This window comes from Pseudoalteromonas fuliginea, assembly GCF_000690055.1.
In the GTDB taxonomy this organism is placed as follows: domain Bacteria; phylum Pseudomonadota; class Gammaproteobacteria; order Enterobacterales; family Alteromonadaceae; genus Pseudoalteromonas; species Pseudoalteromonas fuliginea.
This window is the reverse complement of sequence record NZ_JJNZ01000045.1, coordinates 1-40692: the sequence shown is the minus strand read 5'-3', so window position 1 is coordinate 40692 and position 40692 is coordinate 1. Positions and strand designations below refer to the sequence as shown.

Annotated in this window: 33 protein-coding genes and 1 pseudogene; 20 read left to right on the top strand and 14 right to left on the bottom strand. The window is 39.7% G+C overall.

Annotated features, from left to right (window positions below):
• The 5 genes and pseudogenes from DC53_RS22415 to DC53_RS07370 form a co-directional block, all read right to left on the bottom strand.
• Positions 1-204: pseudogene (locus DC53_RS22415) on the bottom strand (hypothetical protein); the annotation flags it as partial.
• 130 nt (positions 205-334) lie between these two features.
• Positions 335-769 (bottom strand): hypothetical protein, encoded by a 435-nt coding sequence (locus DC53_RS07355; protein WP_033030568.1) that lies wholly within the window; start codon positions 767-769, stop codon positions 335-337.
• Between the two features lie 293 nt (positions 770-1062).
• Complete coding sequence (locus tag DC53_RS07360) at positions 1063-1776, bottom strand: hypothetical protein (protein WP_033030566.1); 714 nt, start codon at positions 1774-1776, stop codon at positions 1063-1065.
• 139 nt (positions 1777-1915) lie between these two features.
• Positions 1916-3706 carry an alkaline phosphatase gene (locus tag DC53_RS07365; protein WP_033030563.1) on the bottom strand — a complete coding sequence of 597 codons (1791 nt, stop codon included), beginning with the start codon at positions 3704-3706 and terminating at the stop codon, positions 1916-1918.
• A gap of 11 nt (positions 3707-3717) precedes the next feature.
• Complete coding sequence (locus DC53_RS07370; RefSeq protein WP_033030560.1) at positions 3718-5307, bottom strand: alkaline phosphatase; 1590 nt, start codon at positions 5305-5307, stop codon at positions 3718-3720.
• Between the two features lie 851 nt (positions 5308-6158).
• On the opposite strand from DC53_RS07370, the gene DC53_RS07375 reads away from it, so the two are divergent.
• The 3 genes from DC53_RS07375 (at position 6159) to DC53_RS07385 (ending at position 7244) form a co-directional block, all read left to right on the top strand.
• Positions 6159-6368 carry a cold-shock protein gene (locus tag DC53_RS07375; RefSeq protein ID WP_006792548.1) on the top strand — a complete coding sequence of 70 codons (210 nt, stop codon included), beginning with the start codon at positions 6159-6161 and terminating at the stop codon, positions 6366-6368.
• Between the two features lie 185 nt (positions 6369-6553).
• A complete protein-coding gene (locus DC53_RS07380) occupies positions 6554-6763 on the top strand; it encodes a cold-shock protein (RefSeq protein ID WP_007377377.1) in 210 nt (69 codons plus the stop codon).
• A gap of 232 nt (positions 6764-6995) precedes the next feature.
• Positions 6996-7244 (top strand): DUF3297 family protein, encoded by a 249-nt coding sequence (locus DC53_RS07385; protein ID WP_007377376.1) that lies wholly within the window; start codon positions 6996-6998, stop codon positions 7242-7244.
• Between the two features lie 390 nt (positions 7245-7634).
• On the opposite strand, the gene DC53_RS07390 is transcribed toward DC53_RS07385, so the two are convergent.
• Positions 7635-8033 carry a MerC domain-containing protein gene (locus DC53_RS07390; protein WP_033030558.1) on the bottom strand — a complete coding sequence of 133 codons (399 nt, stop codon included), beginning with the start codon at positions 8031-8033 and terminating at the stop codon, positions 7635-7637.
• A 140-nt stretch (positions 8034-8173) separates the two neighbouring features.
• Between DC53_RS07390 and DC53_RS07395 the strand changes: the two genes are divergently transcribed.
• The 4 genes from DC53_RS07395 to DC53_RS21705 all read left to right on the top strand — a co-directional run bounded on the left by DC53_RS07395 (position 8174) and on the right by DC53_RS21705 (position 15585).
• Positions 8174-10573, top strand: a complete 2400-nt coding sequence (locus DC53_RS07395; RefSeq protein WP_033030555.1) for a TonB-dependent receptor — start codon at positions 8174-8176, stop codon at positions 10571-10573.
• Positions 10574-10601: 28 nt separating this feature from the next.
• Positions 10602-11990 (top strand): hypothetical protein, encoded by a 1389-nt coding sequence (locus DC53_RS07400; protein ID WP_033030553.1) that lies wholly within the window; start codon positions 10602-10604, stop codon positions 11988-11990.
• Positions 11991-12209: 219 nt separating this feature from the next.
• Complete coding sequence (locus DC53_RS07405) at positions 12210-13370, top strand: ATP-binding protein (RefSeq protein WP_033030552.1); 1161 nt, start codon at positions 12210-12212, stop codon at positions 13368-13370.
• Positions 13357-15585, top strand: a complete 2229-nt coding sequence (locus DC53_RS21705; protein WP_033030549.1) for a tetratricopeptide repeat protein — start codon at positions 13357-13359, stop codon at positions 15583-15585. The genes DC53_RS07405 and DC53_RS21705 overlap by 14 nt, the downstream gene beginning before the upstream one ends.
• An 80-nt stretch (positions 15586-15665) precedes the next feature.
• Here the strand turns inward: DC53_RS21705 and DC53_RS07415 are convergent, their stop codons facing one another.
• Complete coding sequence (locus DC53_RS07415) at positions 15666-16964, bottom strand: DEAD/DEAH box helicase (protein ID WP_033030547.1); 1299 nt, start codon at positions 16962-16964, stop codon at positions 15666-15668.
• Positions 16965-17227: 263 nt separating this feature from the next.
• Between DC53_RS07415 and DC53_RS22180 the strand changes: the two genes are divergently transcribed.
• Together DC53_RS22180 and DC53_RS07420 are read left to right on the top strand one after the other, a co-directional pair.
• Positions 17228-17374: a hypothetical protein gene (locus tag DC53_RS22180; protein ID WP_157847575.1), complete on the top strand. Its 147-nt coding sequence runs from the start codon at positions 17228-17230 to the stop codon at positions 17372-17374.
• Positions 17375-17448: 74 nt separating this feature from the next.
• Positions 17449-17874 (top strand): hypothetical protein, encoded by a 426-nt coding sequence (locus DC53_RS07420; RefSeq protein WP_131649255.1) that lies wholly within the window; start codon positions 17449-17451, stop codon positions 17872-17874.
• A gap of 176 nt (positions 17875-18050) precedes the next feature.
• Here the strand turns inward: DC53_RS07420 and DC53_RS22685 are convergent, their stop codons facing one another.
• Entirely contained in the window at positions 18051-18179 is a 129-nt protein-coding gene (locus DC53_RS22685) for a hypothetical protein (protein ID WP_275041486.1), read from the bottom strand.
• On the opposite strand from DC53_RS22685, the gene DC53_RS22175 reads away from it, so the two are divergent.
• Positions 18178-18315, top strand: coding sequence for a hypothetical protein (locus tag DC53_RS22175; RefSeq protein ID WP_157847574.1), 138 nt, complete (start codon positions 18178-18180; stop codon positions 18313-18315). The two genes, DC53_RS22685 and DC53_RS22175, sit on opposite strands and share 2 nt — an antisense overlap.
• A 12-nt stretch (positions 18316-18327) precedes the next feature.
• Positions 18328-18681 carry a hypothetical protein gene (locus DC53_RS07425; RefSeq protein ID WP_131649253.1) on the top strand — a complete coding sequence of 118 codons (354 nt, stop codon included), beginning with the start codon at positions 18328-18330 and terminating at the stop codon, positions 18679-18681.
• 55 nt (positions 18682-18736) lie between these two features.
• On the opposite strand, the gene glmS is transcribed toward DC53_RS07425, so the two are convergent.
• Both glmS and DC53_RS07435 read right to left on the bottom strand, forming a co-directional pair.
• Positions 18737-20557, bottom strand: coding sequence for a glutamine--fructose-6-phosphate transaminase (isomerizing) (glmS, locus tag DC53_RS07430; protein WP_033030540.1), 1821 nt, complete (start codon positions 20555-20557; stop codon positions 18737-18739).
• 40 nt (positions 20558-20597) lie between these two features.
• Positions 20598-21362, bottom strand: coding sequence for a DeoR/GlpR family DNA-binding transcription regulator (locus DC53_RS07435; protein ID WP_033030535.1), 765 nt, complete (start codon positions 21360-21362; stop codon positions 20598-20600).
• Positions 21363-21500: 138 nt separating this feature from the next.
• Here DC53_RS07435 and DC53_RS07440 point away from each other — a divergent pair, with 138 nt between their 5' ends.
• Both DC53_RS07440 and DC53_RS07445 read left to right on the top strand, forming a co-directional pair.
• Positions 21501-22028, top strand: a complete 528-nt coding sequence (locus DC53_RS07440) for a sugar O-acetyltransferase (protein ID WP_033030529.1) — start codon at positions 21501-21503, stop codon at positions 22026-22028.
• Between the two features lie 77 nt (positions 22029-22105).
• Positions 22106-23731, top strand: a complete 1626-nt coding sequence (locus tag DC53_RS07445; protein ID WP_033030527.1) for a tetratricopeptide repeat protein — start codon at positions 22106-22108, stop codon at positions 23729-23731.
• Between the two features lie 254 nt (positions 23732-23985).
• Here DC53_RS07445 and DC53_RS07450 read toward each other — a convergent pair whose 3' ends face one another.
• Positions 23986-24450: a hypothetical protein gene (locus DC53_RS07450; protein WP_033030526.1), complete on the bottom strand. Its 465-nt coding sequence runs from the start codon at positions 24448-24450 to the stop codon at positions 23986-23988.
• Positions 24451-24802: 352 nt separating this feature from the next.
• Between DC53_RS07450 and DC53_RS07455 the strand changes: the two genes are divergently transcribed.
• The gene (locus DC53_RS07455) at positions 24803-26443 is read left to right on the top strand and encodes a hypothetical protein (protein ID WP_033030524.1); all 1641 of its coding nucleotides are present in this window, start codon (positions 24803-24805) and stop codon (positions 26441-26443) included.
• Positions 26444-26515: 72 nt separating this feature from the next.
• Entirely contained in the window at positions 26516-28501 is a 1986-nt protein-coding gene (locus DC53_RS07460; protein ID WP_033030522.1) for a hypothetical protein, read from the top strand.
• Positions 28502-28564: 63 nt separating this feature from the next.
• Here DC53_RS07460 and DC53_RS07465 read toward each other — a convergent pair whose 3' ends face one another.
• Genes DC53_RS07465 through DC53_RS07475 form a run of 3 tightly spaced genes read right to left on the bottom strand, consistent with a single transcriptional unit; the run spans position 28565 to position 32929 of the window.
• Complete coding sequence (locus DC53_RS07465) at positions 28565-30961, bottom strand: ABC transporter permease (RefSeq protein WP_033030516.1); 2397 nt, start codon at positions 30959-30961, stop codon at positions 28565-28567.
• A gap of 1 nt (position 30962) precedes the next feature.
• Complete coding sequence (locus tag DC53_RS07470; RefSeq protein WP_007377361.1) at positions 30963-31664, bottom strand: ABC transporter ATP-binding protein; 702 nt, start codon at positions 31662-31664, stop codon at positions 30963-30965.
• Between the two features lie 11 nt (positions 31665-31675).
• The gene (locus tag DC53_RS07475; RefSeq protein WP_033030515.1) at positions 31676-32929 is read right to left on the bottom strand and encodes an efflux RND transporter periplasmic adaptor subunit; all 1254 of its coding nucleotides are present in this window, start codon (positions 32927-32929) and stop codon (positions 31676-31678) included.
• Positions 32930-33154: 225 nt separating this feature from the next.
• Here DC53_RS07475 and DC53_RS07480 point away from each other — a divergent pair, with 225 nt between their 5' ends.
• The 5 genes from DC53_RS07480 to DC53_RS07500 all read left to right on the top strand — a co-directional run bounded on the left by DC53_RS07480 (position 33155) and on the right by DC53_RS07500 (position 40410).
• Complete coding sequence (locus DC53_RS07480) at positions 33155-34564, top strand: sigma-54-dependent transcriptional regulator (RefSeq protein WP_033030512.1); 1410 nt, start codon at positions 33155-33157, stop codon at positions 34562-34564.
• A 2-nt stretch (positions 34565-34566) separates the two neighbouring features.
• On the top strand, positions 34567-35886 hold the full coding sequence (locus DC53_RS07485; RefSeq protein WP_033030510.1) for a sensor histidine kinase: 1320 nt from the start codon (positions 34567-34569) through the stop codon (positions 35884-35886).
• 97 nt (positions 35887-35983) lie between these two features.
• Positions 35984-37282, top strand: coding sequence for an NTPase (locus DC53_RS07490; protein ID WP_033030507.1), 1299 nt, complete (start codon positions 35984-35986; stop codon positions 37280-37282).
• Complete coding sequence (locus DC53_RS07495; protein WP_050484146.1) at positions 37269-39005, top strand: tetratricopeptide repeat protein; 1737 nt, start codon at positions 37269-37271, stop codon at positions 39003-39005. The genes DC53_RS07490 and DC53_RS07495 overlap by 14 nt, the downstream gene beginning before the upstream one ends.
• A 139-nt stretch (positions 39006-39144) precedes the next feature.
• Positions 39145-40410 carry a LysM peptidoglycan-binding domain-containing protein gene (locus DC53_RS07500; protein ID WP_033030505.1) on the top strand — a complete coding sequence of 422 codons (1266 nt, stop codon included), beginning with the start codon at positions 39145-39147 and terminating at the stop codon, positions 40408-40410.
• Positions 40411-40692: the final 282 nt, after the last annotated feature.

The following is a 40692-nucleotide window of genomic DNA, read 5'->3' as shown; positions in this document are numbered from 1 at the left end:
TAAAGTTCGTGATCTTGCCCTGTCAGAAAGGCGAATAGACTCAACCTGAAAAAAAGTCATAAGAACAACGGCTAGCACAAACCATACAATCATGTTTTTTATAAACCCTAAACCTTTATTATCTTTAGGCGCACACAACTTTTTTATTATAAAATCAGCATAGTCGGTATAATTCTTTTTAGTAACAGTAATAGATTTGATCATAAAAAATGAATCCTAACTTTGTTTATACATAGCGAACTACTTAAGCTATATAAATATAAGACCAAACAAAACCCGAACAAACTATTTCAAGCGCTTTGATCGACGTTTAAAAATAATTTAATAATTCGATCTATTTTAGTGGTGGTGGGGGCGCGATGATCATTTCTGGTTGATTTGCTCTGAGTAACTCTTTTAAATTTAGCTGTATTCTTTCACCACACATTACAATTCCTTTTTTGTCTTTTGTTGTTGAATAACCAAGTACTATATTTAATGAATCTAATCTCTCAGGATTAACTTGAAAAAATACCTTGTAATAACCTTCATAACTATTAGCTTCAGTAAAATTAAAGTCTGCTAATAAAGTATCTTTTATCACTACTGTAAATGACGTTAAATAATAGTCTTTAAATATCTCAGGTACGTAGACATCATAGCCAACAAAGTTACCTACGCTATAGTCTTCATTTATTTTTGCAAAAGAGGCTGATTGGCCTAGTTCATCATTGCCGCAGGCAAATAATAAGCTAGTCCATAAAAAACATATAACTAAAAGTACTCGCATTTAAGTTCCAATATAACAGCTTTGCTAATAAGTACTTTTTCAAGCGTCCCTATTGCGTGGTCTTCTATTAGTATCAAATAGCGTAAGTTATTGCGAACTATAAATAATTAGCAGCAGGCGGTGCTTATTTATAAGATGAGGCGATTATTCGAAGTATTATTTAGGCGGAAGTATTTTAAATTCACTTTATTTTAGAGGGCGGTTGGTAGCTCACCACAGCTTGCTGACTGAAGTATAAATTTACCCCCAACACAGCAAGCTCGTCCTACGCCACATTAAAACTCAATTAAAACCTAGTGGTGGTGCCCGCCTTGAATAGCCTCGCCCTGCTGGTTATAAAAGCCAGTTGCACTGTGCTCTATAAAACCAAGGTTTATCATTTTAGCTAAAAATGGGTCGCCTTCGTTATCGCCAATATCGGCGTAATCGGTGGTTTGAAAGCGATCCCATTGTGCAAATTGAGCGGTAATTAATGGCTCATCAGTGCTTACATTATTAAGGCTAAGCAAGGTAGTTGTTTGGCTTTTTTTATTACTAATACTAAATGTTTTAACTAATTTTGAATGCGTAAAAAAGGCGAGGTTAAAGTCGTTGCCATTTTCGCTCAATGTATAGTTTTTTACTTCATCGCAGCCTTTGCCTTGTGTGCTTACTAAGGTCATTTTTTTTATTAGGTGGTTATCCACCAGCTGACTTTTAGCACTCCAATTTTGCACGCCGCGTACTTCAGATGGTTGGTATTCAATGCCGCGTTGCTGGGCATTAAAGTAACGTATTGGTCGTATTTGATTATTGGCTAAGTGCTGCCAAAGCTCGGTTATTACTTCACTTTGATGCGCTACTTGCTGGTTGTTTCGCCAAAGGGTAAGTGACTCGCTACTTTGCTGCGCTTTATGGCTGTTGGTAATTTTATAATCGGCTTTTAAATGCTTAGCATCAATATCACATTGCGAGGCAAAGCTACTTGTACTTACAAGCGTGACAATTATTAATAACGCTTTTTTCATTTAGCTATCTCTTATTTATATTTCAAGTTTATGGCAATAACATAACGATTATAAATGTCAGTTTAATGACAAAAACCCCGCACAGTATGCGGGGTTTTTTATTTAGATATATTTAACTAAATTTATAACTAGCCGGTATTTATTGCGCTAGTTTTTCGTCTGCGGTTTTTACAAAGTCAGCGGCAAAGTCCATTACATGGAATAAAAAGCTTTGCTCGTTTGTGCCTGTTACCAAGTGTGCACCAGGTCCCATTGCATAAACGCCTACGTCTTCACCGGCATGTGTTTCTGAGCCCATTGGTACCAGTGCTTCTTGATGAAAACCAGGTGTTGTTGTATCAACATCTGTTAAATCAACACGCCCTGTAACCGGTGCAAAGGCGTAACCTGCATCGGCATCAGTCTCGCTACCTAGATTTCTAAAGCCACCACCATTGGTGTAACCCACCGTTGTATAAGGCATATCGTCGGCAGCTAAGCTTGGCTCAGTTGCACCTACTGCAACCACTTTACCTAAAATTGGGTTACCGCGTTTAGGGTAACCGGCAATGGTAAATACATGGCTGTGATCGGCAGTTACAACTATTAATGTTTCTTCTGGGTTGGTGTTTTCCATCGCCACTTTAACGGCTTTGGCAAGCTCAATAGTGTCGTTTAACGCGTTATAAGCGTTACCCGCATGATGCGCGTGGTCAATTCGACCCGACTCAACCGTTAAGAAAAAACCTTGCTCGTTGTTATCAAGTACGTTTATTGCTTTTTCGGTCATTTGTGAAAGCGAAGGTTCGCCTGCGACATCGTTTGCGCGGTCAGCTTCGTACTGCATGTGGGACTCATTAAATAAGCCAAACACTTTAGTGGCGTCGTCACTTATTGCATCAAAACCGGTTTGATCCATTACGTACGTGCCATTTGGATATTGCGTTTTCCACTCTGCGGTTAAGTCGCGGTTATCTGTACGATCCCCTTCAACTGCACTTACTGCATCGGTTGAATTAAACGCGGCATCTTTTGGTAAAAAGTGACGACGACCGCCGCCCATTACTACGTCAATACCGTCTACATCAACACCACTAAAGCGTGCTTCTAGGTTGGCTTCAAAATTAACCAGTTGCGATGCAATGTCTTCACATGTTGCAGCACTTTCTGGCATATCGGAGATATCTTCCCAGTTACGCTCTGCCGATTTAGCATACGTTGCAGCTGGTGTTGCGTGAGTAATACGCGCTGTAGAAATAATCCCTGTTGCTTTGCCTGCAATTTCAGCAAGCTCTAACGAGGTAACAAGTTCGTGCCCTTTGCCTGATGCACAATTACCACGTTCAACCGCTTCATCTATACCAATAACGCCTGCGTCGGTTTTAACGCCCGATGCCATTGCGGTCATAGTGCCTGCCGAATCTGGCGTTTGCGCATCTACGTTGTATGTTTTTACAAAGCCTGAAAAAGGCATAGTTTCAAAGCTTAACTGGTGATCTTCACCCATTTCGCCCTCTAACTGACCCGCTAAAATACGTGCTGCGGTTATGGTAGAAATACCCATACCATCGCCAACAAATAAAATAACGTTTTTAGCTTTGCCTGATTCAGTAACAATGTTGCTACTGGCTGTTTGTGCAGCACCTAATTTTGTTTGTGCTTCACTAAACCAAGTATTACTAGTGAGCGAGGCTAACTGCTCGCTTGTTAGCGACCTTGCGGGTGCATTACACACTAAATTAGTTGAGTTAACTTCATCGCTGTCTAGCACGTCGTTATTATTGGTATCTGCGCCTACTTGCGTCTCTACGCCGCCATTAATGCACTGCTCAGAGCCCACTGCAATAGTATTATCTACTGCGATAATATTATTTTCATTTTTGTTATCGTCACTCGAGCAACCTGCAAGCGCGACCATTACTGCCAAAGAAAGTACCGTTAATTTGTTCATGTTAGCCGCCATTATTGCTGAGTTAATTCAAGAGCTTGATTAATTAGATGAAATACAACGTTTTGTTCAATTACACCTTGGGCTAGCTGAGCACCAGGACCTTTAGCATGTAAAGATATGTCTTCACCTGCGTGTGTTTCTGAGCCCATTGGTACGGTTGCTTCTTGGTGAAAACCTGGGGTTGTTGTATCAACGCCATTTAGCTCAACACGCCCTGCAACAGCAGCACTTGTGTAACTTGCATCAGCATTTGTCTCGTCGCCTAAATTTCTAAAACCTAAGCCATTTGCGTAACCGACTGTGGTGTACGGCATATCGTCGGCGGCTAGGCTTGGTGTTGTTGCACCTACTGCAACTACTTGACCTAAAATTGGATTACCACGCTTAGGGTAGCCTGCAATAGTAAATACATGGCTGTGATCGGCGGTTACTAAAATAAGGGTTTCTTCTGGGTTGGTGTTATCTACCGCAGCCTGCACGGCTTTAGCAAACTCAATGGTGTCGTTAAGCGCGTTGTACGCATTACCCGCGTGGTGCGCATGGTCAATTCGACCCGACTCAACCGTTAAGAAAAATCCATTATCGTTTTTACCAAGCACTTCAATTGCTTTAGTGGTCATATCGGTAAGTGAAGGCTCGCCCGCTACATCGTTTGCGCGGTCAGCTTCGTATTGCATGTGGGATTCGTTAAATAAACCAAATACTTTAGTGGCGTCATCCGCTATTGCATCAAAGCCTGTTTGATCCATCACGTACGTAGCATCTGGGTATTGTGTTTGCCACTCAGTCACTAGGTTGCGCTCGTCAGTACGGTCGCCTTCTATAGCACTTACTGCATCTGTTGAGTTAGCTGTTTCGTCTTTTGGTAAAAAGTGACGACGACCGCCACCCATTACAAAATCAAGGCCGTCTACGTCGGTCCCTACAAATCGTGCTTCTAGGTTTTTTTCGAAGTTAACCAGTTGCGATGCAATGTCTTCACAGCCACCCGTTACGGCATCTTCTGGCATATCGGATACGTCTTCCCAGTTACGGTCAGCCGATTTAGCATACGTTGCAGCAGGGGTTGCATGAGTAATACGTGCTGTAGAAATAACGCCTGTTGCAAGGCCTTTAATTTCAGCAAGCTCTGTAGCTGTAAGTAATTCATTACCTGCCACTGTTGAACACACGCCGCGTTCAATATCTTCATCTACACCAATTACGCCAACATCGGTTTTAACACCCGAAATCATTGCCGTCATCGTGCCTGCTGAGTCGGGAGTTTGGGCATCTACGTTATACGTTTTAACTTGTGCAGAGTATGGGAACTCTTCAAAGCTTAAATAACCTTCTTCGCCAGATTGGTTATTACGCTGCCCTTGCAAAATGCGCGCTGCGGTAAGAGTAGAAATACCCATGCCATCGCCCACAAATAAAATGACATTTTTAGCTTTAGTGGCTTGTGTAGCCTGCGCTTGTGCTGTTTTTGTTGTTAGTTTAGTTTGCGCAGCGCTATACCAGCTGCTGTCTTTTTGGCTTTGCGGTAGTACATCTGCATGGCTCACTGCGCTAAACGCAAACGTTAGAGCGATTGCCGCAGCGACTTTTTTAATTTTCATTCATAATTCCCATTGTTTAGTGGTTATTTTTTGCTTGAAGTTAAAAATCTCAAATGAGTAACCGCTGCACTATAGAAAAAAGATATGACTAAAAAAGGTAATTTTGGTGAATAAAAAGTGACTAATATTTTACAAAAAAAAGACATGAAAAAGCGCAGCATGTTAAATGCTATAACTCTGGCTTAAAGCGACTGAGTTACACTCGCCTATGTTGATAGAACTGAGTATCGCCCGTATAACAAGTAGTTACTTTTCACCTTTTATATAGTGATTAAAAACGCCAATAACCTTTTGTTATTTTTTAATTACGCTTGCCTCCATAAATATAAAAAGAGGTAAAACTCATCAAAGTGGACATAAAATCGATTATTAAAATAATTACTGAAACACTTTGGATTACATTATTAGCACCTAAATTTGCAATTTAGAGCCAGTCAATTAAATAATCTAAGATCCATATAAAAATTAAACAGATAAGTGATAGACGTTTTAAGCACTTGAGGTTTCTATTTAATTCACTTCAAAGAACACCACATATAACATAACAAACTGATTTAAAAAGCTTTAATTTAATTTTAAAAAACAAATCTGCATAGGCGTTAGTAAACTGGCTAATAATTAACAGATAAAAAAGTAGTACTTCTAAAATAAAATCACAATAAAGCTTGGTATACGGCTTAACTTACTGTTATCCTGCTTCGCATCGGGTTGATAGAAAACCCTATTTATTTGTAAGTACCACGTTGATATTAGTAATAATCCTTCGCGTTATCCTCAGTTAAATGTATGTTTTCTTCCTGTTAAATTGCCTTAATTTAAGGCGCACTTTTATTAATTCTTAGGATACTATTATGTCTAATACTACAACTGGTACAGTTAAATTTTTCAATGAAGCAAAAGGTTTTGGTTTCATCGAGCAAGAATCTGGTCCTGACGTTTTCGCTCATTTCAGCGCAATCTCTGGTGACGGTTTCAAAACTTTAGCTGAAGGCCAACGTGTACAGTTTACTGTGACTCAAGGTCAAAAAGGCCCACAAGCTGAAAACATCGTTAGCATCTAATTGCTTTCGTTAAATGGGTTAGCAATAACCCATTTTGAATACTAGTTTGAAAGAAGTTCTGTTTTATTTGTTAGTACCGAGTTGTTTTAGTAATAATCCTACACGATATCCTCAAGTTAACTATTTTTTCCGGCTCAATTGCCTCTTTTCAGGCACACTTATATTAATTTTTTAGGATACATATTATGTCTAATACAACTACTGGTTCAGTAAAATGGTTTAACGAAGCAAAAGGTTTTGGTTTTATCGAGCAAGAATCTGGCGCAGACGTTTTTGCACATTTTAGCGCAATCTCTGGCGACGGTTTTAAAACTTTAGCTGAAGGCCAACGTGTACAGTTTACTGTTACACAAGGTCAAAAAGGCCCACAAGCCGAAAACATTGTTTGCATCTAATTGCTAAACAATTTAGTGGGTTAGAGATAACCCATTAATATTTTTACCTTTATCATTTTTTAGTCAAATATCTTCAAAATCCTCCTCTGTAAATATTTTCCAAGCTCAATCTCATTTGTATACACAACTCATTAATTAGTACATTTTTAAACACATTTACGACTATCTCTCTTGAGCGAAAGCTTTGTATTGCCTACAATAGCGCATACTTCATTCAATATAGAATATGACCATGAACGACACTACCGCAAAACCTGCTTTACCAGATCGCCTTTCTATTAATCCACGCAGCCCACATCATGTGGAAGACGTTTTTGAACACGATATTGGTATCACGTTCAACGGCAAAGAGCGTTTTGATGTTGAAGAATACTGCATCAGCGAAGGTTGGATAAAATTTGCATCTCCAAAAGGGCTTGATCGTCGCGGGCAACCACTTTTACTTACAAGAAAAGGCACTGTTGAAGCCTTTTACAAGTAAGCTAATAATGCTTACTAAAAAAGCGACACCTTATTGGGTAGTCGCTTTTTTTGTGTGTTTTTATAGTGTTTTTAAATTTAATACCAATCTGCTTAATTAAGTGAGCTATTTTTAGTTAAGAAAATCGTGTCGATTACAAAGCAAAAATTTCGTTATTTAGTTGTTATCACTAATTGCTCCTGCATTGCTCTATCTCCTGCATCCATGCAGTCGTATATCAGAAACTTTTAACACAGTTAGCATCAGGTTTAAGCCCTCAAATTAATCAAGTATTATTGCTGATTGGTATAAAACTCGCCTTTTAAAGCTGAGTCTTTAATATAAATCAATATTCATTTAGTCAATGAGAGCTATACCACCATAATATAGGCATTAAACTATTTGATAAGATTAATTACCTGAGCACGGACAATCCTCATCTTCTTTTTTAAGACACTGACGATAGTTAAACCAATGTGCTACAGCTATAAAAGCTGAGCCAGTTAAAGTTAGCGCCTTTTCTGCACCTTCATGCCCTATAAAAATAGCAAGTAACATTAAGCACAACCCCACAATCCCAAAAGCCATATAACTAAACTGTTTATGTTTTTTACAGCCTAAGCTTAACGCAAGTAAACTTGTGGGTAGCACAGCCATTAATATCCATATATGAAACTGTTCGTTATCTAGTTGTAGTGCTGCCAAACTAGGTAGAAGTACTAAAATAATTGGCGTTGCAAAACAATGCACTGTACACATTAACGAAAGCCCTATTGCTAGACGATCCATTACACTTTGACTCGATTTCATTTTTTCCTCTACTAATCAATGTCTACAAATAAATATTTACTTTTGCATGAGCATTTAAATAACAATCGTTAATTACACTTGCTACATTATAACATCTGAAGCACAATTGATACAATATAACATACCAAGAGTAAGGTAGAATGAAAAAAAAATCACAGTTAGCTCTTTTAATAGCCGCTTTATTTCCAGCGAGTGTGCTTGCAAAAACCATTCAAGGCACAGTGGTAAATACACAAGGCAGCGCTATAAGAAATGCTGTAATAGAACTTGAAGGCTCAGACATAAAAGTCACCACCGATAAAAACGGTCACTTTGTAATAGCCAAACTAAACAATGGACTCAAAGAGCTTCACATCGTTGCGCCAGGTTATGCGCATTTACATCGTGATATTACTATAGACACAGATGAAACACGCTCTGTATCGTTTACGCTTCAGCGCTCACCTATTGAAGTAATAGACATTGAGGCAACACCAATTCATATGTCGGCTATGGAGTCAGCCTCACCAGTCAGCGTTTTATCAGGCGAACAATTAAGGCGCGATCAAGCCGCTACACTAGGTGACACCCTTGAAAAACTCCCCGGTGTAAATACCAATTTTCATGGCAAGGTGGCCAGCACACCAATTATTCGTGGTTTAAGTGGCCCTCGTGTACTCATAACTCAAAATGGTCTTGATGTAAGTGATGTTTCGCGCGTTGGTCCCGATCACTCGGTAGCATCGGAGGCTTCTACCGCACAACAAATTGAAGTATTACGGGGCCCTGCAACTCTATTTTATGGCAGCGGCGCTATTGGCGGCGTTGTAAATATAGTTGATAATCGCGTACCAACCGACAGCACAACACGCGGCGAATGGAACGTAGAGCACAACTCAGTAGATAACCAAAAAGTAGCCTCGTTTAATGCCACTACAGGTACAGACTCTTTTGCTTTTTATGCCGATGCATTTTGGCGTGAGGCCAACGACTACGAGGTGCCTGTAGCTGCCGATATAGATAGCGATGGTGAAAGCCATAGTGGCGATTACACTGTTGAAAACAGTAATGAAGAGTCTGACGGTTTTACTGTTGGCGCTAGCTATTTAATGGATAACGGATTTATTGGCTTAGCAGTAGAGCAATTTAATCGCCAATACGGTATTCCTGGTCATTCTCATGGTGATGAAAGTGAGCATAGTGACGAGGAAAGCGTATTTGCCGATTTAGAGCAAACCAAAGTGCAATTACTAGGTGAATACAATTTAAATAATAAGTGGCTAAACAAAGTAAATCTGCGCGCTGGCCATACCGACTACGAACACGCTGAAATTGAGGGTGGCGCTGTTGGCACCACCTTTAAAAACGAAACAAACGAATTACGCATAGACCTACTACATAACCAATTTAGCGAGTGGAATGGCGGCTTTAGTTTTCACTATAAAAATAGTGATGTAGAGGCGCAAGGTGAAGAAGCTTTTACACCGCCATCAGAGACCGAAAGCTTTGCTGTAGCGTTAATAGAAGAAAGGCACTTTGGCGACTTTTTAGTACAATTAGGTGGCCGAATAGAGCGCGTAGAACTTAACGCAAGCAATGTATTACTGCCAAGTATTGATGCTCATGCACATAATGAAATTGATATACATGACGATCATAATCACGAAGAAGAAACCAATTTTACTCGCGTATTTGATGCAGAGCATGAATTTACGCCAGTCAGTTTATCGGCCGGTGTAGTATGGGACTTTACACCTAACTATAACTTAGGGCTTTCGGTATCGCGCTCAGAGCGCGCACCTTCTGCGTCTGAATTATTGTCGTTTGGGCCACATATTGGCACCGCAACTTATGAAGTTGGCGCCTTATTTGATTTAGATGAAGATGGCCATTTAGGTTTGTCTGAGCAAACAATAGACCTAGAAACTGCCAATAATATTGATTTAACCTTTCGTAAAACCCAAGGTGATATTGGCTTTATATTTAACGCTTTTTATAACCAAGTAGACAACTATTACTACCAAATAAATACCGGCTTATACGCCGAAAGTGGCCACAACCATGATGAAGATGAGCACAATCATGACGACGAGGACGAGCACTCAGAAGAGCTTCCTGTTTATTTATTTAAAACAGATGATGTAATTTTACACGGGTTTGAAGCGCAAATTGCGTGGCAATTAACAGATGAGTTCAAGTTAGATTTATTCTCAGATTATGTACGTGCACGCCTTAAAGACGGCGGCGACCTGCCGCGTACACCTCCACTGCGTTTCGGTACTGAATTTAGCTACCAAACCGAAAAATTCAGTGCGCATATTCATGTAACTCGCTACCAAGATCAAGATCGCACGGCTCCTGAAGAAACCGCGACAGACGGTTACACCCTAATTGACGCCAGTGTGAGTTACGACCTATCGATACTTAATCAAGACCTATCTCTGTATTTAAAAGGTACAAACCTAACAGATACAGAAGCACGCGTGCATAGCTCATTTTTAAAAGAGATAGCGCCACGCCCAGGACGAAGTTTCGCACTTGGTATTCGCGGTTACTTCTAAAAAGAATTTTAAATAAAGGGAAACTAATATGACCAAATTATTCAAACTAAAATTGATAGCACTTGCAGTAAGCAGCACATTAATTACCGCCTGTGGCGATGCAGAAACCAACATTGTAGAAAAAGATCCTATTGCTGTGGTAGATGACGAGCATGAAAGTGATGACGAGCATGACGACGGCTATACCATAAGCTCATTTGGCAGGCTTGCTGTTCTGGCAGGTGACAGCAACGAAGCGAGCTTTTTTGATTTAGACGATAACGCACTACTTGATACGTTTGTATTAAACGATGACTCAAACACGTTATCTGCATCACCTGACTTTCGTTATGCTGTTATTGCTAATCGTACTCAAGATTACTTAGGATTTATAGACGGCGGTATGTGGCGCGAAGATCACGGCGCTCATTTACATGATTACGAGCAAAGCCCGGTGTTTAGTAGTTACGAGCTTACAAGCGGCAGCCGCCCTACACACTTAATAACTCACGACGGACAATTAGCAATATTTTACGATGGCGATGCAGATTCAGGCGCTTCTGCTTCGGTTGAAGTATTAACCGATAACGATATTACCAATGCAACAGCCACACTTACTGGCATTAACTACGATATTAACATGCATGGTGTAGCTGAGCCTCGCGGTGAACATTTACTCTCAACCATTCGTCGAGACGATGCAAGTAGCACATCTAATGCCAAAGTACTCCCCGATCAAGTGGGTGTATATCATCTTCACGATGGTAATTACGAACTAGAGCAAACGTTAGAAGTAACCTGCCCCGATTTACACGGCGCAGCACAAAATCACGATTATGTTGTATTTGGTTGTGGCGATGGTGTATTGATTGCTCACCAGCAAGGTGATGTATACAACGCTAAAAAAGTTGTAAATATAAACGCCGTAGGCGCTCAACGTATTGGTACTTTGTACGGCCACAAAAACAACGACACAATTTTTGGCATAGCCGCAGGACACGATGGCAGTGATTCAGTATTACTTAGCATTCATCCTGAAAATGCCGAAATGGAAGAAGTAGAATGGCAACTTGCTGATGGCGCAAGTGCTGTATCTTATTCTTTTTCAGCCAGTGGTGAACACTTTTTAGTACTCGACAGTCTTGGCTTTTTAAATGTACTTACAGGACACGACCATGACGGCGAAATGCACTGGGAACTCGCAGGCCAAGTAGATATTACTCAAGCAGACGTAACCACAATGCCCGAAGGAATGAGCTTTAGTATGACAGTGGCGCAAAATGGTCAGTTTGCTTATATTGCCGACCCAATTGCTCAACACATACTGCAAGTACACCTAGAAGATCTAGAAGTTGAAGGTGAGCTAGAGTTAACTTTTCCACCTGCTGCTATCACTTGGTTAGGTATAGCACAAGAAGAGCATGCTCACGAACACTAAGTTTATAGTGTATTGACCAGTTAAAGTTTTGGGCTAAAGCCACAAAATGACAAAACCCGTAATTAGATTTCTAATCACGGGTTTTTTATATCTACTCAAATATACGTTTAAAAACGATTCCTCTAATTTAAAAAATAACAAATTATAATTTGCCATAACATTTGACAAAAAATAATTTGCCAACTAATCTAACAAAATATAATTTGTCAGGAGGTGCATATGAAAAACATTGTTGGTCAGGCTGCGAGAAGTGCGAACTTTTGGGATAGACCCTATGAACTAGAGGACATATGGGAAGCAATAGACAACGGTAGCCATATTCTCCTTTGCGCCCCTCGCCGTGTAGGTAAAACATCAATAATGTATAAAATAGTTGATGAACCTAAAGCAAATTATATCCCCATTTATATTGATACAGAGTCTGCTGATTCCGAGGCAGAATTTTGGTCAAAAGTTTTTAATGCACTAATGGAAGAAGACTTCATTGCCAGCCTGAAAACAAAAACTAAAAACTTCTGGGATAAAATTAAAAGCATAAAAATAGCTTCAATAACGATGGACGGCGTTGAGTTTGGTGATGGCAAAATGCTAGATCACAAACAAGCTTTTCACAGGTTGATTAAAGATTTAGATCATGATCAAAAGCTCATTATTATGATTGATGAGTTTGCTCAAACCATTGAAAACATAATAAAGTACGAAGAACCTAAGAACGCTATTAGCCTACTAAAAGCCCATAGAGAATTACGACAAGATCAAAAGTTTTCACAAAAAGTGACTTTTATCTACGCAGGCTCAATAGGTTTAGAAAGCGTAGTATCCAAAATTGATGCAATTAAACACATTAACGATTTAAACAATATAAAAGTCCCACCTTTAACGACTCCCGAAGCAGAGAAGTTTACTACCGAACTATTTAAAAGTGCGGAGATTAAGCTCAATCAAGCAGATATTGACTATTTACTTAATACCATACATTGGCTGATCCCATTTTATATCCAACTCATTACGCAAGAAATTAAAAAAATATATCGAAGAGAGCAAAAACTTGACCAAACTGTTATTGATCAAGCAATTCATAATGCACTAGATAATCGCAATCACTTTGAGAGCTGGCAAAGTAAGCTTAAAACCGCATTGGGTAAAAATGAGTATTTATTTAGTAAAGAAGTACTGAACGCTATTTCGAACCAAAAAGAGACTAACTTTCTCGATATCATGAATATTGCCAGTAAACATAACTTAGACGGCAATGAAGCAAAAGATTGCCTGCACTCATTAATATACGATGGCTATATTAATAACAACGACAACAATAAAACCTATCAATTTAACTCTCCGATCTTAAGAATGTGGTGGAACAAAAATGTCGCAAACTAATTACTCACGCTATAAATACACGCCTGATGAAATTGATGAAACAGAATTTTTAGCTAAGTTTGTTGTACGTAATCATGACTTTGACGACATTTTTGATGACATTAAAAACAGTGATTACAAAGTTCCTAGCCAACACTTTATAATTGTCGGTCAGCGAGGTCAGGGCAAAACAACTCTTTTAAGAAAAATAAAACTCGCTGTACAAGCAGAGTCAACGCTAACTGACTTTTTAATCCCGATAAAATTCTCAGAAGAACAATATCAAATTCGTTCACTTAGCCGCCTATGGGAAGAAATTGCTGATTACTTACAATGCACAGCGGAAGATGCCTTTGCAACCATACATGATGATATGGAAAGCCATTTTGACGATGCCGATTACGAACTAAAAAGCTTTTCATACTTAGAAAAATCAGTAAAAGCGAAAAATAAAAAACTATTACTGTTGATAGACAACATTGACGAGCTACTAGGCAAATTAAAAGACAAAGAGCAACGCAGGCTCAGAGAAATACTCCTCACATCGCCAACTCTCAAAATCATTGGTGGTTCAACTAAAATGCTCGAGCAGCATTTTGACTACGGAAAACCGTTTTACGAATTTTTCAAAATTATTAAACTTATAGGCTTAAATAAACAAGAGTGTTTTGATTTTCTTGCCAGTATGGGCGATGAACAACAAAAGAAAAAAATAGCTCTCATCATTAAAAACACCCCCGAGCGCATAGAAACTTTACGCCGTTTAACCGGTGGAGTACCAAGAACAATAGTGATGCTATTTGATATTTTTATAGATGATGGCGGCAATGCTTTTGATGATTTATTAAAAATACTCGATGATGCTACCCCACTATATAAGCACCGCATGGACGACCTACCTGATACTTTACAAGATATAACACACACTATAGCGATGAACTGGGACGGCATTAGCACTAAAGAAATTGCTAAAAAAACTCGCTTACAAAGTAAAACTGTATCGGCTCAGCTTAAGCAACTCGAAACTAAATATGGCATCGTAGAGTCTATTTCCATCGGTAAAAATAAAATTTATAAAATTGAAGAACGGTTTTTTAATATTTGGTATTTAATGCGTTTTGGTCGAAAAAAGGATCGTCAAAAAGTCGAGTGGTTAGTTAACTTTTTAACGTCGTGGTGCAACCCAGCAGATCTTGAGCGTAGAGCCAAAGGCTTTATAAGTGCTATTCGCGGCGGTAAAATTCATGAGTCTTACGTTTATCACATGTGTGAAGCGCTCAGCTATGCTGGTTTAGATATAAACACTGAGCATGAAATGAAAGAAAGCACTAAAGCCTACTTAACTGTAAAAAATTCTAGCTTCGTTAATGACCTTTCAACCTCAGATAAAGAAATCATAAAAGAGGCATGGCAGCTAACGGATGAAAATAAGATCGATGAGGCGATTAAGCTACTTATAAAATCGCAAAAAAATAGCGCAAACGTTTTAGGAACTATTGGTCATCTATATTACGAAAAGAAATTGTATCCCGAAGCAAAAAAGTATTACTTACAGGCAATAGAAAAGGGCAACTCTTATGCACTGGTTAACCTAGGCTTTTTATATCAGAAACAACAGCAATTTGATAAAGCGGAAGAGTATTACCTACAAGCATTTGAAATAAATGAAAAAAGTGCTCTTTTACACTTGGGCTTTTTATATCAAGAACAACAACAATTTGATAAAGCAAAAAATCACTTTACACAAGCTATTGATGCCGGTGTGGAAGATTCCTTGATTCCATTAGCCTTGCTTTATTTTCAGCTAGGTAATGAGCAAAAAAAAGCACTTGAGCTGGCTAAAGCAGCTTATAAAGATCAGCCAAGTTCATATATAACATGTATTTATTCAGTGGTTTTATTATGGGCTGAAAAACTACCACAAAGTTATAACTTATTTATACAACACCTCAACAGCAATGATAAAACCGATGATATAAAATTTTACGATAACGCGATGGCTATCTACCTCACCTTGCTTATGGCCAAAAAGCAGTTTTATAAAACAAAAGAGCTATTAGAACTGCCTGAACACGCCTTAAAAGACAAGTTTAAACCAATTTGGTATGCCTTAATGACATTGATGCAAGATGACTTCCCCCATGAGCTGACTAAAATGGGTGGTGAGTTACAAGAAAGTGTTGATGAGGCTTTACAGCAAGTGGCTGAATTTGAGAAAAAATACGCTATTAGTTGAGCATTACTCTAATTATACAAGCTCAATAAAAAAGACGCAGTTGCGTCTTTTTTCGTTTTATATCGCTATTAAAAGTAGCTTTACTTACGGCGCCAGCCGCTCCATACATCATCTTCTTGGTTGGCTTTTTTCTTCTTTTTCTTACCTGTGCCTTCTGGCTTGGCCATTGGCTTATCGTTTTTAAGTGCTTGTGCTGCATCGAGGTTTGCCTGATTTACAGCAAAACCTGCTACCTCTTCGCGCTCTAAGCGAAGTTTGTTTTTCTTTTCGATAATTCTAAAGTGATGAAAGTCTTCATAATCAATCAGTGATAGCGCTAAACCTACTTCACCGGCACGGCCGCTTCGGCCAATACGGTGCATGTAGTCAGCAGGGCTGCGCGGTAAGTTAAAGTTAATTACTACTGGTAGCTTTTCAATATCTAAACCACGAGCGGCAATGTCGGTGGCAATAAGCACTTCAATCTCACCCGCTTTAAATTTTTCAATTACGCGAGTACGCTCGCTTTGGCCTTTATCACCATGGAACACTTGCGCATTCACGCCACGCTTTTCAAGTTTGCCCGCTAAATGCTCACAGTCTTTTTTAGCGTTGACAAAAATCAGCGCTTGGCGCCATTTATGCTGCTTAATTAAATGCGCCAAAACCGTGGTTTTCTCGCCTTTATTAACCGTAAATACGCGCTGAACTAAAGTGCTTTCGTCTTTGCTTTGTACTTGTATTTCAACAGGGTTGGTTAACAGCTCTTGCGTTAATTGTGTGACTTGCTCTGGGAAAGTCGCTGAAAACAACATGGTTTGTTTTTTAGCAGGCATAAGCGCTAATAGCTCAGCAAGCTCTTCAGTAAAGCCAAGGCTTAACATGCGGTCAGCTTCATCAAGTACTAAGGTTGTTACTTTATCGAGCTTAATCGCATTGCTTGAGATTAAGTCGAGTAAACGCCCTGGCGTTGCAACAATGATATCAGCACCGCCGCGAAGTGCTTGCATCTGGGTATTAACCGACACACCACCAAATACCGCCACCGTTTTAATGGCGCCATTAAAATTAGCAGAATACGATTTAACACTATCGGCTACCTGCACTGCCAGCTCGCGAGTAGGTACCAAAATAAGCCCTGTTACAAAGTTGCCTTTGCTCGCTGCTTTTTTAGCACCTTGCGCTAAAAATAGCGTTTGTAGCATAGGCAAAGCAAAGGTTGCTGTTTTACCTGAGCCGGTATTTGCCCCCGCAATTAAGTCATTGCCCGCAAGCACACTAGGTATAGCCTTAGCTTGAATAGATGTAGGCTGGGTATATTCCAAATCGGTTAATCGAGCTAATAGCTCTGGAATAAGGCCAAGTTCGGAAAAAGTGCTAGGGCTTGTGGCTGAGGTCATATTTATTACGGGCTCATTGCTAAAAAATTAGCCTGCAATTTTAGCGTATTTAGCGCTTATTAAGTAGAGATTAGTGGTTTTAATAAAATGAACCTTGTTTTATTCAACGATTATCCCCTGGATATTGCTTTGTATTAATACTATTTTTCAAATAGATCAATCATTACGAAAATAACTTAAACACGCTGTACTCTTGATTTCAACATTTCAGGTGTGTTATTTTTTGTAATCTGATGGATAAATTTTAGATACAAGGAAATATCATGTCTCAATTTGATTTATGCTTTAATACAAAAAGCAGAGCAAGTCTACCATTTAACACCAGTGATTTAGAGCAACTAAAGCGATTTAGAGAAGATAACCCTCATATTATAGGTAATTTTATACCTCAAGGAACCCCTTTATTTTAAGATCCCCACAGTCTGGGGATATGAGCGACTTTAGGCGTTCTCGTCCTGACATAGCTTGCGCACTTGACAGTACTGTGTCTTGGCCTCAGCATACAAAAAGAAATGTCAGCACTATAGTAAACAGCTTCGGTGATGAAGATGCCTTGGCTATTGCCGCACTATATGACGCAGAAATCTCCCCATACGTGGACAAAGTAAGAAAACTGACAGAACTAAAATTTTCAGGTAGAAATTTTGACGCTATTGCCGCTACTGGTGCGGCATTTACTTCCCTAGAGTCAAGCCAAGTAAGATTGAGCTCATTTGGAAAAGCAATTCTAAAATACCAAACTAGCTTAATTGAAATAAGAAAAGCATCGCAAAACAAACAACCTAAGTTAGAACTAATCAAGCTAGGTAACAGAGCTAAGCAAGCTCACCTAGAGCTTAATACTGTATTTAAGAGGGAAATGGTCAAATTCAAAGGCCAGGTGAAAGCATCTGCGAAAGGTAATATATGATCTAGTGCACAGCGAGGCATTGATACAGCAAGAAGCGCAAGAACTTCTACTCCCCTCAAATTAACTTCTTTAGCTAACATACAGCACTTACGTAGACTAGAACAAAATTCTAATTTTGCAGGAAAGTTTATCATTGCTGTTGATGCTGGTCTTCGAGCTGATAGCGTTTATAAAGATTACAAAGCAGGTAAAGATTGGCAGCGACGTGCCATTGTTGAAACAACAGGGCTTGGTTTAGGGACAGCCGCAGGCATTGGCGCCGGAAGTGCAACAGTTACAGCTGGTGTAGGTATAGCAATTGCCATGGGGCCAGTTGGTTGGGTTATCTTAATTGGAGCCGGCCTCGGGGCTGGATTCATGGTCGGTAAAGCGGGTGATGAAGTTGGTAAGTTTATTTCTGGCGAATTATATGATTTAAGCTCAAGCATTGACTGGTTTTAAATTATGTATGTAATGCCTGAAAAAATATTTTTATTTATCTCTTTACCAATAATAATGAGCTATCTTATTTCAACCTTATGCTTCACTCGCATTACAATGAAACACATTGAGAGAAAATTGCGCGAAGAAGGGGTACATGAGCCGCTTTGGGACAAAGGAATAGGCATAAGAGTAAGCATGTATGGCAAAGTTATTAGACGGCAAAAGTCAGTAAAAGCTACGATAGTTAATGATGAAGCGATTTTGCGACACGCGCGGCCTATAGACTTAATTTTAGCTCGTATAATGCACATATCATTTTTAGGTTTGATGTTAGTAATTGCCTATGGCTACTTTGCTTATGACTTAAGTGAGCGCACATATTAAAAAGGCGCATTAAGCGCCTTTTTATCTTTAGCAGGTAATTACCAACCTATTGATTTTACTCAACCGTAACCGATTTAGCTAAGTTACGTGGTTGGTCAACGTCAGTGCCTTTAATTACCGCTACGTAGTATGACAGTAGCTGCAATGGCAGTGTGTAAACAATTGGCGCAATAATGTCGTCAGTGTGGTTTACGTTGATTACACGCATTGTGTCGTCTGACTCAAAGTGTGAATCTTTATCTGCGAATACGTAAATAATGCCGCCACGTGCGCGTACTTCTTCTACATTTGATTTAAGCTTTTCTAGCAATTCGTTATTAGGTGCAACAACAATAATTGGCATGTCGGCATCAATAAGCGCGAGTGGCCCATGTTTAAGCTCGCCCGCTGCGTAGGCTTCTGCGTGAATGTACGAAATCTCTTTAAGCTTAAGCGCACCTTCCATTGCAATTGGGTATTGCGAGCCACGACCTAAAAATAATGAATGGTGCTTGTCGGCAAACTCTTCTGCAAGGTCTGCAATACCATCAGCGAGTAGTAATGTTTCTTCTAACTTAGCTGGAAGTACTTTAATTGCATTTACAATCGCGCTTTGATCAAGGCCTTTTTCTTGCGCGATAGACGCAGTAAGCATTAACAAACCAACTAATTGCGTAGTAAACGCTTTAGTCGATGCAACGCCAATTTCAGCGCCCGCTTTGGTCATAAAGGCAAGGTCTGATTCGCGTACAAGCGATGAGCCCGGTACGTTACAAATGGTCATTGAGGCCATGTAACCTTGCTCTTTAGCTAAGCGTAATGCGGCTAGCGTGTCGGCTGTTTCACCCGATTGAGAAATAGTAACTAGTAGGCTGTTTTCGTGTACAAACGACTGACGGTATCTAAATTCAGAAGCTATTTCTACATTACAGCTAACACCCGCAAACTGCTCAAGCCAGTAACGTGCAACCATACCTGAATGGTAAGACGTACCACAGGCAATAATTTGTACGTGTTTCACATCTTTAAATATTTGCTGAGCGCTTTCGCCAAAGGCATCAATTGCTACGCGGTCGTCGTTTAAACGTCCTTCAAGGGTATTACGTACAGCAAGTGGCTGCTCGTAAATTTCTTTTAGCATGTAATGGCGGTAGTCGCCTTTGCCTGATGCATCTTGCGTAATGTTTGATTCAATCACTTCTCGCTCTACAGCGTCGCCATTTTCATCAAAAATTTCTACTGTGTCACGTGTAATACGCGCTACGTCGCCTTCTTCTAAAAAGATGAAGCTGCGAGTAACTGGTAATAATGCAAGTTGGTCAGAGGCAATAAAGTTTTCACCAAGGCCTAAACCAATAACAAGTGGGCTGCCTGAGCGCGCTACAATAATTTCGTTGTCGTTGTCTTTATCAAATACAACGGTACCAAAAGCGCCTTCAAACTGTTTAACAGCAGCTTGAACAGAGGCTAACAATGTAGTGTGTTGTTGGCGTAATTGATGAATTAAATGCACCATAACTTCGGTATCGGTGTCTGATAAAAATTCATAGCCGTCACCTTTAAGCGCAGCACGTAAGCTTGCATGGTTTTCAATAATACCATTGTGGACAAGTGCAAGCTGGCTATTTGAAACATGTGGATGTGCATTGGCTTCTGTTACGCTACCGTGTGTTGCCCAGCGAGTGTGTGCAATACCTGTATGACCGCTAACGCCTGCTTTTTCTAGCGCTGCTTCTACGTTAACTACTTTACCTACTGCTTTAACAGTATTAAGTGTGTTGCCATCAAGCAATGCTACGCCTGCTGAGTCATAACCACGGTATTCAAGACGCTTAAGGCCTTCAACTAAAATTTTGTTTACTGGACGTTCTGCAACTGCCCCGACTATTCCACACATAGTGTCTCCATTAATTTTTTAAATACTTGCTACTAAGTAGCTATTGTATAATCTCTGCGCAAATTAGTTTTACACCACACGCCTCAATTGCCTTGCGTTTATCGTCAGCTAAGCCATTGTCGGTTATTAATGTGGTTACTATTTTCCACGGTAATTCTAAATTTGGTATTTTTCGGCCAATCTTGTCGGATTCAACCATTACGATTACTTCACGTGCCGCTTTTGCCATAACTTGGCTCAAACCCACCAGCTCATTAAAAGTGGTTGTGCCACGTTTTACATCTATGCCATCAGCACCAATAAAGAGCTGATCGAAGTCGTAAGAGCATAATACATTTTCGGCAACTTGCCCCTGAAACGACTCAGAATGCGGGTCCCATGTTCCACCGGTCATCAAAAGTGTCGGCTCGTTTTCAAGTGATAGTAAACGACTCGCGACTTTAATGGCATTGGTCATAACAACTAACCCACGCTTATTTGCAAGCTCGGGGATCATCGCAGCAGTAGTGCGCCCGCTATCTATAATAATTCGGTTATGATCTTTTATAAGTTTTGCTGCAGCTTTTGCTATTGCGACTTTACGCTTTGAATCTATTTCATCGCTAACAATCTCTTTAGGCAGTGCAATAGCACCACCGTAACGGCGCAGCAATAAACCACTTTTTTCAAGCGCGGTTAAATCTTTTCGAATGGTTACTTCGGAGGTTTGAAACTGTTCTGCTAACTTTTCAACCACGACTTCACCTAGCTCATTAACTTGAACCAAGATATTGTGACGACGTTGCTGTGTGTTTCGTTTAGTCATAAATTAAGTTTCGTTTCGAAAGTTATTAGATTTTAAACGAAACAAGTTAAATGACAAGTGAATGAATGAAATTAAAGCAGCTTTAATCAAATAATAATAAAGGTAGAATGCCATAAGCTTTATTTTAAAAGAAACCACATGCAAGTATTTACTAGTTTAAACAAAGAATATTTAGCGCTGCGCAAACAAACTGGCGACACCTGCCGCCTATTTAATAAAAGTCCGAGCAAAGGCAACTTAAAACGTATTAGAGAGTTATTTTTGGAATGTGGTGAGGGCGTTATAATTGAAGCTGGTTTTCACTGCGATTACGGCAATCAGATCACTATTGGTGATCGTACTTTTATAAACATTAATTGCACTGTATTAGATGCACCAATTGATGAAGGTGCAATAACGATTGGCAGTGACTGCTTAATTGGCCCTAATGTTCAGCTATTAGCGGTATCTCATGCAGTTGAGCCCAAACAAAGACTACAGAAAGAAAACTTTGCAGCACCAATAACTATAGGTAATAACGTATGGATTGGCGCGGGAGCTATTGTTTTAGCAGGTATTACCATTGGCGATAATAGCGTGATTGGTGCTGGCTCGGTAGTCACCAAAGACGTAACCGCTAATACCGTGGTTGTAGGAAATCCAGCACAAAAAATACGTGACATTTAATAGTCACACAATCTTTATGACGTAAAGTTAATACTGTGTTACTTTTAATTTAACAAAAATGCAACTCGTACTTAGTGATGTTTCTAAATATTGTTTTTATTATATTTTTACTTTTTTCTTATCCGGTATCGGCAAGTGTTTGTGAGCAAAATAAATCTGTTGATATAACGAGTGACATTTTAACCTGCAAGCAAAAAATCAGTAAACTCAAGCCACACTCAACAGCATCATTTGAGGCTAAATTAGAATTAGCTGTACTGTATAGGCAAGCTGGTGATTTAGCCTTAGCAAATTCAGAGCTTGAGCAACTACTTAGCCAAAGTTTAAGTATTTCACAGCAATATCATGTAACGCGACAACTCGGTATTAATGCATACAGACAAAGAGGTTATATTCAATCTCTTACTTATTTTCATAAAACACAAAAGCTTGCTACGCAGTTAAAAAACTTAAGTTATGAAGGTCAAACATCGAATGATCTTGCTAATGTATATCAAGCGCTTGGGGATTTAGACACCGCTTTAACTTTATTTTTAAACAGTTACGACATTGCTAAGCAATTAAACGACTTAAAACGCCAAGCAGTTACTTTAAATAATTTAGGTAATATATCGCGAGATATTAATCAATTAGATGATGCTATCGTGTCATTTCGACAAGCACATTTACTACATACACAACTTGGCAATCAAACAAAGGCAAACCATACGCTGATAAGCTTAGCTGAGGTGTTTTTTAAAAAGTTACAGTTTGATAAAGCTATAAATCTTATAAATTCAACGCTTACGCAGTTAAACAATAGTGGTGCACATACTCAAGCTTCACGCGCCTACTTACTACTTGCTGAAATCGCTTTAGCTCAAAATAAACTTAATGAGGCACATAAATGGCTAGCAACACAAAAACGTACCCGTAGCCTTATTCAAAATGACAAAGTCGACCAACGGGCGCTATTAATAGAGGCAAAGCTAAAACAACTAGAAGGTAATGACACTGAAGCACAAGTGTTATTAAAACAAGGGTTAGCTAAAAACCACAATCAAAACAGCCAACTAACAGAGTTATTTTACATCGCACTCGCTCAATCACAACAGCAATCAAAACAATACCGTGATGCGCTAAGTACGCTTGAAGATTACAATACAATGTTACGCCAAAATCGAACTGATACGGCCAATCTATACCAGCTACGCTTGAAGCAAGCCGATATTCTCCCAAATAAGCCACAACATAATTATTTCACTCTTTATAATGTATTAGCAGTATTTAGTGCCTTTATGGCAGGAATGTTGCTCAGCTATAAATATTTAGCACAAATAAGCAAACCGCCAAATACAGTGAATAACGCCGCCCCCAACGAAGCTACCTACACAGAGCAAGACACTCGCCAATTAATTGTAGAAGTTATGACGCTATCGCTGAGCATTTGGGAACAAACAAGCTCAAAAACAAGAATTGAGCTAGCAGAAGAAAGTAAAATGTGGAAAGTAAACATTGATGATGGTCGGCTGCGGGTGCGTACATTAGAGCGCTATTTAGCGATTAAAACACTGCCTAAAAAACCACGCTGGCGTAATATAATAAAAACCGCACATTATGTTATTAACCACTGCAATGAAGAGCATGATGATTTACATAAACTAAAACAACAAATACAAAAGCTTGAAGTACTTGCTAAAGCCTCACCTCACTATTTAACTTGAACTCTGGTTAAGAGATTTACTAACGTATTGAATCATGGTGATATTTAAATTTATTTTTCTCTAGCCAGAGATTTTCAATGAAAACAAGACGAATTTACGCGTCAATAGCTGGCCTATTGCAAGTAAATTCAACGCAGTTAGCGCTGAAAAGAGCTGCTAGAGATAGATTTATTATCCAGAGTTCAGGTTACTTAACCTGAATCAGAATTAAAAAGCACAAGGTATCACTTATATCACCTCGTGCTACGGTTTAACTATTTTGCTGTATCACAGATATAACACGCTAATGTAACGCCCATGTTGGCTTTAAATTTTTGATGATGTTCGTCCCCTTTAAATTCATAAGGGCCTTCAAAGCGAGTAAATATTTGCATATCTGGGTTTAATGTATTGTCAAAACGCATCATATTTGAGTGTAACGACTCACACATATTGTTTCCCATGTCGTAAGCTAAGCGCCAATCATCAAACTGACCACAATCTAACATCGGGCTTTCTCGACCTGATGCAGAAAGCCTTTTTTCCGTACACCCACTACTTGTATCACTTTTTAAAAATGAAAACGTTCCTGTCGATATTTTCATCGAAGCGAGCAATATTGTTTGCTTTTTAGGGCAGTTTTGCGCGTTAACTTGAAATTCTTCTTGCAGCATTTTTGCACTATGAGCATGCGCAAAGGTTGTTAGTAACAGACTTGATATTAAAATTGTATATTTCATTATATTTACCTCCATTTATTTACTTAATCCTAGTGTTGATGCTGTATTTACATACCTATTAAATACAAAACCAACTCAAAAAGTGTGCATCAAAGAGAGGTAAATCACACTTAAAATCATGGGGCAATTGGGTAAAAACGGGTAAATTTATTTTTAAGTTATTGTATTTAAATATATATAAATTTATTCAATTCAAAAAATAATGCCCAGCATGTTTACACCCCCTTACTTTTCTCACTTTTACCTAACTCGCCCCCTGCTGACCCTGCTAATTCCTTTCGTGATGAAAATAAACAAGCAATATAAAAGGGCACATTATTTGTGCTTATTTATTATTTATGGAGGAATAAAAATGAAACGTACATTAATGACACCACTTGCTTTAGGTTCTCTTGTGTATATGGCAATCATAAGTACCACTGCATTTGCAGGTACTGTTGAAAATACCAACCACCGTACTACCGCTTTAGAAAATGATTATGGTGCAATGGCACCTGCTCAAGTTAGTAAACAAACTTGGCAGACTATTTCTGCGTGGTCTACTGACTCGCTTTCTTTGCTTGATTTTATGGCTGAAAACGATGAAGAAGCGGTACTCAATCATTATATTGAAAAACTAACAGCAACTTATCAGGCCGAAGAAATCTTAAGCCAAATAAAAGAGATAGACGTAAATGCGCTTGATTTATGGTCTACGGTGCTTGCTGATCACTCACCAGAGGACAGCTATTACCTTGCACGCTACCTTATACAATATAAGCCGGCTCTTTTTAAGCAATGGTTAACAATGCAAAAAATGGTTTCGTTAGCTGAGTTTGTCGAAATAAACAATCCACGATTATTTGAAGCGTGGTTTGAAAATTACGCAGCGCCTAAGAAAAAAGGGCTCTCTGTTTTAAGCTATAACAAGGAAATGGATCCAACTACTTATAATGAAATTAAAGAGTTATTAAATAAAGATGCAAAGGGTGGTCCAAAGTCAGCCTGTGCCTGCCAAATGGTAGTGCCAAATACAGGCTCTGGTACTGTGGTAACAAATTACCCTTCAACCCCATCATCACCTGCACCTGAAACGTCTAGTGACAATAAAGGAATGTCTAAACACGGACTTAACTTTACCAGTACTGCTTACGGCGCATTTCATTCAGGCGATGGTGAGCGTTGGTCAAAACATAAAGCGTATGGCTACGACAACACAATAAGTCATAACTCTACTGAGTTTTCGGTAAAAATGCTGTGTGCCGATAAAGCGGGTTTTGATTGTAATCAAAGTAATTCATGTTCAGGAAACTTAGAAGTTAGAGGCACTTATGCCTCGCGCTTCCATGTAAAAGGGACCGCAAAGCAAATTTGGTCAAAAGCCACTAATGCACACTCTGCCGATGGCGCAAAGTTTGCCGTTGATTTACCTGGTTCTGCTCCTGAGATTGTATTGTTTAATAAAGCCGGTGGTGCAGCAATGAGCTTTAACACTGGATGGGATATTAACTCGGTGCTGGGCACTATAAAAGCAGCTTTAGGTATTACTGCTGCAATAGTGAATGACAATGCGGGTAGCTTACTCGATGCACAACTTGCCAGTGATTTAATTACTAATATTGCAGGCATAATTACCCGTTCAGGTAACGAAGCGAGCGTAAATTCGACAATGCGAGCTCGATTTGATTCATCTGACGTAAGTCCATTTTTGTTGCAACCCAACGAAGTTTACCACTTCACGCTCGACTCAGAAGCCCATGTTAAAGCACGAGGTTATGGCGGTTATTCTGATAGTCATTTTGAGTTTGGTAGCTCTGGCGCTGTAATGTATGCCGCTAATCACTTTACTTGTGGCACAAATGTTACCGCCCCCATGCCTACCGGTTTATGGTTTTATGCCAGCCAGTCAGGTCCTGATAACACCGCTTCTCTTCGTAGTGATGTAGAAAATTGGCTATCTATTCAGCTCAATCAGGGTGTTAATGCTTCGCAGCAGCAGGGGGTTGTATATTAAGCACTGCAATCGAACTTATAAAGGGTAGGTGTTTCCTACCCTCTTTTGTATGTTTAAAGCAAAGGAATCATCATGAAAAAACTACTTACACTTTTTATCACTGCACTTACAATAACAGCAAGTATGCATTGTGTTGCTATAGCAAAACAATTTGATACAAGCACACTACCCGTACTATTTTATGCAAACCAAGAGAGCTATTTAGCTCAAACACCTTGGTTTAATTTTGCGTATCAGCAACGCAAAATACAACTACAAACTTGTAAAGAAGAAGCGTGTGTTCAACGTTTACAATTTTTAGAACTCCAAGAAGGCGATCAAAGCCATCAACATAATAATGGCTCCGCTTTTTTAGGTAACGCCGATAAAACACACACTTCAAACACTTACTCAAAGCTTAAGTTAGGCCAAAGTAATCACAATACGTTGCATGTTAGCGGTAACCAGCGGCGTATTCTTTTTTCTTTTGAGATCACTGAAAGAGGCACTCCACTTCAATTTAAATTTGAAGACGAACAGGACTCTTTCACCTCAGAAAATCAACAAGCGCTTATTCGCTCATCTAAGTTATGTATATCAAAGTGTGAAACAACATGGCAGGCATTCAGCGTAGATAAGGAGGGTCAATACACTCCAATAACTTTCCACCAGCAGGCGCAAGATCAGTGGGTTGTTAAAGAATTAGATAACACTATTAGAATTGAATTAACCGCTTTATTTGGTCAATATTCGGCGCCCTTACATCAGTATCACAACGAGGAAGTGTCGTTTTCAAGCTATCAAATAAATGGCAAAGCACTTATAAATACACAGAGTCATGATCAACAAAACCAATATATTTTTGAGCAAACAAAAGTAATTGGTTTAAGTGGGCACACATGGGTTTTGCAGCAAGGCAATACACTGCAATTAACCGATAACCACGCTAGCATTTTAAAATCTCGCAAACTATCAACTTGGCATATAAAAAAATTGCTAAATAGCTATATATCAAAGCATCGTGTTTATTTGTTAGCCCAAGTAAATGAGCAATATCAAACCCCACCTGCAAAGCAAACCGTGATAGCCCAATACCCCAAGCAAAAACAAAGTAAAATGCGTCCGGTAGTACTCTATGAGTTCGATTTAGCGCTTAACTTAATATCTAGCACCACACTCTATTTGCCTGAAAGTGAACTACCGTATGCACAAATAACACTTCAGTCGTGGGGAGTATTGGTAGGCACAGGTGAAGCCGCTGCTGCATCGGTTAATCACACTTATCAAAGCAACCAGTCATCTGCAAATATGGCAAACTGCCCGATGATAAATAACGGTTATGGTTATGGCTTATTATGCTGGAAAGCATTAAACAACCCAGCTATAAATTATACACCTAGTGCAGCTAGTAGCATGATCCCAGTAACGGTTGTCGACAATACAACGCCAAACCTACTTAACCATCTGGAGGCAAACCAACATGGAATAATATTCGATAATAGCGGCGCTCCTGTTGACCCTGGCGGCTCATGGACACATGCAGATAACGTTGCAATAAACAAAGAGGACTTAGGCCTATCAATTGCGATGTATCATCAACGTTGGCATTCACCTGTCGCGGCAAATATTATTTTCCCCGCAGGTAGCTCTTCTCGTCCTGTTATGTTTAGAGCTGTAGAATATTCTGCAGCAAATACCAGCAACCTCCCACACAATGTGTGCAATCAGTTTGCTGCTAGTTCTGGCTACCCTGAATACCAAGCCGCTGATGCATGTATGACGCAAGCAAACTTTGGCCTATTTAGTTTAGAAAGTCTGAAATTTGATCGCTGGCAGGGCGGTATCTACCACCCCGACCAAAGCGTAAGTGGCAATGATAATAGCTGGTTTCCGTGGTTTACTAATTTTGTTGGCGACCCTCCAGTCGAAGACGTTTTCACCGCTGAAGCAGTCCATGAAATGGTGGCTCGTATGCGTATTAACGCTGCAAATATTGGAACTTTAATACAAGATTCATACATTGACGGGCATTTTTATACCCAAGCGCATGTACCTGGGTATTACATTTCGTATCAATAAAATTTACGATACAAAAAAGGGTTAGTGTGTTCACTAACCCTTTTTTAATTCACTGAGCTTTATTTACTCATAACGTAAAGTAAGCGATGGCCGTGTGCTTGCAGCCTTAAATGCAAGGCTTGCAACCGTGAGCCAAGTAATTACTGCAACACTAAGAGCTGCAATTAAATAAACCCACAGCGCTTGATCAACACGCTCATTAAAATTAGCGAGCCAATCACCCACCAGCCAATAGGTTATTGGGTATGCAATGGCTACACTCACCAATACTAAAATTAAAAACTCTTTTGCCAGTAGGTTCATAATACTAATACGTGATGCGCCAAGTACTTTGCGTACCGCCACTTCTTTTTGGCGACGAATTGTGGCAAACGAAGCTAAACCAAATGTACCTAAGCAGGTTAAGAATACCGCAAGGCCCGTAAAAATAAGTACTACAAAAGAAACACGCTCATCAGCTTTTAAAACCGCTTTATAGTTTTCAGCTAGTAGGTTTATTTTTGGCTCATAAATATTAGACACCTCAGCCAAGGCTGCGATCACTTCTTGCTTTATAGCTGGGAGCTTTTGCAGATTAACTGTTAAAATCACTTCAGATACCGGTGCTAAATAGTTAAAGCCACATAAAAACATAATGTTAGAATTTGCATCTTGTGCATTACCAATTTTTACATCTTTTACAACACCGACAACCCGCATATCCACATTACGCCCTGTGTCTTTAATTGTTTGTCCAACAATATCAGCCACATTGCTATAACCAGCCTGCTTGGCAACGGTTTCTGTAATAATTGTACCCACCGTTGTAACCCCGTTTGCTCGCGTCGCCCAGTCTGAGGAAAACTCACGGCTAAAGTCTCTACCAGCAATGAGCGTAAGGCCTAGCCCTTTTACGACATCAAAACCAGAACCTATCACAGGGGTTATTCCACCTGATGATTCTCCATTGGGCCAAGTTGGCTGTAATGTATTATTAATTGAAACGGTTAAACGGGTATCAATAATCGTTGCTTGCTCTACGCCATCAATAGCCGTCAAGCGATTAATGAGTGCGCTAGGCTGCTGCGTAAATACCGATTGCACTGGCAACTCTGAAACCACTAAGCGTTGCTGTGTTTGATAGCCCAAAGGAAGACTTTGTAAGTGAGATAATTGGTTTAATAACGTAATCGAGGCAATGATCAGGCCTATTGCCAATGAAGCTTGTAGGGTTAATAAACTTTTACGCACCCAAGTAGCTGTACTGCCTCGTTGTAAATCGCCACTTAATACTCGTTTAGCGCTAAATGATGAGATAAACAATGCAGGGTACAAACCGGCAAGTATGCCTACAGCAATCACCACGCTCATAATACCCAAACCAAAGGCTGAAAAATAAATTACGACTAGCTCACGATCGACTAACTGATTAAAGCTCGGTAATAACAGCTCTACTAATACACATGCAGTAATCATCGACAATAACGCAACCAACATAGACTCAGCTAAAAATTGCGTTACTAACTGCCCTTTACTTGCGCCAAGTGCTTTACGCACCCCAACTTCTTTAGCACGCCTTGTGGACTGCGCCACCGTCATATTGATAAAGTTAAAGCCCGCAATTAAAATAAGCAACACACTCAAACCCGCACAAATCATCACGACTTGCTTTGCGCCACCCGCTTTCATTTCAAATGGTGATTTGGCTATTAAATGTAAGTCTAATAGTGGGTGAAATTCAATGGCAATTTGCCCCGCCATTTGCCCATTAAAGTATTGTTTAGAAAGTGTATCCGCAAGTGCGATTGGATCGGCCTGTGGCGCTAAACGCATATAAACGTAGCTACTATTCATCATAAGGTTGCTCGGGTCATGTTTTACATACACTAGGTTTTTAAATGCAAAGTGAGTATTGCTTGGTAAATCCGCAAACACCGCCCGTACAGTATATTGCCCTTGTTCGTGCTGTAGCGTATTACCAATAACATTCACAGAACCAAAAATACGCAGTGCTTCAGACTCACTCAATGCTAGGCTACCAGGTGTACTCATAGCATTTTTTAAATCGCCAGCCAATGTGTTCATATTGATAAAATTCTCAATATTTGGAGTTGCTCCATATAAATCGCTGAGCTTAAAACCCTGATCGCGATACTGTACGTCAACCATCGCCTCTCTAGTCATCGACACCATAGTCAAACCAAAGACTTCTTCCACTTGGCTATACTCGACTGCCTTCGCTCCTTGTGAATAATTGAAGATTGGGATCACAAATAAGCCCAACTTCGAGAAGTCTTGGCCTACGCGGTAAACACGTTCAGCATGTGGCTGCTGACTATCGTAAGACAGCTCATTTTGTGCGAACAACGCCACTAAAATAGCTGAAGCTAAGCCAATACTTAAACCTAATACATTTAAAATAAAATGTTGTTTTTGCTGTTTGAACGAACGCAGCGCTGTAATAAAGTAACTTACAAACATACTATGCAACCTCCACCGTTTGTTGTACGTTATTTGCTTTATCAAGCATCACTTGGCCATCAAGTAGGCGTACTAAACGATCTGCGTAATTACCCTCTTTATCAGAGTGCGTAACCATAATTACCGTGGTGCCTTCTTTATTTAATTCGCGGAGCATTGCCATTACTTCATCACCATTTTTTGAGTCTAAATTACCCGTTGGCTCATCAGCTAAAATTAGCTTAGGGTTAATCACCAAAGCTCGCGCTACTGCCACTCGCTGCTGCTGACCACCCGATAACTGTTGCGGTAAATGATCGCCTCGATGATCAATACCCACTCGCTTTAAAATGGTTTCAACACGCTCTTTACGCTCACTTTTTGAAATTTTTTGATATTGCAAAGGCAGCTCTACATTTTGATAAACTGTCAATTCATCAATTAAGTTAAAGCTCTGAAATACAAAACCAATCGAGGCTTTACGTAACTCTGCTAATTGTTTTTCGCTATAACCTGCAATGTCAGTACCTGCAAACTCAAAGCTTCCACTTGTTGGCGAATCTAACATGCCTAAAATAGATAATAAGGTTGATTTACCACAGCCAGATGGGCCCATAATTGCTAAAAAATCACCTTCTTTTACGGTTAGAGTAATATTGCTTAGTGCAGCTGTTTCAACATCTTGAGTACGAAATACACGGCTTAAATTAGTTAGTTTGATCATTGTTATTATCCTTAAAATTGTAATTGCTGTGCTTTATCGAAGTTGCTGTAGCTAGAGGTAATTACTTGATCCCCTGCTTTTAGCCCTTCGAGCACTTCAAAATAATGTTGATTTTTTTTACCTAAACGAATATCACGGCGCAGTGCTTTGTTGTCACCTTGCTCAATAACATACACCCAATTACCGCCAGAGCTGGTAAAAAAGGCACCACGCTTAAGTAGTAAGGCATTGTTTTTTTCATCTCCTAGCATTAACTCAATATCAATACTTTGGCCGCGCTTTATACTTTTGGTGTTACTTGGTAAGTCCACTTCAATTTGAAATTGAGACTGCTGTACGCGGCTATCAATTTTGCTCACTTTGGCAGTAATCGCGTCATTATCAAGTTCAATCATCACGGCCATATCGCGCTGAACTTGATTTAAATAAAACTCATCAAGACGCACCACTAATTTATACTCGTTAGGAATATCTATTTGTCCAAGGCGTGCGCCGCTGCTTTTTGATTCACCAATTTCTACATCAAGCTCGCTTAAATAACCGGATACCGGTGCTTTTACTAATAAGTTATCGAGGTTTCGACGAGCAAATTGAAGGTTTTTCTCGAGCATTTTAGCGCTATCTGAAAGCTGTGCGACTTGCACTTCACGTATTGACTTTTCTTGCTTTTGACGCTCAAGCGTTAGCTCCTTGCGAGCATGGTAATAACTTAAATCTTCCTCAAGCTCTGCTAATTTATCTTGCGCCAACACCCCACTTTTAACTAATGGTTTAGTTTGTTTTAAACGGCGCGTTAAATGCGTAATCTTTAACTCTATTTCTAATAAGTCGCGGCGTAAATTTAAGCGGCTAGTTTCCATATTCATTTGCGTATTACGTAAAAAATTTAGCTGCTCTGTTACTTGAGCCTCACGGCCCATAACATCAAGTTGCAAGTTAGTATTACTCAAGCGCACCAAGGGCTGGCCTGCTTCTACAAATTCGCCTTGCTCTACCAAACGCTCCTCAACTTGGCCACCGGCGATAGTATCAAGATAAATACTGGTTTTTGGCACCACTTGACCACGTAAGCTCAACGCATCTTTAAATCCACCTTGTTTAACTGTGCTAACGGTGAGGCTACTGCGCTCAACATGTTGGCTACGACCTGTATCGCTAGTTTGCGTAAAGCCATACGCAGCCGCCGCAACACCTAAGGCCATCGTTGCAAAGATGAATTTTTTAAAATACTTTTGAGTAAATGAGCGTTCTATTTTCTTATCCATGTTGCCGCCTTGATACAGGTTTAATTTAACTAGTTACCTATTGCTATTACAAAGCGTATGCCAACTTTAATTATTCTTTAATTACAACAACTTGAATAATTACTTATACAGATAGATACTTTAAATGTCCGTTTATAGAACACTTTTTATTTTAATAAGCGTCCATTTATGGACACTGTTCCTTTTTTGTTTTAGGCTAAATAAAACTCTATAAAAATAAAAACCATGAAACACACAGGCTCAATTTTAATTGTTGACGACAATCCCGATATTCTCATTGCTGCACGGTTATTACTAAAACAGCATTATCAAAGTGTTAAAACCACCGACAACCCCTTTGATATTGAAGGTATCATTAACGAGCAACGCAAAGTTGAGCAACCCGTCGACGTTATATTGCTTGATATGAACTTTAGCCAAGATTCGATTAGCGGCAAAGAAGGGTTTTATTGGCTCAAAAAAATCATTGAGCAAGACGCTAATATTGTGGTGCTACTGATGACCGCTTACAGTGATATTCAGATTGCGGTGGATGCCATTAAAGCAGGTGCGTCTGATTTCATTGCTAAACCTTGGCAAAATGAGCAATTACTTGGCGCGGTTGCTGCTGCATTCTCGCACGCAAAAGACAAGCAACAAGTTGGTAAACTTACTCGCCAAAAGCAGGGACTTAATCAGGCATTAAACACGCCATCATTTGAGTTTTTAGGGCAAAGCGCAGCAATGCAGCAAGTATTTAATACTATCGAAAAAGCCGCGCAAACCGACGCTAATATATTGGTCACTGGCGAAAGTGGCACAGGTAAAGAGCTCACCGCTCACGCAATTCATCAAGCAAGTATGCGCAGCGAACAAACCTTTATGAGTGTAGATATGGGCGCAATAGCGCAAAACCTGTTTGAAAGTGAGTTATTCGGCCATAAAAAAGGCGCGTTTACTGACGCTAAAGCTGATCGAATTGGTAAATTTGAACTTGCCCAAGGCGGCAGTTTATTTTTAGATGAGCTAGGTAACCTACCTCTTGAACATCAAGCTAAGTTACTCGCCGCATTGCAAAACCGCCAAGTAACTCCGATCGGCGGCAGTAAAACAATTGATATTGATATTCGCCTCATTTGCGCCACAAACGACAACCTAGATAACGCGGTGAGTAAAGGGCGTTTTCGTCAAGATTTATTATACAGAATAAACACTGTTGAAATTCGCCTGCCTGCATTACGTGAACGCAGTGATGATATTCCATTATTAGTTGATTACTATCTCAAACACTTTTCAAAAAAATATAAGCGTAATTTAGCTATTAGCGATCATGATATGGTTTCACTTTGCCAATACACATGGCCGGGTAATGTGCGTGAGCTAGCCCACGCCATAGAGCGCGCGGTAATATTAAGTGAAGGCGAAAATCTTGATGTGAGTTCAGTAATTGGCGCTACCGCTAACAACAATAATAATGCGAATAATACAGCCGTTAATAGCAATAATTCATACGACACTTTTGATTTAGAAATTCTTGAACAACGCACAGTTCGAGCTGCCCTTACTCATCATCAAGGTAATGTAAGCCACGCTGCCAAAGCGCTTGGTTTAACTCGCGGTGCTATGTATCGTCGCATTGAAAAGTATGGATTATAAACATGCGACCTTACTTTTCCCTCGGATTTAACCTAGTCGCATTAAGCAGCTGCAGTGCATTACTGTGCTACTTACTTATTAATAAAGGTTTCTCGGCAACATTATTGTTAATCGTCTTGGTTAGTATTGCGTTGAGTGCCCATATTTTCACACTATTTACTCGCCAACAAAAACAAGCTGAAATAGTTATTCGCGCACTCGCTAATGGCGATAGTACGTTAGGCCTTAGCCAGTATCACCCAATGCGCCAGCAGTTCGATCAAGTAAAAGCACAAATGCAAACCGCACGCTTTAATGCCGAGCAACAAGCTCAGTTTTTACAAGCATTACTAATTCATGTCGATTTGGCTGTATTGGTGTCTGATAACAGTGGCCAAGTGATTGAATCAAACCCCGCTGTAAGTAAGCTTTTAGGTAAAAACATTAAGCACTTGAGTGAATTGGGCGCTGTGGGTGATCTTCTTTTAAAAGCCGAGCGAAACGTACGTAATACCCTGCATTGGCAAACAGGTGAACAGCAAGATACATTGTCAATTGCACTCAGTATCGCCGAAATTCAAGGTAAAGTTCGCCGCGTTGTCAGCATACAGTCTATTCACGACCAATTGCAGTTAAAAGAGCAGCAGGCCTATAAGCGCTTAACTAAAGTGCTAACTCACGAAATAGCGAATTCTATAACGCCACTTTCATCACTCGCTAACACGTGCACCACTTTATTACCGCAAACACTGTGCTTTAATGAGCTTGAAGATAAGCAAGATTTACAGCTCGCACTCACTACACTTGCGTCTCGCACTGAGCATTTAGGCGATTTTATAGCACGCTTTCGTCAAGTTAGTAGCTTACCTACACCTAAATTAGCGCCTTATAATTTAGCTAGTGTGCTCACACAAATAGTTGCATTACATCAGCAGCAAGCATTTAGCCAAGGCACTACTTTTGAGCTTAATATTAATACCCAACAATTAGTGATGCTCGACAACAGCCAAATAGAACAAGTACTGGTTAACTTAGTAAAAAATGCACTTGAAGTACTCGCCACAAGCCACCAACATAACGCGAAAAATCCTAATAAAGCACCAACGATTCAACTCACCCTCGCGCAAAATCACGTACAACAGCTTTACATTGAAGTCAGCGATAACGGACCTGGTATTGCTGAACATGTTATCGATATGGTATTCGTGCCCTTTTTTACTACCAAACAACAAGGCTCGGGTATTGGTTTGAGCTTGTCGCGGCAAATTATGCTCAACCACGGCGGTGATTTGGTTTATGTACAAAAACCACAAGGGGCATGTTTTAGGTGTGTGTTTGGGTAACACACATCAATATACAGTAGTAATCTAGTGACACTAATTTATCTTGCGTGTTATCTTTACCTTAATTAAGATCGAACACAAACGAATGAGACATTTGATGAGTACTCCTAGAGATTTTCATAATTCATTTTTAGATACAGCTAAACGCGATGATATATTAAATTACTATGTTAATCGTGCTCCTGATGATGCTCACGACAGTGTTGAAGATATGAAACAGGCTATCGAATGGGAAGATACACCTGGCTGTTACTTATTCTCTGGACTTAGAGGTGCAGGTAAAACCACTGAACTCCAGCGTTTATTAGCTGATCTCAAAGTAAAAAACATACCGGCTTTTTACTGTAGTGCAGACTCTTTTTTAGATTTAAATGAGCCTGCAATTACTCAAACTGAATTAATTTTCACTGCATTAGCAGGCTTATCTCACGCCGTTAAAAAAGCATATGGTGATGACTTCCTTACTGAAACAATTTGGGAGCGCACAAAAAAAGCAATGGACTCAAAAGTAGAGCTAAAACCTAAACTAAAAGCAGCAGGGGCTGAGGTTGAGTTCTCTCTAGAGGAAAATGTAACTTTTAAACAAGAATTAATAAAATTTGCTAATAGCTCAAATAAGTTTTTTCAAGAGGCCATAAAGTTTGCAAACGATGTCGCTGCATCAGTTAAACAATATACCAATCAAGATAAAGTTGTTCTTGTTGTTGATTCATTAGAAAGACTGTCTGCACCTAACGGTCAAGAAAACGTATTATTTGAATCCCTTAAAGACTTATTTTTTAACTCTCCTGCCCGATTATCTTTTGAAAATATTACCGTCATTTATACTGTTCCCCCGTATATCCATGCTGTACTTCCTAGCATTGATCAATTTTATTCTGGGAGCTTTTCGTTGCCTAATTTTAAAGTTATGCAAACACCTAAAAAAGAAAAGCCAATTGAGAAAAACCCAGAAGGTATAGCAAAAATGGTGTGTGTCGTAGAAAAACGCTTTCCTGAGTGGGAAAACTATATTTCAAAGCCCGTGATAGAGGAGTTTGCATGGCTATGCGGTGGTAACGTTCGTCGGATGTTTGCTTTAATACGCCATACCACTAAAAAAGCAGTACTTGGTAAAGTCAATTTTCCTGTAAATAGAGTTAATAGCACTCCTGTTAAGCAGGCAATTTTAGAAGAAACTAAAAATGTTCAATGGTTAAATGCACAAGATAGAAAATGGTTAATTCATTGCAGAGAGCACAGCGGTAACCTAGCACAATATATAAATGACCTTGCCAGCGACTTACCACCAATTATTCGTTTATTTGATCATTCATTAGTTTTAAATTATCAAAATGGTAGTATTTGGTACCAAGTTCCTCCAATTATGAACGACTACTTTGATGCACAATCATGATTTTGAGGCCATCTGGTCAGAATTAAAACTCACACTTGAGTGGCACGAAGACTTCTCTCTTTTTTTTGTATTTGTTGAAAATACTCAAGCGAGTTTTGCCCTTAAGCAGCGGCTAGATGACTTTATGCGCAGTCACAGTAAACCGTTACGCCGTATAAAACCAATAACTCAAACAGATTTACCAAATAAAGTTATTGATGAAATTTTTGACGCTAACGCAGGCCACTCTCCCGTTTGGTTAGCGCTAACACAGGTAGATCAAGAAGGGATTTGGGATACGCTAAGAGCCAAAACCTTAGCCACTTTAAATAAACGCCGTTCGCAGTTGGAAGATATTGTAAAAAGCCCCATTTTTATTGAGCTACCTTATACGTGTGCAGCTAGTGTTGTCACTTGGGCGCCTGATATCTGGAGTGTTCGCCAACAAATAATTGAACTACCTTCTAATATTAAGTTAAATACCAAGCTGCCACAAACTGAAGCAGAAACTTCAAATGAACCACTATTGTCATCTTTACAACTTGATGAAGCTATCTACCAAACTAGGGCCAAGATAGAACAATTGCAAAGTACGGTTACAAACCAAGGAAAAAGGCATTTGAGTATCGCCTTAGATAGATTAGGTGACTTACTAAGTAATATTGGCCAATTACCTGAAGCCAAAGCCGCGTATGCGCAAAGCTTAGCAATTTGCCAACAACTGCAAATAAGCCTTGGTGACTCACCACAAGTATTACGGGACCTGTCTGTCTCGTTTAATAAGGTGGGTAATATTGAGCTGCAACTCGGGGATCTACCCGCCGCCAAAGCAGCCTGTATGCAAAGCTTAGCGATTCGCCAACAACTGCAAACAAGCCTTGGTGACTCACCACAAGTATTACGGGATCTGTCTGTCTCGTTTGATAAGGTGGGTAATATTGAGCAGCAACTCGGGGATTTACCCGCCGCCAAAGCCGCGTATGCGCAAAGCTTAGCAATTTGCCAACAACTGCAAACAAGCCTTGGTGACTCACCACAAGTATTACGGGACCTGTCTGTCTCGTTTAATAAGGTGGGTAATATTGAGCTACAACTCGGGGATTTACCCGCCGCCAAAGCCGCGTATGCGCAAAGCTTAGCGATTCGCCAACAACTGCAAACAAGCCTTGGTGACTCACCACAAGTATTACGGGACCTCTCTGTCTCGTTTGATAAGGTGGGCAACATTGAGCTGCAACTCGGGGATGTACCCGCCGCCAAAGCCGCGTATATGCAAAGCTTAGCAATTCGCCAACAACTGCAAACGAGCCTTGGTGACTCACCACAAGTATTACGGGACCTGTCTGTCTCGTTTGATAATCTTGGCAACATTGAGCAGCAACTTGGAGATTTACCCGCCGCCAAAGCAGCCTGTATGCAAAGCTTAGCGATTCGCCAACAACTGCAAACAAGCCTAGGTGACTCACCACAAGTATTACGGGACCTGTCTGTCTCGTTTGATAAGGTGGGTAATATTGAGCAGCAACTTGGAGATTTACCCGCCGCCAAAGCCGCGTATGTGCAAAGCTTACAACTCGACAGGCAACTTCAGGTTAATTTGGGGGATACTGTAACTGTGCTTAGAGATCTCACTATATCCTTAAATAAGGTGGCAGAAATAGAACAACAATTAGGTAACTTAACCTCAGCCAAACACCTACACGCTCAGTCAGACGAAATAGCAGCTAAATTAAAAACTTTATAATCATCACGTTACCTTAACTCGTCGCTATAATGAGCAGTTTAAAGCATGCTTAAATTTAGCCCATCTCACATTTAACATTCCCTATGTTAAGCTAACCGGCTTTTAGCTAGCTGCATTTATATTACGGAGTAGTTTTTACGTGTTTTTAAATCGATATATCGGCATTTTGCCACTGATTTTTATTTTATCTGGCTGTGAGACAACACCAGAGCAACCAGCCCCTAAAACAATTATTAAAGCTAAGCCTGTTATTAATCAACAAAGTAAAGCAATTGAACAAATCGCGCCTTTAAATCCTAAAGAGCTGGACGATGTTTGGCAACGTATTCGCGCACAGCTAAGTTTTACTAATTCAAGTCACCCCGCTGTGAACAAGCGTATTGCTTGGTACTTATCTCACCCTAATTATATGGATGAAATTAGCCGCCGCGCGACACCCTATCTTTATCATATAGTGACTGAAATAGAAAAACGAGATTTACCAATAGAGCTGGCATTAATGCCACTTATTGAAAGCGATTTTGATGCAAGCGCCTATTCTCATAAACATGCGTCTGGTCTATGGCAGTTAACGCCCTCTATTGCTAAGTATTTTAAAGTAAAAATTTCACCTTGGTATGACGGTAGACAAGACGTGATCGACAGTACCCGTGCAGCATTGGATTTTATGGAGTATTTATACAAACGTTTCGATGGCGATTGGTATCATGCTATTGCGGCTTATAATTTAGGTGAAGGCCGCGTTTTAAGATCAATTAAAAACAATAAAAGGCAGGGTAAGCCAACCGATTTCTTCAGCTTGAAACTACCTAAACAAACAAGTCAATATGTCCCTAAGTTACTTGCTGCAGCCCAACTACTCAAAAGCCAAAAAATGGTATTTCCTGCGATAGCAAACAAAAATACCATTGCGGTAATACCAGTTTCGGGATCCGTTATCATAGATAACAAAGAGAAGTGGCAACAACTCGAGTCATTAAATTACGGTGTGATCCGCTTTCCAGCAGTTATTGATGCGCCTCATATCGTTGTTCTTGCCGATGAGAAAATAGAGTTTAAAGCAATGCTCGCAAATCAAAAAAGTAGTGATTACAGTCAATGGCAACACTACACCATTCAATCTGGCGACAGCCTCAGTGTCATAGCTAAACGCCATGCAATAACAGTTAATCAGTTAAAGGCCTTTAACAATCTAAAAAGCAATCGTATTCGCGCAGGGAAAAAGCTGATACTCCCTATACTTGCAGATCAAGAAATCGAGCATAAAGTTAAATCAGGCGAAAGCTTATGGAAAATAGCTAAGTATTACAAAGTCAGTATTAATAAACTAAAACAATGGAATAACCTTTCAAGTGACCATTTAAAAATAGGTAAAAAACTTACTGTATTCTTATCTAATAGCTAACTACTTGGCTGATTATTAAATATATGGGCTGATGATTTTATCAGCCCATATACCCTTCAAAAAATGGTTTGATTATTTATCAATCATACCAATACCATTTATTAAGTGATTAGATTTATCCATTTTTAAAATACATACATCCAAAACTGCAACATTTGAGCAAAACACATTTAATGCTCTACATACTTGCCCCACACAATACATAAGTTGTGACTGCAGGACCTCGAGTGAGTAATGTTCGCTACTCCCTTATATTTAAATTTTCTGCAGACGTAAAAAAGC

What these genes read in the sequence shown, in the direction of transcription:
- DC53_RS07485 (WP_033030510.1), top strand. Translation starts at nt 34,567, where the DNA reads ATGCGACCTTACTTTTCCCTCGGATTTAACCTAGTCGCATTAAGCAGC.
- DC53_RS07465 (WP_033030516.1), bottom strand. Translation starts at nt 30,961, where the DNA reads ATGTTTGTAAGTTACTTTATTACAGCGCTGCGTTCGTTCAAACAGCAA.
- DC53_RS21705 (WP_033030549.1), top strand. Translation starts at nt 13,357, where the DNA reads ATGTCGCAAACTAATTACTCACGCTATAAATACACGCCTGATGAAATT.
- DC53_RS22175 (WP_157847574.1), top strand. Translation starts at nt 18,178, where the DNA reads ATGGGGCCAGTTGGTTGGGTTATCTTAATTGGAGCCGGCCTCGGGGCT.
- DC53_RS07415 (WP_033030547.1), bottom strand. Translation starts at nt 16,964, where the DNA reads ATGACCTCAGCCACAAGCCCTAGCACTTTTTCCGAACTTGGCCTTATT.
- DC53_RS07395 (WP_033030555.1), top strand. Translation starts at nt 8,174, where the DNA reads ATGAAAAAAAAATCACAGTTAGCTCTTTTAATAGCCGCTTTATTTCCA.
- DC53_RS07475 (WP_033030515.1), bottom strand. Translation starts at nt 32,929, where the DNA reads ATGGATAAGAAAATAGAACGCTCATTTACTCAAAAGTATTTTAAAAAA.
- DC53_RS07480 (WP_033030512.1), top strand. Translation starts at nt 33,155, where the DNA reads ATGAAACACACAGGCTCAATTTTAATTGTTGACGACAATCCCGATATT.
- DC53_RS07390 (WP_033030558.1), bottom strand. Translation starts at nt 8,033, where the DNA reads ATGAAATCGAGTCAAAGTGTAATGGATCGTCTAGCAATAGGGCTTTCG.
- glmS (WP_033030540.1), bottom strand. Translation starts at nt 20,557, where the DNA reads ATGTGTGGAATAGTCGGGGCAGTTGCAGAACGTCCAGTAAACAAAATT.
- DC53_RS07435 (WP_033030535.1), bottom strand. Translation starts at nt 21,362, where the DNA reads ATGACTAAACGAAACACACAGCAACGTCGTCACAATATCTTGGTTCAA.
- DC53_RS07385 (WP_007377376.1), top strand. Translation starts at nt 6,996, where the DNA reads ATGAACGACACTACCGCAAAACCTGCTTTACCAGATCGCCTTTCTATT.
- DC53_RS07490 (WP_033030507.1), top strand. Translation starts at nt 35,984, where the DNA reads ATGAGTACTCCTAGAGATTTTCATAATTCATTTTTAGATACAGCTAAA.
- DC53_RS07460 (WP_033030522.1), top strand. Translation starts at nt 26,516, where the DNA reads ATGAAAAAACTACTTACACTTTTTATCACTGCACTTACAATAACAGCA.
- DC53_RS22180 (WP_157847575.1), top strand. Translation starts at nt 17,228, where the DNA reads ATGTCTCAATTTGATTTATGCTTTAATACAAAAAGCAGAGCAAGTCTA.
- DC53_RS07450 (WP_033030526.1), bottom strand. Translation starts at nt 24,450, where the DNA reads ATGAAATATACAATTTTAATATCAAGTCTGTTACTAACAACCTTTGCG.
- DC53_RS07440 (WP_033030529.1), top strand. Translation starts at nt 21,501, where the DNA reads ATGCAAGTATTTACTAGTTTAAACAAAGAATATTTAGCGCTGCGCAAA.
- DC53_RS07425 (WP_131649253.1), top strand. Translation starts at nt 18,328, where the DNA reads ATGCCTGAAAAAATATTTTTATTTATCTCTTTACCAATAATAATGAGC.
- DC53_RS07470 (WP_007377361.1), bottom strand. Translation starts at nt 31,664, where the DNA reads ATGATCAAACTAACTAATTTAAGCCGTGTATTTCGTACTCAAGATGTT.
- DC53_RS07495 (WP_050484146.1), top strand. Translation starts at nt 37,269, where the DNA reads ATGCACAATCATGATTTTGAGGCCATCTGGTCAGAATTAAAACTCACA.
- DC53_RS07405 (WP_033030552.1), top strand. Translation starts at nt 12,210, where the DNA reads ATGAAAAACATTGTTGGTCAGGCTGCGAGAAGTGCGAACTTTTGGGAT.
- DC53_RS07355 (WP_033030568.1), bottom strand. Translation starts at nt 769, where the DNA reads ATGCGAGTACTTTTAGTTATATGTTTTTTATGGACTAGCTTATTATTT.
- DC53_RS07445 (WP_033030527.1), top strand. Translation starts at nt 22,106, where the DNA reads ATGTTTCTAAATATTGTTTTTATTATATTTTTACTTTTTTCTTATCCG.
- DC53_RS07455 (WP_033030524.1), top strand. Translation starts at nt 24,803, where the DNA reads ATGAAACGTACATTAATGACACCACTTGCTTTAGGTTCTCTTGTGTAT.
- DC53_RS07375 (WP_006792548.1), top strand. Translation starts at nt 6,159, where the DNA reads ATGTCTAATACTACAACTGGTACAGTTAAATTTTTCAATGAAGCAAAA.
- DC53_RS07400 (WP_033030553.1), top strand. Translation starts at nt 10,602, where the DNA reads ATGACCAAATTATTCAAACTAAAATTGATAGCACTTGCAGTAAGCAGC.
- DC53_RS07360 (WP_033030566.1), bottom strand. Translation starts at nt 1,776, where the DNA reads ATGAAAAAAGCGTTATTAATAATTGTCACGCTTGTAAGTACAAGTAGC.
- DC53_RS07380 (WP_007377377.1), top strand. Translation starts at nt 6,554, where the DNA reads ATGTCTAATACAACTACTGGTTCAGTAAAATGGTTTAACGAAGCAAAA.
- DC53_RS07370 (WP_033030560.1), bottom strand. Translation starts at nt 5,307, where the DNA reads ATGAAAATTAAAAAAGTCGCTGCGGCAATCGCTCTAACGTTTGCGTTT.
- DC53_RS07365 (WP_033030563.1), bottom strand. Translation starts at nt 3,706, where the DNA reads ATGAACAAATTAACGGTACTTTCTTTGGCAGTAATGGTCGCGCTTGCA.
- DC53_RS22685 (WP_275041486.1), bottom strand. Translation starts at nt 18,179, where the DNA reads ATGGCAATTGCTATACCTACACCAGCTGTAACTGTTGCACTTCCGGCG.